We start from the raw sequence: 57,257 nt of genomic DNA, 5'->3' as shown, positions 1-57,257 counted from the left end.
CGAGGACAAGTTCGAGCATCTGCCGCAGCCGAAGCGCGCCGAGGTCATCAAGCGCGGCGTCACCGCCTTCCTCACCGTGCAGGAAGGTTGCGACAAGTTCTGCACCTTCTGCGTCGTGCCCTACACCAGGGGCTCCGAAGTGTCGCGGCCGGTGGCGCAGATTGTTGCCGAGGCGCAGCGTCTGGCCGAAGCCGGCGTGCGCGAGGTGACGCTGCTCGGCCAGAACGTCAATGCCTGGCACGGCCAGGGCGAGAACGGCGAGGAGTGGGGCCTTGGCCGGCTGCTGTTCAGGCTGGCTGAAATCCCAGGGCTGGCGCGGCTGCGCTACACCACCAGCCACCCGCGCGACATGGATGACGAACTCATCGCCGCCCACCGTGATCTGCCGGCGTTGATGCCTTACCTGCATCTGCCGGTGCAATCAGGCTCCGACCGCATCCTCAAGGCGATGAACCGCCGGCATACAGCCAAGGACTATCTGGCGCTGGTCGACCGCATTCGCGCCGTCCGGCCGGATATCGCGCTTTCCGGCGACTTCATCGTCGGCTTCCCCGGCGAGACCGAGGCGGATTTCGAGGCGACCATGTTACTGGTGCGCCAGGTCAACTACGCCTCGGCCTTCTCGTTCAAATACTCGCCGCGTCCCGGCACTCCGGGCGCCGAGATGGCCGACCATGTGCCGGAAACGGTCAAGGACGAGCGCCTGCAGCGGCTGCAGGCCTTGCTTCTCAAGCAGCAGCAGGATTTCGGCACAAGCCTGGTCGGCAGCACCATCGACACGCTGATCGAGAAGCCCGGCCGACAGGCCGGCCAGAAGGTCGGACGCTCGCCCTGGCTGCAGCCGGTTATTGTTGATGAAAAGGCTGGCGAAATCGGCGACATTATCCGGGTGCGAATCACGAAGACGGGCTACAACAGCCTGTTCGCCGAATTGGCCTAGGGGTCTCGGCAGATGAGGAGAGACGGTTGAGCGCAGCAGAGCTGAAGAACCTGCCCCCGGTGCCGGCATCTGGGGCTTCTGACATGGCGCACATCGTTCTGACTTTCGACAACAACAAGCTTGCCAGCGCCCTTTATGGTCAGTTCGACGAGAATCTGGCCAGGCTTGAGCAGAAGCTCGGCGTCGACATCCGCTCGCGCGGCAACCAGTTGACCATCAAGGGTTCGGCGTCGGCCGCCGAGCAGGCCCGCCGGGCATTGGACAATCTCTACGGCATTCTCCAGAAGGGCGTCGATATCGGCCAGTCCGACGTCGACGGCGCCGTGCGCATGGCGATTGCCGCCGACGATCAACTGACCCTGCCGACGCTGGAACGCAAGGGCAAGGTCTCCGCCGCCCAGATCGCCACCCGCAAGAAGACGATCTATGCCCGATCTCTCAACCAGGACGCCTATATGCGGGCGCTGGAGCGCTCGGAACTGGTGTTCGGCATCGGCCCGGCCGGCACCGGCAAGACCTACCTGGCGGTGGCGCATGCGGCGATGCTGCTCGAGCGCGGCATGGTCGAGCGGATCATTCTCTCACGGCCGGCGGTCGAGGCCGGCGAGCGGCTGGGCTTCCTGCCGGGCGACATGAAGGAGAAGGTCGATCCCTATCTGCGGCCGCTCTACGATGCGCTCTACGACATGATGCCCGCTGACAAGGTCGAGCGCGCCATTGCCGCCGAAGTGATCGAAATCGCGCCGCTCGCCTTCATGCGTGGCCGCACGCTGGCGCATGCCGCCGTCATCCTCGACGAAGCGCAGAACACCACGCCGATGCAGATGAAGATGTTCCTGACGCGTCTCGGCGAGAATTCGCGCATGATCGTCACCGGAGATCCGACCCAGATCGATCTTCCCTCGAACACCAAATCGGGCCTGGTCGAAGCCTTGCGTGTGCTGGACGGCGTGGCAGGCGCGGTAACCGTGCGCTTCAACGATGGCGACGTGGTCCGCCATCCGCTGGTGGCGGAGATCGTCAGGGCCTATGACCGGGACGCCAAACTGGCGCGCGGCCTCGGCGCCGAGAATTGATTGTGACGATGCGGCCTCATGCCTGAGGACAAAATAGCCGGCGACGGGGCACTTCCCGTCGACATCGATATATCAGTCGAAGCTGGCAACTGGCCCGATGAGGCAAGCCTGACGCGGCTGGTCGATCGCGCGGTCAAGGCTGCATTCGCCGAAACCGGCGTGGCTGGCTGTTCCGAACTCAGCCTGGTTTTTTCCGACGACGCCCATATCCGGACCCTCAACGCCGGCTGGCGCGGCAAGGACAAACCGACCAACGTCTTGTCTTTCCCGGCTTTTCCGCTTGTGCAAGGCGCTCCGTTGCCACCGATGCTGGGCGACATCGTGCTCGCCGCCGAGACGGTGGCGCGTGAAGCGGCACTGGAAGACAAGCCTGTCGAGAACCATATCACTCATCTTGTGATCCACGGCCTCCTGCATTTGCTGGGCCATGATCACGAGACCGACGCCGAGGCCGAGGCGATGGAGGCCATCGAACGCGCAGCGCTCGCAAGGCTTGCCATTCCTGATCCCTACGCGTAACTACTTCTGACCAATTGACCGGACGACGATGAACGACAAACCAGAGACTGCCGCCCGCCCCGACGCCGGCAGTGCGATCAAGGCTTCCGATACGTCGGAAGAGGGATCAAGTCCGAGTACCGTTACCGGCAGCGCTGCCATCGAGTCATCGCCTGCCGGTCCCTCCCTGTTCGACCGCGTGCTGGGCCTGTTCCGGCAACGCAACGGAACCAGCCTGCGCGAGGAAATCGCCGGCGCGCTCGCCGAGACGGCGAGCGATGCCGAATCCTTCTCGCCCGGCGAACGCGCCATGCTCAACAACATCCTGCGCTTGCGCGAGGTGCGCGTCGAGGACGTCATGGTGCCGCGCGCCGACATCCAGGCGGTCGAGATCACGACGACGCTCGGCGATCTCCTGGGCACCTTCGAACAATCCGGCCATTCGCGCATGCCGGTCTATTCCGAGACGCTCGATGATCCGCGCGGCATGGTCCATATCCGGGACGTGTTGGCCCACATCACCAAGATCGCACGGGTCAAGAAGGGCCGCACGACCAGGAAAACCCCTGCCGCCACGGTTCTCGATCTCACTCAGGTAGACCTCGCGCGCACCATTGGCGACCTCAGCCTGATCCGTCCGGTGCTGTTCGTGCCGCCGTCGATGCTTGCCTCCGACCTGATGGGCCGCATGCAGACGACGCGCACGCAGATGGCGCTGGTCATCGATGAATATGGCGGCACCGATGGCCTTGCATCGCTGGAAGACATCGTCGAGATGGTGGTCGGCGACATCGAAGACGAGCATGACGACGATGAGCCGATGATCACCCAGAGCGGCGACGGCGTGTTCATCGTCGACGGCAAGGCCGAGATCGACGACGTCGCCAAGATGATCGGCGAGGATTTCGCCGCCGGCGAACACGGCGAATATGTCGACACCATCGGCGGCATGATCTTCAACACACTTGGCCGCGTTCCGGCGCGCGGCGAGGTGGTGCAGGCCATCCCGGGCTTCGAATTCCACGTCCTCGATGCCGATCCGCGCCGCGTCAAGCGCGTGCGCATCGTGCAGAGCCAGAAGGGCGAGCGCCGCCGGCGGGCCACGGTCCGCGCTGAACAGGCGTGAGCCTTTCGCCCGCCCGATGACGCTCGACGATCTGTTCAAGCACTCAAGCCTGGGCTCCGGTGTTCTACAAGGACCCTCGTGCCGCGCTGGACTGGCTTGAGGCGGCTTTCGGCTTCGAGCGCAGCATGGTGGTCAGCGATGCCGAGGGAAAGCTCATCCACTCCGAGATGCGGTTCGGCGACAGCTATATCATCGTCGATTGCGAATGGACCGATTACGTCGCCAGCCCGGCTTCCGTCTCGGGCAAGAACACGCAGTCCGTCTATATCAGGCTGAAGGACGGTCTGGACGCACATTGCGAGCAAGCGCGGGCGGCCGGTGCGAAAATAGTCCAGGAGCCTACCGATCAGTTCTATGGCGAACGTCAGTATCGCGCGCGCGATCCCGAGGGCCATGTCTGGACCTTCACGCAGACCATCCGCTTCGTCTCCCGTGAAGAGGCTGAACGGCTGGGCGGCTTGCGGATCGAGGGCTGGCACAGGTAGAGCGTTGGCCGTAGCTCGCGCTGCAGCCAGCCACCCGGCGTTTGGAGGCGGAACCACAGCCTGTTAAATCTTGCGTCCTGATTCGCGCGACTCGGAAGTATGCATGGAGCGCCTGACCGGCCGGATAATTCTGCTTTGGGGTTGGCGGCGCGCGCTCGTGGCGTTTCTCGCTGGCGCATTGGCGGTGCTTGGGCAGGCGCCTTACGATTTCTTCGCCGCCTGTTTCATCTCGTTTCCCCTGCTGGTCTGGCTGCTCGACGGCGCCACGGGCGAGGCCTCCGGCAGCCTGTTCCGGCGTCTGCGGCCGGCCTTCGCCGTCGGCTGGTGGTTCGGCTTCGGCTATTTCCTTGCCGGCCTCTGGTGGATCGGCTCGGCTCTGCTGGTCGAGGCCGACAGCTTCGCCTGGGCGCTTCCCTTCGCGGTGGTCGGCATTCCCTTTGCACTCGCCTTTTTCTACGGCTTTGCGTCAGTGGTTGCCCGCCTGCTGTGGAGCAGCGATATCGGGCGCATCGCCGCCCTTGCCTTCGGCTTCGGGCTGGCGGAGTGGCTGCGCGGCTTCCTGTTCACCGGTTTTCCCTGGAATGCGATCGGCTATGCGGCCATGCCCGTGCCCCTGCTGATGCAAAGCGTCTCGGTGACCGGCATGATCGGCATGAACGCGCTCGCGGTGTTCGTCTTCGCATTGCCGGCGCTGCTGGCCGCGCGCCGGCATCTGCGCCTCGGCGCGGCATTGTTTGTCGTCCTCGCCGCCGCCCATGTCGGTTTCGGCTATGTCAGGCTTGCGGCTCCCGAAAAGCCGGCGACGCACAGCCTGGATGTCCGCATCGTTCAGCCGGCTGTGGATCTGTCGGAAAAGTGGGACGCCTCGGTGCGCGACCGCATTTTCGCGACCCTGATGGGGCTGTCGGCCAAGGCGCCGGACGCAGGTCATGAAAAGCCGCAATTGATCCTCTGGCCCGAAACCTCGGTGCCGTTCCTCTTCACCGAGCGTCCGGACGCGTTGACGGCGCTGGGCGACATGCTCGGACCCGGACAGATGCTGATCGCCGGCGTCGTCCGCGAGGAAGGCGGCTCGGCCGCGAATGCCGACAGCCGCTACTACAACTCCGTGGTGGCGATCGACGACAAGGGTGAAATCGCTGACGCTGTCGACAAGGTTCATCTGGTGCCATTTGGCGAATATCTGCCTTTCGCCGATCTGCTCGAGCGTTTCGGCATTGGGCAACTGGTTGCCGGGCCGATGACGTTTGCGGCCGGCAACGAGCGGCACGCCATCACGCTTCCTGACGGCATCCGTGCGCTGCCATTTATCTGCTATGAGGTGATCTTTCCCGATCTGGTAGCAGTTGACGCAACGTCAGCGCAGCTTATTGTGAACGTTACCAATGATGCGTGGTTTGGCGACACGCCGGGTCCGTATCAGCATTTCAGACAGGCCCAGATCCGTGCGGTGGAGAATGGATTGCCATTGTTGCGTGCTGCCAACAACGGCATCTCGGCCGTCGTTGATCCGCGCGGGCGCATCGTCGATGCTCTCGCGATCGACGCGCGCGGCGCCATTGATGCGCGCGTCCCGATTTCCGGTCAGGCGGTCATATCTTCCGGCCAACGGCGGATTAACGGAATGCTGATCATGTTGCTGTTTGCCATCGCCGCCGCATTGTTGAACGTAAGGCAAAGGCTACGGGTGAATTGACAGCCCACACATTAGAAACTCATACTGTAAGCGCCTGAAAATTCTTCGAAGTCGGTGGATCGTTCTGTTGGGGCAGTTGCCTCCGGCTTCGTTTGGGCAAGAAAAAAATAGAGAAAGCCGAAAAAATTCGGCGAGGAAAAAATGACAGAAGACAACAAGAAGAAACCGAACCCGATCGATATCCATGTTGGCAGTCGCATCCGGCTTCGCCGCAACATGCTGGGAATGAGCCAGGAGAAGCTGGGCGAGAACCTCGGCATCACATTTCAACAGATCCAGAAATATGAAAAGGGCACCAACCGCGTCGGCGCCAGCCGTCTCCAAGCGATCGCGTCCATTCTCGGCGTGCCTGTCGCTTTCTTTTTCGAGGATGCGCCCGGCCAGGAGGCCATACCCGGCCGTGGCTTTGCCGAAGATGCGTCGATGGCTTTCGCCGTCGAATTCTGCGGCAGTCCCGAAGGTCTTCAGCTCAACCGGGCCTTTGTCAAGATTGCCGACGCCAAGGTGCGTCGCAGGATCATAGACCTGGTCAAGTCCCTCACCACTGACGATCCCGACTGATCCGCAATCCCGTTTACACCGGCGGCGGCTTGCCGCCGGTGGCACAAGATAACTGCATCGATATTCATGCCAGAACGGCAGCACCGCTTGACGAGCGGCGCTCCACCCCGCTAACACGTGGCGCGCCAAAATCGGCAGCCTGCCGATCGTTTTTTCAAGAGGGGACACCCGTGACGCGGCAGAACTACTTCTTTACCTCGGAATCCGTTGCCGAGGGCCATCCCGACAAAGTCTGTGACCGGATCTCCGACGAGGTGGTCGATCTGGTCTATCGCGAAGCCAAGAAGACCGGCATGGACCCGTGGAAAGTTCGTGTCGCTTGCGAGACGCTGGCCACCACCAACCGCGTCGTCATCGCTGGCGAGGTGCGTGTTCCCGACACGTTGCTCAAGAAGGACAAGGAAGGCAACATCCTCAAGGATGCCGCTGGCCATCCGGTCGTTAATCCGGCGAAGTTCAAGTCGGTCGCCCGCAAGGCGATCCGTGAAATCGGCTATGAGCAGGCCGGCTTCCACTGGAAGACGGCGAAGATCGAGGTCCTGCTGCACGGCCAGTCGCCGGATATCGGCCAGGGTGTCGACAACGCCTCCGACCGTCAGGGCGAGGAAGGTGCCGGCGACCAGGGCATCATGTTCGGGTATGCCTGCCGCGAGACACCGGATCTGATGCCGGCGCCGATCTACTACAGCCACAAGATCCTCGAACTGCTGGCCGCCGCCCGCCACGAAGGCAGCGGTGAAGCCGGCAAACTCGGTCCGGATGCCAAGAGCCAGGTCACGGTCCGCTACATCGACGGCAAGGCTGCCGAGGCGACGCAGATCGTGTTGTCGACGCAGCATCTCGATGCAAGCTGGGATTCGAAGAAGGTCCGCAAGGTTGTCGAACCCTATATCCGAGAGGCGCTGGGCGACCTCAAGATCGCCGACAACTGCATGTGGTACATCAACCCGACCGGCAAGTTCGTCATCGGCGGGCCGGACGGTGATGCCGGGCTGACGGGCCGCAAGATCATCGTCGACACCTATGGTGGTGCTGCTCCCCATGGCGGCGGCGCCTTCTCGGGCAAGGACACCACCAAGGTCGATCGCTCGGCGGCCTACGCCGCGCGCTATCTGGCCAAGAACGTCGTGGCGGCGAAGCTTGCAGACCGCTGCACCATCCAGCTCTCCTACGCCATCGGCGTTGCCCAGCCGCTGTCGGTCTATGTCGATCTGCATGGCACCGGCAAGGTCGACGAGGCCAAGCTCGAGGAGGCGCTGCGTTCCGTGATGGACCTGTCGCCATCCGGCATCCGCCGCCATCTCGATCTCAACAAGCCGATCTACGCCAAGACGTCGTCCTACGGCCATTTTGGCCGCAAGGCCGGCCGCGACGGGTCTTTCTCCTGGGAAAGGACCGATCTCGCCAAGGCGCTCAAGGACGCGGTCGCCGCCTGACAGCGGCGCCGCAAAGTCCGGCTCATGGACCCGAAGGACAGACCAAGCCGCGCGACCGAAGCCTTCTTCGGTCGCCGGCGCGGCAAGACCATGCGTCCGCAGCAGGCGGCCGCGCTTGAAAGCGGTTTCGGCAGATATCGGCTCGATCTGACGGCTGAACCGCCGGCGGATCTGAGCACTCTGTTTGAAGCGGATGTTTCGGCGGTTCGTCTCGAAATCGGCTTCGGCGGCGGCGAACATCTCCTGCATCGCGCCACCGAGGCGCCCTCGATCGGCTTTATCGGCGTCGAGCCCTTCGTCAATGGCATGGCCAAGATGATGATGGCGGTGAGGGAGAAGCCGCTCGCAAATCTCAGGGTCTATGACGACGACGCCACGCGGCTGCTGGACTGGCTGCCGCAAGCCTCGCTCGACGGCATCGATCTACTCTATCCGGATCCCTGGCCTAAGAAGAAGCACTGGAAGCGGCGTTTCGTCAGCCCGGTCAATCTCGACCGATTCGCGCGCGTGCTGAAGCCGGGTTCAAAATTCCGCTTCGCCTCCGACATCGATACCTATGTGAACTGGACCTTGCTGCATTGCCGGGCGCATGGCGCATTCGCATGGCAGGCTTCGGAGGCGGCGGACTGGCATCGGCCGTACGATGGCTGGCCGGGCACGCGCTACGAGGCGAAAGCCATTCGCGAGGGCCGGCGGCCTGCCTATCTGACTTTCGTCAGGACGTAAGCGTTGATCGCACACCGCCTCCGGCGTTCGCTGGCGGCAAAGGCGAGTGTCGTCCCCGCCAAATCCTTAGAAACGGCCGATCCTGTTGAAAACGGCCGGGTCCATGCCGAGCTTGCGCAGGTCGTCCGCGCGTGGCTTGCGGCCGGCTTCGACAGCACGCGAAGCGGCGACTGCACTGCCAAATGTCGTGAAGAGATCGCCAATGGCGGACAAGATCTTGCGGTTGGTCATGGTTGTATCCTTTCGCTGCTGTGACGTGTCGTCATCTTTGTGCAGCGCAACATAAATGGTGATGCAACGTCGAGGCTCACAGGGGCACAACCGCATGGAGGCCATGCGCCTGGCGCAACGCTTGCGCTGCCACGGCTTTTGTCCGTGCGGGTACGGCGGGCTTGAAACACCGGCCATGATCGTTTATATCAGGCTCAAATTCTTGGTCGGTATGACGAAGAGTGGGTCCACCCGGTCCCGCTCTTTTTTATTACCTGCCGATAGCTTCGAAGCGACGACAGGGATCGAATGACTGCAACGGCAATCGAGGGCGACGACCGCATCATCCGCGAAAGCGGCATCGATGCGCGCATCGCGCTGATCGTCCAGCCGGTTCTGCGCGGCATCGGCTTCCGTCTCGTGCGGGTGCATCTGTCGGGCCAGAACGGGCTGACGCTGCAGATCATGGCCGAGCGCGAGGACGGCACCATGACCGTCGAGGATTGCGAAGAGGTCAGCCGCGCGGTGTCGCCGGCGCTCGACGTCGATGATCCGATCGAAAAGGCCTATCACCTCGAAGTCTCTTCGCCCGGCATCGACCGGCCGCTGGTCCGCAAATCGGATTTCGCGACCTGGACCGGCCACTTGGTCAAGATGGAGACATCGATCATCGTCGCCGACCGCAAGCGGTTCAAAGGCAAGATCGTCGAGGCCGGTGATAGCGATGTGCTGATCGAGCGCGAAAAGGCGGCTTATGGCGAGGAGCCGACGGTGCGGGTCCCCTATGACGCGATTGCCGAAACGCGTCTGATCCTGACCGACGATCTCATTCGCGATGCCCTGTCGAAGGACAACAGGGCGCGCAAGGAAGCCAAGAAACGCCGCGGCGAACCGGACGACGAAGCGCCCGAGGGTGCGGAAGCCGGCGCGGAAAACGAAACCGAACAGGAACTATGATTGAGCTGCCGGGCGCAAAGGTCCGGCAAACAGGCTCGGGAGAAAAACGATGGTTGTAAGCGCCAACAGGCTTGAACTGCTGCAGATCGCCGATGCGGTCGCGCGTGAAAAGTCGATCGACAAGTCGATCGTCATCGCCGCCATGGCCGATGCGATCCAGAAGGCGGCGCGTTCGCGTTATGGCCAGGAGACTAACATCCGCGCCGACATCAACCCGAACACCGGCGAGATGAAGCTGCAGCGGCTGATGGAAGTGGTCGAGAAGGTCGACGACTACGCCACGCAGATCGCCATTTCCTCGGCGCGCGAGCGCAATCCCGACGCCCAGCTCGGCGACTTCATTGCCGAACAGCTGCCGCCGATGGATTTCGGCCGCATCGCCGCCCAGTCGGCCAAGCAGGTTATCGTGCAGAAGGTGCGAGAGGCCGAACGCGACCGCCAGTATGACGAGTACAAGGACCGCATCGGCGAAATCGTCAACGGCACCGTCAAGCGTGTCGAGTACGGCAACGTCATCGTCGATCTCGGCCGCGGCGAGGCGATCATCCGTCGCGACGAACTGATCCCGCGCGAAAACTACAAATATGGCGACCGCGTCCGCGCTTACGTCTACGACGTGCGCCGCGAGCAGCGCGGCCCGCAGATCTTCCTGTCGCGTACCCATCCGCAGTTCATGGCCAAGCTGTTCACCATGGAAGTGCCGGAAATCTATGACGGCATCATCGAGATCAAGTCGGTTGCCCGCGACCCCGGCTCGCGCGCCAAGATCGCCGTCATCTCGCGTGACAGTTCGATCGATCCGGTCGGCGCCTGCGTCGGTATGCGCGGCAGCCGCGTCCAGGCGGTCGTCGGCGAATTGCAGGGCGAGAAGATCGACATCATTCCGTGGTCGCCTTCGGCCGCGTCCTTCATCGTCAACGCGCTGCAGCCGGCGGAAGTCGCCAAGGTCGTGCTCGACGAGGATGCCGAACGCATCGAAGTCGTGGTTCCCGACGACCAGCTGTCGCTGGCCATCGGCCGCCGCGGCCAGAACGTGCGGCTCGCTTCGCAGCTGACCGGCTGGGATATCGACATCCTGACCGAGGCCGAAGAATCCGAGCGCCGCCAGAAGGAATTCGTCGAGCGTTCGTCGCTGTTCATGGAAGCCCTCGACGTCGACGAGATGGTCGGCCAGGTGCTGGCTTCCGAAGGCTTCACCAGCGTTGAGGAAGTCGCTTATGTCGACTCCGGCGAGATCGCGTCGATCGACGGCTTCGACGAGGATACCGCTTCGGAAATCCAGACCCGCGCCCGCGAGTACCTGGAGAAGATCGAGGCCGAGCACGACGACAAGCGCAAGGCGCTCGGCGTCTCGGACGAACTGCGCGAAATCCCCGGCGTCACCACCGCCATGATGGTGACGCTCGGCGAGGACGGCGTGAAGACGATCGAGGACTTCGCCGGCTATGCCGCCGACGACCTGACCGGCTGGAAGGAACGCAAGGACGGCGAAACCAAGGTATTCCCCGGCGTGCTGGCCAATCACGGCGTGACACGCGCCGATGCCGAGCAGATGGTTCTGGCCGCCCGCCTCAAGGCTGGCTGGATCACCGAAGACGAGCTTGCAGCCGAAGAAGAACCGGCTGACGAAGCCGTTGGTGCGTGAGGTGAAACCGCATCGCACCGAACCCGCCCTTGGACGAGATGAACGATCGAACCTGCATCGTCACCCGCAGGCAGGCCGAACCGGATGAATTGATCCGGTTCGTCGTCGGCCCGGATTCGGCCGTCGTACCCGACATCAAGAGAAATCTGCCCGGCCGTGGTTGCTGGGTGAGCGCCGACCGCCTACATATCGACAAGGCTGCGGCGAAGAACCTTTTTGCCCGCGCCTTCAAGGCACAGGTGGTCGTGCCGCCCGATCTTGGCGGCATGGTCGATGGGCTGCTTTCCAGATCCGCTCTGGGCATGCTTGGGCTTGCTCGCAAGGCAGGCGCAATTTCTCTTGGAGCCACCAAGGTCGAGAGCGCGGTGCGCGGTGGATTGGCGCTTTTCGTGCTTCACGCGACCGAGGCGTCCGACGACGGCGTGCGCAAGATCAGCCAGGCGCGACGGGCGACAGTCCATCTCGGCGGGCCCGCTATCCTTGCCTACAAACTTTTCTCCGAGGCCGAGTTGAGCTTGGCATTGGGGGGTACAAATGTGATACATGCTGCCGTTCTCGCGGGAGACGCGGGCAGGGCGGTCCAGAAGCGCATGGTTGCGCTCGACCGGTATCGGGGCGGTTCCCCGGACGATCTGGCAATGCTTGCGGCTGTTGCTGACGAAGATGATGCCGCAGAGGATATGGAATGAGCGATACGAAATCGGGTGACGACAATACGCTGAGTGTGACGCCGAAGAAGACCTTGACGCTGAAGCGCCCCGGTATGGAACAGGGCACTGTGCGCCAGAACTTCTCGCACGGCCGCACCAAGCAGGTCGTCGTCGAAACCAAGAAGCGCAAGTTCTCGATGCCCGGCGACAAGCCGGAGCCGGTTGCCGCCCCCGTCTTCACACCGAAGCCGGCGGTCGTGGCCGCACCCGTCGTGCAGGAAGCGCCGAAGGCGCCGCCACCGCCGCCGCCTCCGGTCGAGCGCAGCGGCATGGTGCTGAACGAACTGTCGCGCAGTGAAATGGAAGCGCGCCGCAGGGCGCTCGAAGGCTCGAAGGTACGCGAGGTCGAGGACCGTCAGCGCGCCGCCGAGGACGCCAAGCGCCGCGCCGAGGACGAAGAGCGCCGTCGCCGCGAACGCGAGGAATCCGCGCGCCGCCAGGCCGAGGAAGAGGCACGGTTGCAGACCGAGGCCGAGTCCCGCCGTCGCGCCGAAGAAGAGGCACGCCGCCGTGCGCCTTTGGCCGCCGAACTGGCGACGGTCGACGACGAGGAAGAGGTCAAGCCGAAGCGAACTGGCGCCGGTGCGCCGGTGCGCCGCCCGGTCACGCCCGAAGTGGCGCGTCCGGCCAAGCCGACCAAGGGCGAGGAAGATCGCCGCCGCGGCAAGCTGACGCTGAATTCCGCGCTTTCCGACGAGGATGCTCGGGCCCGTTCGTTGTCGTCGATGCGTCGCCGCCAGGAAAAATTCAAGCGCGCGATGCATAATGAGCCGCGCGAGAAAGTCATGCGCGAAGTGATCCTGCCCGAGACCATCACCATCCAGGAACTGGCGCAGCGCATGTCCGAGCGTGCGGTCGACGTCGTCAAGTTCTTCATGAAGCAGGGCCAGATCCTGAAGCCGGGCGACGTCATCGACGCCGACACCGCCGAACTGGTCGCCACCGAATTCGGCCACACGGTCCGCCGCGTCGCCGAGTCCGACATCGAGGAAGGCCTGTTCAACATCGCCGACAATGCCGAGGACTTGGTGACGCGTCCGCCTGTCGTGACGATCATGGGCCACGTCGATCACGGCAAGACCTCGCTGCTCGACGCCATCCGCAACGCCAATGTCGTGTCCGGTGAAGCTGGTGGCATCACCCAGCATATCGGTGCCTACCAGGTCGAGAAGAACGGTCACAAGATCACCTTCATCGACACGCCCGGCCACGCCGCCTTCACGGCGATGCGTGCTCGTGGCGCCCAGGCGACCGACATTGCCATCCTGGTGGTTGCGGCCGACGACAGCGTCATGCCGCAGACGATCGAATCGATCAGCCACGCAAAGGCGGCCGGCGTTCCGATCATCGTGGCGATCAACAAGATCGACAAGCATGATGCCGATCCGCAGAAAGTGCGTTCCGAACTGCTGCGCCACGAGGTCTTCGTCGAATCCATGGGCGGTGAAGTTCTGGACGTCGAAGTGTCGGCGACCAAGGGCACCAATCTCGACAAGTTGCTCGAGGCGATCCTGCTGCAGGCCGAAATCCTCGACCTGAAGGCCAATCCGGATCGTACCGCCGAGGGTGTCGTCATCGAAGCCCAGCTCGACAAGGGCCGTGGCCCCGTTGCCACCGTGCTGGTGCAGACCGGCACGCTGATGCCGGGCGACATCCTTGTTGCCGGCAACGAATGGGGCCGGGTGCGCGCGCTGGTCAACGATCGTGGCGGGCAGGTCAAGGAAGCGCCGCCGGCGATGCCGGTCGAAGTTCTTGGCTTGCAGGGTACCCCGCAGGCCGGCGACCGTTTCGCCGTGGTCAACAACGAAGCCCGTGCTCGCGAGATCACCGAATATCGCCAGCGTCTGGCGCGCGAGAAGGCGGTTGCCAAGCATGCCGGCCAGCGCGGTTCGCTCGAGCAGATGATGTCGCAGTTGCAGACGAGCGGGTTGAAGGAATTCCCGCTTGTCATCAAGGGCGACGTGCAGGGTTCGATCGAGGCGATCAACGCGGCGCTGGACAAGCTCGGCACCGACGAAGTGCGTGCGCGCATCGTCCATGCCGGCGCCGGCGCCATCACCGAAAGCGACGTGTCGCTGGCGGAGACTTCGGGTGCGGCGATCATCGGCTTCAATGTCCGCGCCAATGTCCAGGCGCGTGCCGCTGCCGCTGCCGCTGGCATCGAGATCCGCTACTACTCGATCATCTACAATCTCGTGGATGACGTGAAGGCGGCTCTGTCGGGCCTGCTGTCGCCGGAGCGTCGCGAAACCTTCATCGGCAATGCGCAGATCCTCGAGATCTTCGACATCACCAAGGTCGGCAAGATCGCCGGCTGCCGTGTCACCGAAGGCAAGGTCGAGCGTGGTGCGGGCGTGCGCCTGATCCGCGACAACGTCGTCATCCACGAAGGCACGCTGAAGACCCTGAAGCGCTTCAAGGACGAAGTTTCGGAAGTTCCCGGCGGCCAGGAGTGCGGCATGGCCTTCCAGAACTACGAGGACATGCGCGTCGGCGACATCATCGAGTGCTTCCGCGTCGAGATGGTGACCCGGACTCTCTGAGTTCGAGTGACTTGTCCATACCGGGCGGCGGTCGAAAGACCGCCGCCCGCAAGTCTATTGAGAATGACCCATATGAGACATGCGGCACGGTCCCATCCCGCGCCTCACGCTTTCAGGATTGAGAAAAATGCCCCGTCCAACCACATCCAGCCCATCCCAGCGTATGCTGCGCGTCGCCGAACAGGTCCGCCATGCGCTGTCCGAAACCCTGCAGCGCGGCGAGATCATCGATCCGCTGATCGAGAACACCGTGGTTTCGGTCTCGGAAGTGCGCATGTCGCCCGATCTGAAGGTCGCCACCGCTTTCGTCTCGCCACTCGGCGCCAAGGATACCGATGCCGTGGTCGAGGCGCTGAACAAGCATGCGAAATTCGTGCGCGGCCGGGTCTCCGGCGCGCTGCGGCAGATGAAGTTCATGCCGGAGTTCCGCTTCAAGCTCGACACCTCCTTCGACAATTTCGCCAGGATCAACGATCTCTTGAAGTCGCCCGAAGTGGCACGCGATCTGGGGCCCGAGGACCAGGACAAAGACGACAAGAAGGACACCGAATAGTGGCGCGTCGCGGCAAGAAGAAGGGCCGGCCGATCTCGGGCTGGCTGGTCCTGGACAAGCCTGTCGGCATGGGCTCGACCGAAGCCGTCTCCAAGATCAAATGGCTGTTCCAGGCGGAAAAGGCCGGCCATGCCGGCACGCTCGATCCGCTCGCCTCCGGTATGCTGCCGATCGCGCTTGGCGAAGCCACCAAGACCGTGCCTTACGTACAGGACGGCGCAAAGATCTATCGCTTCACCGTTGCCTGGGGACAGGAGCGTTCGACCGACGACCTCGAAGGCCCGGTGACGAACAGCTCCGACCTGCGTCCGTCGGAAGCCGAGGTGCTTGCGCTGCTGCCGAAATACACCGGCGTCATCATGCAGACGCCGCCGCAATTCTCGGCCATCAAGATCGCAGGCGAGCGCGCTTATGATCTGGCACGCGACGGCGCGACGGTCGACATACCCGCGCGTGAGATCGAGATCGGCCGGCTCGATATTGTCGAGCACAATGCCGATCATACGGTCTTCGAGGTCGAATGCGGCAAGGGCACCTATGTGCGCTCGCTGGCCCGCGACATGGGCCGCGACCTCGGCTGTTTCGGCCATATTTCCGAACTGCGCCGGGTCGAGGTCGAACCGTTCACATCGGAGGATTTCGTCACCATCGCCGAATTGGAAGCCGCCCGCTTCGGCACGCCGGGTGAAGACAAGCCAGACGCGACGGACGCCGTCGACGCGGTGGAAGTGCCAATCGACTTCGGTGCCATCGATGCGCTTCTGGTGGATACGTCGGCGGCTCTCGACTGCCTGCCGCAGATTGCCATCAGCGACGATGCGGCGACGAAGATCCGCCTCGGCAATCCTGTCATCATTCGTGGTCGCGACGCACCGGTGGAAGCCGAAGAAGCCTGCGCCACGGCGCGTGGCAAGCTGGTCGCCATCGGTGCCATCGAGCAAGGCATGTTCAAGCCAAAGCGGGTCTTTGCCGGGTGACGGCTGTCGTCTAACTTCAGTTCGACTTTACGCTCGAGGGGAAAATGGCAAAGGCCGAGGCGGTGAAAAAACGGGCGCCGGTGAAGACGCGGCGGCCGCCGGTCGGCGCATCGCCCGGCACGCTGATCGCCGATCCGGCGGCGCGGCGCTCGGAACTGCGGCTGACCCTGATCTCGCCGCAGAAGTTCAAGACCATCGAAAACGCCAGCATCGACGACCTCAACACCCATTGCGACAAATGGCCGGTCATCTGGCTCGATTGCACCGGCCTCGCCAACATTCCGCTGATCGAGGAGATCGGTCGCATTTTCAGCCTGCATCCGCTGGCGCTGGAGGATGTCGTCAACACCGGCCAGCGGCCGAAGGTAGACTTCTTCGAGGATCACGCCTTCGTCGTCGTCAGGATGATCGACGACGTCACGTCGCACCGCTATGAGCAGATCGCCGTCTTCTTCGGCAAGAACTTCGTCGTCACCTTCCAGGAGCGTGAAGGCGATCCGTTCAATCCCGTGCGCAAGCGCATCGAAAGCTCGGCGCCCAACCGGCTGCGCGCGCGCGGCGCCGACTACCTTGCCTACGCGCTGATCGACGCCATCGTCGACAGCTATTTCCCGCCGATCGAGGCTGCCGCCGACACGGTCGACGGCATCGAGGACGAAATGCTGCATTCGCCGCACAAGCATCAAATGCGGCAGCTGCATGAATTGCGTCGCGACGCCAATGTGCTGAAAGGGGTGCTGTGGCCGATGCGCGATGCGCTCGCAACGCTGATCCGCAACGACGTGCCCTATGTGAAGGCCGAGACCAAGATCTTCCTCAACGACACGCTCGACCATGCGCTCAGGCTGATCGAACTGGTCGAAACCCAGCGCGACATGCTGACCGGCCTGATCGAGATGCATCTGTCGTTGAGCCAGGCGCGCACCAACGACGTCATCAGCTATCTCACGATCGTCTCGGTGATCTTCATGCCGCTCACCTTCCTGGTTGGCATATGGGGCATGAATTTCGATCAGAGTCTTCGCCCTGGAACATGCCGGAGTTGAAAGCCTATTACGGCTACCCGGCATCGCTGCTGTTCATGGCACTTGTCGCATTTGGGCTGATCGCCTTCTTCAAATGGAAGAAATGGCTTTGACAAGGATAAAACCAGCCATTTGGACCTGAAAAGCCGACTTGTGAATTGGGCTGGTGTTTTCCGGGAAATTGCACTATACGCGCCGCAGCATAGCGCTAAGACGCTTTGCTTGCACCGGCCCCTGCTGGACGACATCCCGGCTGAGGGCGACCCGTTTCCTCAAACAGATAAGGAAAAACACGATGTCGATTACTGCCGAGCGCAAACAGGAATTGATGGGTGAATTCGCAACAGCCAAGGGCGATACCGGGTCTCCGGAAGTCCAGGTGGCCATCCTTTCCGAGCGCATCAAGAACCTGACCGACCATTTCAAGGACCACAAGAAGGATAATCATTCCCGCCGTGGTCTGCTCGCTCTCGTCTCCCAGCGCCGCAGCCTGCTTGATTATCTCAAGCGCAAGGACGACGCGCGCTACCAGACGCTGATCGAGAAGCTCGGTCTGCGCCGTTGACGAATTGACCGGCGGGCTTTCTTCGGAAGGCCCGCCGGTCGCGCATTCTGCCAGTCGCATCGATTGGCTAGACCCGGTTTCGAGCATGCAGAGGGCCACTCGAAACCGCCCATGGACGGTCATGGGGCAGGATTGCAGGACGCTCGCGCGCTCGCCGCGCTGAAACCACCCGAGCTTCCCGTTGTCTTGCCCGTGGCTGCCCGAGAAAGGAAGCCAGGGAAAGGGCATCCGCGCACCGTGAAACGGCGCGGCCCTTTCCGCTTATTAAGGACAAGATATGTTCAATCACCACAAAGTGGAAATCGAATGGGGCGGTCGTCCGCTCATCCTCGAAACCGGCAAGATCGCCCGCCAGGCTGACGGCGCGGTGCTTGCGACCTACGGCGAGACCAAGGTTCTCGCCACCGTCGTTTCGATGAAGGAGCCCAAGCCAGGCCTCGATTTCTTCCCGCTGACCGTCAACTACCAGGAAAAGACCTACGCCGCCGGCAAGATCCCGGGTGGCTATTTCAAGCGTGAAGGTCGCCCGAGCGAGAAGGAAACGCTGGTTTCCCGCCTCATCGACCGCCCGATCCGCCCGCTGTTCGCGGCAGGCTACAAGAACGACACCCAGATCGTCGTCACCGTCGTCCAGCATGACCTCGAGAACGATCCCGACATTCTGTCGATCGTCGCCACCTCGGCCGCTTTGACCCTGTCGGGCGTGCCCTTCATGGGCCCGATCGGCGGCGCCCGCGTCGGCTACATCAACGGCGAATACGTCCTCAACCCGCATGTCGACGAGATGCAGGAATCCAAGCTCGACCTCGTCGTCGCCGGCACCACCGACGCCGTTCTGATGGTCGAATCGGAAGCCAAGGAACTTGGCGAAGAGCTGATGCTCGGCGCCGTCATGTTCGGTCACAAGGGCTTCCAGCCGGTTATCGACGCCATCATCAAGCTGGCCGAAGTTGCCGCCAAGGAGCCGCGCGACTTCACCGCGCCGGACTATTCCGCACTTGAAGCCGAGATGCTGAAGATCGTCGAAGGCGAGCTTCGCGATGCCTACAAGAACACCGACAAGCAGAAGCGCTATGCCGCCGTCGACGCCGTCAAGGCGAAGGTCAAGGCCGCGTTTGCTCCGGCTGAAGGTGAAGAGGCCAAGTACACGTCCGAGCAGATCGGCACCGTGTTCAAGGAACTTCAGGCCAAGGTCGTGCGCTGGAACATCCTCGACACCGGCTCGCGCATCGATGGTCGCGACCTCAAGACGGTCCGCAAGATCGTCTCCGAAGTCGGCGTACTGCCGCGCACGCACGGTTCGGCGCTGTTCACCCGCGGCGAGACCCAGGCGCTGGTCGTTGCCACGCTCGGCACCGGCGAGGACGAACAGTATGTCGATTCGCTGACCGGCATGTACAAGGAGAAGTTCCTCCTCCATTACAACTTCCCTCCTTACTCCGTCGGTGAAACCGGCCGCATGGGTTCGCCGGGCCGCCGCGAAATCGGCCATGGCAAGCTCGCCTGGCGCGCTATCCGCCCGATGCTGCCGAGCGCTGACCAGTTCCCCTACACGCTGCGCGTCGTCTCGGAGATCACCGAGTCCAACGGCTCGTCGTCGATGGCGACCGTCTGCGGCACCTCGCTGGCACTGATGGATGCCGGCGTGCCGCTGGCCAAGCCCGTCGCTGGTATCGCCATGGGCCTGATCAAGGAAGGCGAGCGCTTCGCCGTGCTCTCCGACATCCTTGGCGACGAGGATCACCTCGGCGACATGGACTTCAAGGTCGCCGGCACCGCCAACGGCATCACCTCGCTGCAGATGGACATCAAGATCGATGGCATCACCGAGGAGATCATGCAGATCGCGCTTGGCCAGGCCAAGGACGGCCGTCTGCATATCCTCGGCGAGATGTCGAATGCGCTCTCCGGCGCGCGTTCGGAGCTCGGTGAGTTCGCACCGCGCATCGAGGTCATGCACATCCCGACCGACAAGATCCGTGACGTCATCGGCTCGGGCGGCAAGGTCATCCGCGAGATCGTCGAAAAGACCGGCGCCAAGATCAACATCGAGGACGACGGCACGGTCAAGATCGCTTCGTCCAACGCCAAGGAAATCGAGGCGGCGAAGAAGTGGATCCACACCATCGTCGCCGAGCCGGAAGTGGGCGAGATCTACGAAGGCACGGTCGTCAAGACCGCCGACTTCGGTGCTTTCGTCAACTTCTTCGGTCCGCGTGACGGCCTCGTCCACATCTCGCAGCTTGCCAACGACCGGGTCGCCAAGACCTCGGACGTCGTCAAGGAAGGCGACAAGGTCTGGGTCAAGCTGATGGGCTTCGACGAGCGCGGCAAGGTCCGCCTGTCGATGAAGGTCGTCGACCAGGCCACCGGTAAGGAACTCGCCCGCGACAAGAAGACCGAAGAAGAAAACGCCGCCTGATTGGTGCGGGATACTAAATCGAAGCGGGCGCGGCTTATGTCGCGCCCGTTTTTATTTTCGGCCCGATTTTCATTTTCAGAATGCCAAGACAGGCCTCGTTTCGAGATCGAACAATGTCCGCCGAGCCGCTGAAGACGCTTTTTCATCCCTTTGAGGTCGACGCTGTTCCTTTGCCGGGAAAGGGTGATCGCGCCCTGTTTCTCGGCGCCGAGCCGGGCTTTCGCCTGCCCGAAGGCTTCGAGGCCGCGCTGCACCTCGTACAGGGCTTCCGGCCGCATTTTCGAGCGCTACAGGCATCTGGCTTCATCGTCACCGCGCAAGCGGAAGGCGGAGGCTTCGACATGGCACTCGTCCTTGCCGGCCGGCATCGCGGCCTGAACGAATTGCGCCTCGCCGAGGCACTCGAGCGTGTGGCACCGGGCGGATTGGTTGTCGTTGCCGGCGGCAAGGACGATGGTATCGCCAGCCTGCGCAAGCGCATTGACGAACTTGTGCCGCTGGAGGGCCACCTGCCGAAATATCACGGCATCGCCTTCTGGCTTCGCCGGCCTGCCGATCTGGCCGCTGCGCAAGACCTGCGCGCCGCCAATCCCGCCCTACTGGTCGAAGGCCGGTTCGGCACCGCGCCCGGCATGTTTTCCTTCGACCGGGTCGATACCGGCTCGAAATTGCTGGTCGAGAACTTGCCTGGCGACCTGCGGGGCAACGTTGCCGATTTCTGCGCCGGCTGGGGCTATGTGGCGGCCGAGGTAGCCGCCCGCTCCCCAGGCCTGTCGGTGCTCGATCTCTACGAGGCCGAATTCGACGCACTGGAAGCGGCGAAGCTCAATCTGGCAGGGGCTAGCCAGTCGATCGTCAGGGATTTTTTCTGGATCGATCTGCTGAAGGAACCGGTCGAGAAGCGCTACGACGCGATCGCCATGAACCCGCCCTTTCATCGCAGCCGTGCCGCCGAGCCGGAGATCGGCGCCGGCATGATCCGCGCGGCAGCCAAGGCCCTGAAGCCCGGCGGGCGGCTGTTCATGGTCGCCAACCGTCAGCTTCCCTACGAACCGGTGCTGTCGGCTGCCTTTTCGAGCCATGCCGAGCTCGCCCGCGACGGCATGTTCAAGGTGCTTGTCGCGCGCCGCTGAACCACTCGGCGCCGCGTTCAATGCAGATTGGCGACGCGTCGGACCTCGTCGGTGGCATACGCGTCACCGACCCTGAACCTGAGTGGCGCCGGCCTGCCGAACAGGTAGCCCTGCACCACTTCGCAGCCGGCCGCCCTGAGCAGCGTCGCCTGGCTTTCGGTCTCGACGCCTTCGGCGATAATGCTGACCCCGAGCGCGCGCGAAAGCCCGACGATGGTCGAGACAACCGCGCCGGAGCTTGAGTCTGTATCGAGGCGGCTGACGAAGGAGCGGTCGATCTTCAATTTGCCGAACGAGAAGTCGATCAGGTAGCTCAGATTGGAATAGCCGGTGCCGAAATCGTCGACGGCAACCGAGATACCCATGTCCGCCAGCTCCTTGAGGATCGTGGCGGCGCGGTCGCGGTCTTGCATCATCGCCGTCTCTGTGACTTCCAGTTCCAGCCGCGACGGCTTGATGCCAGTGCTCGTCATGGTGTCGCGCACGATACCGACGAAGTCCTTGGTCATGAACTGCACGGGCGAGATGTTGACGGCGACGAAGCAGTCGTCGGGCAGGTGACGGGCGTCACTGCAGGCCTTGCGTAGCACCCATTCGCCGATCGGACCGATCATGCCGGTTTCCTCGGCGATCGGGATGAACTCCATCGGCGGGATCATGCCGCGTTCGGGATGCCGCCAGCGGATCAGCGCTTCATAACCGACGATGCGGCCGGTGGGGAGATCGAGCTGCGGCTGGTAGTGAAGATCGAAGTCGCCGCGCTCGAAGGCAATGTGCAGCTCGGACTCGACCCACTGGCGGTGGTCGGCGACCCTGCCCATTTCTGCGTGGAAGACCGACCAATTGCCGACGCCACTGGCGCGCGCATTCTGCAGCGCCAGATTGGAGCGGCGCAGGATGAGGACCGGATCGACGCCGTCCTTTGGCATCGCCACGATGCCCACCGACAGGCTGACCGATTGCAGGTGCGTGCTGAGCTCATAGGGCTCCATCATCTCGTCGATGAGCCTCTCGATGGCGCTTTCCAGCGACCCTTGCACCTGATTGTCGGGGAGCAGGACCGCGAATTCACCGGCGCCGATGCGTCCGATTATCGCGCGTTGCGGCACGCAGGTCTTCAATCGCTTGGTGAAGGCGCGGATCAACTCGTCGCCCTGGCTGTAGCCGATGGCGTCGTTGATCTGCTTGAACCGATCGATGTCGATGTCGATGAGGAACATCGGCTCGCCGGTCCGGCTTGTCGCACAGGCCGCCTCGGCAATCTTGCCGACCATCGCCGGACGAGCCAGCAGGCCGGTGAGCTTGTCGAAATGGGTTTCCTCGAAGACGAAATCCGCCGATTCATCCACTCCGGCAAAGAAGGACATCGCGGCTACCGACGCCGCCAGGGCGCAAAGGGCGGCCATTATGGCGACCATCATATCCGCCGGTATGCCGGCGAAACCATCGCCGAGACCGTGCTTCAATCCCCAGAGTCCGAGGACGAAACTGCCAATACCCGAGCTTGCTATGGTGAGCAGCCGGAATACCGGTGTTCGCTTCGGGTTGCTGACGGCGGGCATTGAAGGTCCCCAGAGTACAGGCCCTTCTAGCGGATATATCCTTAAAATGAGTTTCCGCGAAAGCGTCCAATTTTATTGGACCTGAAGTATTTCTTGAGCGGACTAAAGCGCGTCGCGTTGAAACGGAATCAGTCGACGCCCTTTAAGCTTCTGTTTTATGCATGTCGTGGTCCCAAAACCGCTGCGCACTTTTGGGTGACGTGCATTAGTCTCGCCCGCCATCGGTCTGCTTCAATTCATCGAGCGTCGGCATGGAAACAATGTGATAGCCGGAATCGACATAGTGGATTTCGCCGGTGACGCCGGAAGACAGGTCGGACAACAGATAGAGCGCGGAACCGCCGACCTCGTCGATGGTCACGGTGCGGCGCAGCGGCGAGTTGCGCTGCTGGTAGGAGAACATGTGGCGCGCATCGGAAATCCCGGCGCCGGCGAGCGTGCGCACCGGTCCGGCCGATATGCCGTTCACCCGGATGCCGCGCGGACCGTAGTCGTTGGCGAGGTAACGCACACTGGCTTCCAGCCCGGCCTTGGCGACGCCCATGACATTGTAGTTCGGCATGACACGGACCGAACCCGCATAGGTCAGCGTGATCATCGATCCGCCGCCCTGCATCAAGGCGGCGGCATGGCGGGCGATCTCGGTGAAGGAATAACAGGAGATCACCATGGTGCGGACGAAATTGTCACGGCTGGTGTCGGCGTAGAGCCCCTTCAGTTCGTTCTTGTCGGAAAAGCCGATGGCGTGGACGACGAAATCCAGCCCGCCCCAGGCGTTGCCCAGGGTCTCGAACGTGGCCGCCACCGAATCGCTGTCCTCGACGTCGCATGGCACGACCAGCGAGGCACCGAGCTTGTCGGCGAGCGGTTTGACCCGGCGCCCGAAGGCGTCGCCCTGATAGGTGAAGGCAAGCTCCGCCCCATGTTCGGATAATTTCCGGGCAATACCCCAGGCGATCGAATGATCGTTGGCGACACCCATGACAAGCCCGCGCTTGCCCTTCATCAATCCGTCCATGGCCGCCAATCCTTATACAAAAACGCTGGCCTTATGCGGAATAGCGCTGGAAAACGAGCGTTGCGTTGGTGCCACCGAAGCCGAACGAATTTGACAAAACAGTGTCGATCTTGGCGTTGTCGATGCGCTTTCGCACAATCGGCATGCCCTCGAATTCGGGGTCGAGGGTTTCGATATGGGCGCTTTCGCCGATGAAACCGCCCTGCATCATCAGGATCGAGTAGATGGATTCCTGCACGCCGGCAGCACCCAGTGAATGGCCGGTCAGCGATTTCGTCGACGTGATGTACGGCATCTTTTCGCCGAACACCTCGCGGATAGCGCCCATCTCCTTGGAATCGCCCACCGGCGTCGACGTGCCGTGAGTGTTGATGTAGTCCACCGGTGCGGAAATCGTCGCCATTGCCTGGCGCATGCAGCGGACCGCGCCTTCGCCGGATGGCGCCACCATGTCGTAGCCGTCCGAGGTCGCGCCGTAGCCGACGATCTCGGCGTAGATCTTGGCGCCGCGCGCCTTGGCGTGCTCCAGTTCTTCCAGCACCAGCACGCCGGCGCCGCCGGCGATGACGAAGCCATCTCGATCGGCGTCATAGGCGCGCGAGGCGGCGGATGCCCGGTCGTTGAATTTCGAGGACATGGCGCCCATGGCGTCGAACAGATCCGACATCGTCCAGTCGAGATCCTCGTGACCACCGGCAAAGACCATATCCTGCTTGCCCCACTGGATCAGTTCGTAGCCATTGCCGATGCAATGCGCCGAGGTCGAGCAGGCCGACGAGATCGAGTAGTTGACGCCGTGGATCTTGAACCAGGTGGCAAGCGTTGCCGATGCGGTCGACGACATCGCCTTCGGCACCGCGAACGGACCGATGCGCTTGGGGCTGCCGTTCTTCAGGGTGATTTCGGCCGCTTCGACGATGGTGCGGGTGGAGGGTCCGCCCGATCCCATGACGATGCCGGTGCGCTCATTGGTGACGTCGCTCTCGCCGAGGCCCGCATCCGCGATAGCCTGATCCATGGCGACGTGGTTCCAGGCGGCACCTTTCGACAGGAAGCGCATCGCACGGCGATCGATCATGGCGGATGGATCGAGCGTCGGCGCTCCCCAAACCTGGCAGCGGAAGCCATGTTCGGCGAAGGAATCGGAGAAGCTGATGCCGGATCGGGCGTCATGCAGCGAGGCCTGCACCTCGTTGGCATTGTTGCCAATCGACGACACGATGCCGAGGCCTGTGACTACGACACGTCTCATTCGCAACTCCTTCCAGGGGGCCGGCAGGGATGCCGGTCAGCCAACCGCCGACTGCTTGGACAGACCGACCTTCAAATCCGTAGCCGCGTATATGGGTTCGCCATCCGCCTTCAGCCAGCCATCGGCGATGCCGAGCACCAGCCGGCCACGCATCACGCGCTTGAAATCGATCCCATACTCGACCTTCTTCACCGAGGGCGTCACCATGCCCTTGAATTTGACCTCACCGGTCGACAGCGCCATTCCCTTGCCGGGTTCGCCGAGCCAGCCGAGATAGAAGCCCGTCAATTGCCACATGGCGTCGAGTCCGAGGCACCCCGGCATGATCGGATTGCCGATGAAATGGCAGGCAAAGAACCACAGGTCCGGCTTGATGTCGAATTCCGCGCGGATGAACCCCTTGTCGAAGGCGCCGCCTGTCTCGCTGATCTCGGTGATGCGGTCGAACATCAGCATGGGCGGATAGGGAAGCTGGGCATTGCCCGGTCCGAACAGTTCGCCGCGGGCGCAGGCCAGCAATTCGTCGTAGTCGTAGCTGGATTTCGAACCCGCCATCAATCTCGTCCCCATATCGTTCCGGGCTATCGGGTGCCCTTGTCGTTGGTTTCCTAACACAATCTGTTTCAGGCCGGAAACCGGCGTTTGCGCTTAACCTGCTCGTTTGTCCGGGTCAATGCGCGCTATTGATCGCTTTCGGACGACAGAATATATGTCAGCAGAGGTCCGGTTTCGGCAGACGTTCATTTTTTTGCCATTCTGGGCGTGTCTTGGGGCGGAACTGTGGGGTTCGACGAGAAGATGGACCTGGACGGTCGGAAGGAAAATGTCGCTGTGGACAAGCGGGTCCGTGAAGCCGGCCTGAGGCCGACACGCCAGCGTATTGCGCTGGCCGACCTGCTTTTCGCCAAGGGCGACCGTCATTTGTCGGCCGAGGAACTGCACGAGGAGGCGGTCGCCGCCGGCGTGCCGGTGTCGTTGGCCACCGTCTACAACGCCCTCCACCAGTTCACCCAGGCGGGCCTGTTGCGCATCCTCGCCGTCGAGGGCTCGAAGACCTATTTCGACACCAACACCTCCGATCACCACCATTTCTACATCGAAGGCGAAAACCGCATATTTGACATCGACAGCGGTCCGGTGACGGTTGCCAACCTGCCGGAGCCGCCAGAGGGGATGGAGATCGCCAATGTCGATATCGTGGTGAGGCTGCGCCCAAAACGCCGCGAATGACCGGCGAGGGATGAAATCCCTCGATCCGGCTTTCAGGACACCTATCTCGGCCACATCGGGCGCTGATCCACGACCGCGATCTTTGGTCCGGAACGATCGTGGTCAAAGGGTCTAAAAATCAGTCCTTGACCCGTTCGCCGGGATAGGCGCCCCAGACAAGCGACTGGGCGAGCCAGCCAGTGTGGCCGTCGAACGTCATTTCGCACCACTGGCCGTCGCAGGACTTGATCGTGCCCATGACGCCCGGCTCGACCATCGCGACGACCCTTGCATCCTTTTCGGGGCTGTTGAGAAGGTTGACCTGGGCGTCCTTGCCGCGCTGCCATGGGGCGACGATTGCCGTGCGCCGACCGGAAAGCAGCGACTGGTTGATCCAGCCCTCCGAACCGTCGGCATCGCGCACGCGGCGCCATGTATCGAATTCCTGGATGATCTCCATCGGCAGGCCAGCCTTCATATACATCCAGTCGACCGAGTAGTTGGCGCCGGGGCCGACGCGCGAGTTGACGCGGCCGGATTTCAGGCTGACGAATCGCGGCAGCGGCAGACCGCTCGGGCCGAGCGTGATGACGCTCTGGGCAGGTGCCGCCGCACTCTGCGCCGCAGCAAGCGGAGAATAAAGCAGAGCGCCGATAAATGCTGCGCTGAGGGTCAGGCGAAGCGACGCGAAACCAGACACTTTCATTCCTTTCGGCGCTTGCCTTGGCGCCCCTTTTTCTTTGTCTTCGGCGGCACCGCTTGTTACATGGGGTAATCGGCACCGCGACCGGCTTTCAGTTTCGCCGGTCTTGGTTAAAGAGGTCTCAACGAGATCCGGGTACGAGGAAACAATGGCAGGCAAAAAGAAGCCTCTCGTCGTCATCACGCGAAAGCTGCCCGACCCGGTCGAGACCCGCATGCGTGAACTGTTCGATGCCCGGCTGAATGTCGAGGACAGGCCGATGACGCAGCCGGAACTGGTTGCGGCGGTCAAGGAAGCCGACGTGCTGGTTCCGACGGTGACCGACCAGATCGACGCCGCGCTGATCGCCCAGGCCGGCGACAATCTTAAGCTGATCGCCAATTTCGGCAATGGCGTCGACAAGATCGATGTCTCGGCGGCGGCCAAGAAGGGCATCACCGTCACCAACACGCCCAATGTGCTGACCGAGGACACCGCCGACATGACCATGGCGCTGATGCTGGCGGTGCCGCGGCGGCTGGTGGAAGGCGCCAACGTGCTCACCGGCGACAAGAAATGGGCCGGCTGGTCGCCGACCTGGATGCTTGGCCGGCGCATCTGGGGCAAGCGGCTCGGCATAGTCGGCATGGGCCGCATCGGCACCGCGGTCGCCAGACGGGCCAAGGCCTTCGGCCTGTCGATCCACTATCACAACCGCCATCGCGTGCTGCCGGCCGTGGAAGACGGGCTGGAGGCGACCTATTGGGAAAGCCTCGACCAGATGCTGGCCCGCATGGATATCATTTCGGTCAATTGCCCCTCGACGCCGGCGACCTTCCATCTGCTTTCGGCGCGGCGGCTGGCGCTGCTGCAGCCAACGGCCTATATCGTCAACACCGCACGCGGCGACATCATCGACGAAGAAGCGCTGGTCAAGTTGATCCAGGACGGCAAGCTCGCCGGGGCCGGCCTCGACGTCTACGAGCACGAGCCGGCACTGAACGGCAAGCTGCTGAAGCTCGCCGCCAAGGGCAAGGTCGTGCTTCTGCCGCATATGGGCTCGGCGACGCTCGAAGGCCGCATCGACATGGGCGAAAAGGTCATCATCAACATCCGCGCATTCGTCGACGGCCACCGCCCGCCGGATCGCGTGCTGCCGCTTAGAGTATGATCCCGAAAAGTGCAGACTGGTTTTCTCGGACAAACGGAAACCGTTTGTCCAGAGACCATGCTCAAACAAAGGGATAGAGCCCATCCCGATTCCATCGGGATGGAACAGATCCAGAAGCCGATGCTATCGAAGCACGGCGTTCGTGGCTTTTTCGAATGAAAGTCCGGGCTTACGAAAGCACCTTGCGCAGGGTGATCGAGGTCGGCTTGAGGTAGCCCTCATGGGCCGTCCGTTCGGTCTCGTGAAAGCCGAAGCGCGCAAAGGCCGCATGGTTCCCGGTCAGTTCGATCCGCGTCTGAAGCTCGACCGCAGCCTTGCCGCGGCTGCGGGCAAGATCTTCGACCGCCTGCATCAGCCGTCGGCCAATGCCTTGTCCCTGACAAGCCGGCGCGACGGCGAGCTTGCCGACATAATATTCCGTCCCCTTCTCAAGGGCAAAAACGCAGCCGACGATCTTGTCGCCGTTGAGCGCCACGAAGCCGGTCTCTCGCCGCGCCTTGTCCCGCAGAGTGTCGGCGGTCAGCAGGTGTGCTGACGATGGAGGGTCGATGACGCCGTCCATGGCGGCGAAGGCGTCCATGATCAGTGCCAGCACATCGTTCCAGCGGTCGAAATCGGCCGGGATCCGCGTGATGGAGGCAGGTTCGGTCGGGTCCACGGTCAGTTTCTCTTGTAGCGGATGGTCTCGAAGCGCGCGGCCAGCGCATCATAGAGCAGCAGCCGGCCGACCAGCGGCTCGCCAATGCCGGTGATCAGCTTGATCGCCTCCATCGCCTGCAGCGTGCCGACGACGCCGGTCAGGGCTCCAAGCACCCCGGCCTCGGCACAGGATGGCACCAGGCCAGGTGGCGGCGATTCCGGAAACAGATCGCGATAGCCCGGATTGGGCCTGCCGTCCTTGCCGTCTTCGAATGGCTTCAGCACGGTCACCGAGCCGTCGAAGCGTCCGACGGCGGCATGCACCAGCGGTCTCCTTTCGCTCGCGCAGGCGTCGGCAACGGCATAGCGGGTTTCGAAATTGTCGGAACCGTCGACGACAATGTCATAACGGGCGACGAGGGCAGGAGCGTTGTCAGTGCTCAGCCGGAATGGATGCGTCTCGACAATGGAGTTGGGGTTGATGCGCGCGATTGCCGCCTTGGCACTATCGGTTTTCAGCATGCCGACAGTGTCGGTGGCGTGAATGACCTGGCGCTGCAGATTGGACAGCGAAACCGTGTCATCGTCGACAACGCCGAGCGTGCCGACGCCGGCGGCGGCAAGATATTCGAGCACCGGCGCGCCCAGCCCGCCGGCGCCGATGACCAGAACCCGCGCCTGTTTCAGTCTCTGCTGGCCGGCGCCGCCGACCTCGGGCAGCACGATGTGGCGGGCATAGCGTTCGATCTCGTCGGCGGTCAGGGCGGCTGCGGTCATTGCCGGACCATATCGTGGCTGAAAAACCTTGTCAGGAGCCAATGCATGTCGCCCAAAAGTGTGAAGCGGTTTGCGGCAACGACATGCATAGGCAAAGATCAGTCCGTTGGCCCAACCGTGCCGTGGTCGACAGTCAGGAACTGCGCACGCCCCTTGAGACTGGAAAACAGCGCCGCATCGGTTCCGGTCATGAACGCCTGGCAGTTCAAGTCCTCGAGGATGGAGAACAGCGCCGCGCGCCGCCCGCCGTCGAGATGCGCAGCGATTTCGTCAAGCAGCAGGATTGGTGTCATGCCGGACATCTCGCCGGTCAGCCGGGCGTGCGACAGCACGATGCCGACCAGCAGCGCCTTCTGCTCGCCTGTCGAGCAGAGTTCGGCCGGCATCGCCTTGGGACGGTGCCGAACCACCAGGTCCGAACGGTGCGGGCCGTCGAGCGTGCGCCCGGCGGCGCGGTCGCGGTCACGGCCGTCGGCAAGCGTTTGGCGGAACCGCTCCTCGACATCGACTGCCGGCGCGCTGGCGACCTCCGCCTCCAGGTCACCCGAAAGGCCGATATCGGCCTGCGGAAACGGTCCGGTATCGGGCAGCTTGTCGATCATCGCGGCCAGCAGGCGCACCATCTCGGCGCGTGCGGCAGCAATCGCCACGCCGGTTTCGGCCATTTGTGTCTCGATCGCGTCGAACCAGCGGTCGTCTCGGGATCCTTCGGTAAGCAATCGGTTACGGCCACGCATAGCCTTCTCGTAGTCGATCGCACGCTGGCCGTGGCCGGGGTCGATCGCCAGCACCAGCCGGTCGAGAAAGCGCCGGCGATCTGCGGCCGGGCCGGTGAACAGCGCGTCCATCGCCGGTGTCAGCCACACCACGCGCAGCCATTCCAGCATGTCCTCGGCCGAACGCGCAGAAGCCCCGTTGATACGCACTCGCCTGCCGCCTTCGCCGACACTGTCGCCACCCGAAATGCCCGTACCGATCTCGACATGGCCGTCGGGACCGTCGAGCCGCGCGTGCAGGGCAAAGCCGCCGTCGCCGCCCTCGCGCGCGACATCCGCGTAAGGCGCGCGGCGCAAGCCCCGCCCTGGCGTCAGCAAGGAGATCGCTTCGAGGAGGTTCGTCTTGCCGGCGCCGTTGTCGCCGGAAAAAACCACGGCACCCGGCGCCAGGTCGATCGCTAGCCCCGCGTAGTTGCGGAAGTTAGTAAGCGTAAGCTTACTTATGTGAGTCTGTGCCGGCAACCGCTATCCGCCTATAGGGCGGTTCGTCGTTTCATGGAAACGTTGAACCGCTCTATCTCCTTGTTTTGATGCAATTCCGGACGAAAACCCGTTTCACGCTGGAATTGCTCTGGAAGTCGCCGAAACCATCCTTCCGCCGATCCTGTCGCGGAGCCGGATTGATGACGCAGCGTCGGCTACACCCGCATCGGCATCAGCACGTAGAGCGCGGTCTCGTCGGCCATGTCGTGGATCAGCGTCGGCGAACCGGCGTCGGCCAGCATGAATTTGGCTTCCGTGCCGGTCAGCTGCGCGGCAACGTCGAGCAGGTACTTGGCGTTGAAGCCGATCTCGATCGGATCGGACGAATAGTCGGCGGCCAGTTCCTCGGTGGCGCTGCCTGAATCCGGATTGTTGACCGCAAGCGTCACCTGACCCTCGCTGATCGAAAGCTTCACCGCCCGGCCGCGTTCGGAAGAGATGGTCGAGACGCGATCGACGGCGGCAGCGAAACTCTGGCGGTCGATGATCAGCCGCTTGTCGTTGCCGGTCGGAATGACCCGCTGATAGTCCGGGAAGGTGCCGTCGATCAGCTTCGAGGTCAAAACCACGCTGCCGATGGTGAAACGGATCTTGGTGTCCGACAGTTCCGTGGTGACCGCGACATCCGGATCGTCGACCAGCTTCTGCAGCTCGCTCACCGTCTTGCGCGGAATGATGATCCCGGGCATGCCCTCGGACCCCGCTGGCGCGTCGATCTCGGCGCGCGCCAGACGGTGGCCGTCGGTCGCCACCGAGCGCAGCTTCAGCTTGCCGCCGACCTCATGCGTGTGCAGGTAGATGCCGTTCAGATAATAGCGCGTCTCTTCGGTGGAGATGGCGAACTGGGTCTTTTCGATCAGGCCTTTCAGGGCAACCGAGTCGAGACGGAAGATATGCGAGAAGGATCCGGCCGAAAGCTCGGGGAAGTCGGATTGCGGCAGGCACTGGAGGCGGAAGCTCGAACGGCCGGACGTCACCGTCATGGCGTTGCCGTCCTCGTCCGTCTTCAGCATCACCTCGGCGCCATCGGCGAGCTTGCGCACGATGTCGTAGAGCAGATGTGCCGGAACCGTCGTCGCCCCGCCGCGCTCCACCTTGGCCGGCGTTGCTTCCGTCACCTCGAGGTCGAGGTCGGTCGCCTTCATTTCGAGGCTGGCGCCCTCGGCGCTGAGCAGCACGTTGGACAGGATCGGTATGGTGTTGCGCCGCTCGACCACACGGTGGACGTGGTTGAGCGACTTGAGGAGATTTGACCGTTCCAGGATAACACGCATGACGAAACAGGCTCGCTTGAATGAATGACGGGTCACCAGTAAGCGGTGCCCCGCGAAAGGTCTGAACAGGCTCAGAATCTGCGTAAACTGACAGGAAAAAACCAGCAAACGCAAGCCCGCGCCACCGGTTCGGTCCGGCTACGCGGGCTTTCTGGGGATAAAGGCCATGAAGTCCGCGAGCCGGTGTCGTAAAACCGAAATTCGGATCGCTGCCAAACGCCGCCACGAGCCCATTCCAGATCCAGCGTCGCACCGGCAAGTCCTTGAATTCCGGTGCTGTTCCGGTTCGGTCTTCCCCAGGTCGGTCAGGCCTGGTCGTTGATCAACCGCCTCAAGAGCTCAAGCTCCTGTGCCAGCGTGTTGTCGTTGCCGGAAAGGTCCTCGATCTTGCGCACGGCGTGCAGAACCGTGGTGTGATCGCGGCCGCCGAAACGGCGTCCGATCTCTGGCAGCGAGCGCGGTGTCATCACTTTCGACAGGTACATGGCGACCTGCCGCGGCTTGACGATGGTGCGCGTGCGCCGGTTGGACAGCAACTCGGTTTTCGACACGTTGTAGTGGCGCGCGACGATGCGCTGGATGTCCTCGATGCGGACCCGTTTCGGCTCGCCGGTGCGATAGATGTGGCCGAGGATCTCGTCGATCCGATCGATGGTGATCTGCGGTTCGAAGGACTGGCGAAACAGCAGCTGATTGAAGGCGCCTTCCAGCTCGCGTCCGCTGCCGGTCACGGTGCGGGCGACGTGATTGAGGATCTCCTCCGAAATATTGAGCGATGCGTCATCGACCCTGGCAGTGGCAAGGCGCAGTTTGAGCATGCCAAGGCGCATGACGAAATCGGGCGCCGACATTTCAAGCGCGACCCCGCCATTGAGCCGCGAGCGGACCCGCGGTTCGAGCGATTCCAGTTCCGAAGGCGGCCGGTCGGCGGCAACGACGACTTGCTTGGCGCTGTCGAGCAACATGTTGATCAGATGGCAGAATTCATGCTGGATCGACTTGCCCTGCAGGAACTGCATGTCGTCGATGATGAGCAGGTCGATGTCGCGCAGCTGTTCCTTGAGCGTCAGCGCATTGTTGTCACGGATCGCGGTGGCAAAGCGCCACATGAAATACTCGGCCGTGAGATAGACGACGCGCGACTTGGGGTTCTGCTTGAGCGACTCCGCGGCGATCGCCTGCAACAGGTGTGTCTTGCCGAGCCCGACGGTTGCGTGAAGGAAAAGCGGATTGAAGCGCACTGCGCTCGATTGCGATTCCGCCACTGCCTTGGCGGCGGCGAAGGCCACCCGGTTCGACGGTCCCTCGATGAAGGAGCCGAATGTGTAGCGCGGATCAAGCGGCGAGCCGAGCACATTGTGCCGGAATTCGCTCTCGACCGGTGTGCCCGGACGAGGAGCCGGGGCACGCTCTGTCCGGCCGGGGCTGACGGTACCGGCGGCGAGCGCCGTCTGCGTCTGCCGCGTCATCTTGGCTCGCGCAGGGATCACCTCCGGCTCGGCCTGGCTGCGCCCCTGGCGCGTCGCCGTGCGCACGACGATCTCGATCTTGAGGAGATCGGGATCCTCCTGCTTCCACAGCTCGGAGATGAGGTCGAGATAGTGACCGTTGATCCATGAGCGCAGGAAGGCGGTGGGCACCGAGATGCGGATGATGCCCTTGGAAGCCTCCGCGACCTTCATGCGGCCGAACCAGCTCGAGTAAACTTCGGTTCCCAGGCGCGCCTTCAACTGGGTCTTGACCCTGTCGAATCTCTGTTCCGCGTCGCTGGAGACCACCATGTCGTTTGCTCCGATCAAAGTTCCAGGAAATGGGAGGTCGCCCGTAAGCTCCCGTTCGATGCCGCTCTGCATTGTCTTTTCCTTGTCCTTCCGTACCTGTTTCCACCGGGGATGCGCCTCCTGCATCCGTGTTCCGGCACCTGCGCCTTCGCTACGATGCCTGCTGCCGCCGCCGGCAGATGACATCGCCAATATCGGGGGGAAACCGGTACCGGCCCATCGAAGCCAGTCCGCGTTGGGTATGTCAGGGCAATACAACACCGTCCGGCGAAAAGTGCGCCGGCGCGCCGTCTACCTGCCATGTCTAGTTACGCCCGTCCCCTACCGTATCGAAAAAGACAAACCAAGCCCGTCCACGGACTTGATCCGCGTCGCAAATCCCGCCAATTTAAGCTGGCCGTTTCAGGCTGGGTTAAGGGCCGGAGCCCGTCCCTTTCGATAGACCGACATTACCGAAATCGCTGTGGATAGGGCAAGGGCGGGACTAACTGATTTTTAAGGAATCTGGTTACTGGAGGCCGGTTCGGGTGGCGTGCCGCAACGGCACATTTTAACAAAGCCATTGTGATTCAAACTCTTTTCCGGCGAATATGAAAAAGCCGGCACGGGTTGAAATTTTATGAAATAATTCGCTTGACAGCCACTTGTCCCCCATCGCTCCGGCTCGATGTGAACAAGCTGTGGATGACTGTCTGTAACTATCTGAAAAATAGACATTATTTATGAGTGTCGAGTTTTTTCCAGAGAACCCTTTTCAGGGATACCGGCGATCAACCAGCATGGCTGTGCCGGCAAAGCATTTCGAACCGTGAAATCCGCGTTGGGCGCCGTTTCCGAGTATTCTTTTTAAGTACTTGCCGGCAAAAGAAAAAACCCGGCACAATCGGCCGGGTTCGAAGAACGTCAGTCCAGGAAAGGGATGTCAGGCAGACAGTACCTTAACCCGCTGGGCCAGTCGCGACACCTTGCGGGACGCCGTGTTCTTGTGGATCACGCCCTTGGTTGCGGCGCGCATCAATTCCGGCTCCGCGATCTTGAAGGCAGCCTGCGCGGCAGCCTTGTCACCGGAGGCAAGTGCCTCTTCGACCTGACGGATATAGGTGCGGACGCGCGAGCGGCGGTTCTTGTTGATCGCTGCGCGGCGTACGATCTTGCGCGTTGCCTTTTTGGCCGAGGATGTATTGGCCATGATGCCTCTCTTCTGATCTGGTGGGCGCATGCGGGATGCCGCAGGGCGCAAAAAACAAACGGGCAGCCACGGGGCCGCCTCGGTTGGTGCGGCTTATAGTTCAGCTTTTCCGGCGCGTCAACGCTGCCCGGCCTTCTTTTTGGCGGCCATCCGACTGACGTCAACGGTTGGTGAAATTCGGCTTCCGCTTCTCGGCGAAGGCCGCCATGCCTTCCTTCTGGTCATCGAGTGCGAACAGCGAGTGGAACAGTCGGCGCTCGAACCGCAATCCCTCGGCAAGGGTCGTCTCGAAGGCGCGATTGACAGCTTCCTTCGCCATCATCACCGATGGCATCGAGAAGTCGGCGATCTTGGCTGCCGCCTTCAGCGCCTCCTCGACGAGTTCGCCGGCAGGCACGACCCTCGACACCAGGCCCGAACGCTCGGCTTCCGCTGCATCCATCATCCGCCCGGTCAGGCACATGTCCATCGCTTTCGACTTGCCGACGAAGCGGGTCAGCCGTTGCGACCCGCCCATGCCTGGAATAACGCCGAGTGTGATTTCGGGTTGGCCGAATTTGGCCGTGTCGGCGGCAATGATGAAATCGCACATCATCGCCAGTTCGCAGCCGCCGCCAAGCGCATAGCCGGCCACCGCCGCGATGACGGGCTTCCGCGCCCGCGTAAACTCTTCCCAGCCGACGAAGAAGTCCTGCAGAAAGGCGTCGGCATAGGAGATCGACTGCATCTCCTTGATGTCGGCGCCTGCGGCGAAAGCCTTTTCGGAACCGGTGATGACCATGGCGCCGATGCCGGCATCGGCGCCGAAGCCATTCACGGCCGCCACCAGTTCGGCCAGAATCTGGGAGTTCAGCGCATTGAGCGCCTGCGGCCTGTTCAGCGTGATAAGCCCGACCTTGCCGCGCGTCTCGGTGATGATCGTCTCATAGGCCATGACTGCTTCTCCTCACTGTGCCATCGTCTAGCTTACCGCTGACATGTCCGGCAATAGAAGGTCGATCGCCCGCTCTGCACGATCCGCTCGATGTGGCCGCTGCAGCCGGGTTTCGAGCAAGGCTCGCCCTCACGGTCGTAGACGGCGAAGGAATGCTGGAAGTAGCCCAGCGACCCATCGGTCTGCATATAGTCCCTGAGCGAGGATCCGCCGGCCGCGATCGCATCTGATATCACCGAGCGAATGGCCTCGGCGAGGCGTTCGCTTTGGGCCTGGGCCTTCTTGCCGGGCTTTGCGATCGTGCCCGCCTCGCGCAGCGGCGACAGGCTGGCGCGCCATAGCGCCTCCGACACATAAATATTGCCGAGCCCGGCGATCAGTCTCTGGTCGAGAAGCGCTGCCTTCAACGGTGATCGCCGCCCTTTCATCAATGAGGCAAGCAGCGCGCCGTCCAATGTGTTGCCCGTTGGCTCGACGCCGAGCCCGGCCAGCATCGGATGGACGTCCGGCGCCCCCTCGGCAAACAACATGAAGCCGAAGCGGCGCGGATCATTGAAGATCACGCGGGAACTGGCGCCGGCCGGCGATATGACATGGAAGACGACGTGGTCGTGAGTGGAGCTCTTCGAGCGGTCGTGCTGGAAGACGCCCGGCATGTCGCTGCCATCCGCGGTCTCGATGCGGAATGAACCTGACATGCCGAGATGGCAGATCAGCATCGGACCGCCTTCAAGGTCCATCGTCAGATACTTGGCCCGGCGGCCGAGCGCGGTGACCGTCTTGCCGGTCAGCCGCTGCGAGAATTTCTCGGGAAATGGAAAGCGCAGATCCGGTCGGCGCGCCTCGACACGGGTGATGGTGGCACCTTCCAGAACCGGCTGCAGCCCGCGCCGGACCGTTTCGACCTCCGGCAATTCAGGCATGGCCGCCAATCGCTGTATAGAAAGACGTGCCGTGACGGCCGCGCGCCAACCCAAGATGCTCGGCCACGGTTTCACCGATGTCGGCGAATGTCGTCCTCAGCCCGATGTCGCCGCCCGTGAAACCCGGTCCGGTACCGATCACCGGAATGCGTTCACGCGTATGGTCGGTACCGCGCCATGTCGGATCGTTGCCGTGATCGGCCGTCAGGATGAGAAGATCGCCCTGCCGCAGCCTTGCAAATGCCTCCGGCAGTCGCAGGTCGAAGGCTTCGAGTGCCGCGGCATAGCCGGCGACGTCACGGCGATGCCCGAATTCCGTATCGAAGTCGACGAAATTGGCGAAGACGAGGTCGCCGTTGTCAGCATCATCCATCGCGCCCAGCGCCTCGTCGAACATGGCCATGTTGCCTGCCCCCTTGCGCACTTGCGAAATTCCGCGATGGGCGAAGATGTCGCCGATCTTGCCGACGGCGATGACGCGGCTGCCACGCGCCGTCAGCCGATCGAGCAGGGTCGGCTCCGGCGGCGGTACGGCGTAGTCATGACGGTTGTAGGTTCGCTCGAAGGTAGCGGTGGTTTCCCCGACGAACGGCCGCGCAATCACCCGCCCGATCCTCAGCGGGTCAACCAGCCTGCGCACCACCTTGCAGAATTCATACAGCCGCTCGAGGCCGAAATGGGCTTCATGCGCGGCGATTTGCAGGACCGAGTCGACCGACGTGTAGCAGATCGGTTTGCCGGTACGGATGTGCTCTTCGCCGAACCGCTCGATGATTTCGGTGCCCGGCGCGTGACAGTCGCCGAGAATGCCCGGCACCTTGCCCTCGCGGATGATCGCCTCGGTCAGCGCTGCCGGAAAGGCAGGAACCGTATCCGGGAAATAGCCCCAGTCGAAAAGCACCGGCAGGCCGGCGATTTCCCAATGGCCCGACGGCGTGTCCTTGCCGCTCGAAACCTCTTGCGCCGCGCCGTGGAAGGCCGTGGCGAGCAGATCCGTCCCGCTGCTTGCGAAGCCCAGTCCAGTGGCGGTTTCGGCAGCCTTGCCAAGCCCGAGCGATCCCATGTAGGGGACAAACAACGGTCCGCTGCGAAGCCCTTCGCGATCCGCGCGGCCTTCGGCGCAGGCTTCCGCGATGTGCGCGAATGTATTGGCGCCGGCGTCGCCGTAGCGCTCGGCGTCGGCCGCGCCGCCGATGCCGAAGGAGTCCAGAACGAAGAGGAAAGCGCGCGCCATCGAATTGTTGCCAGTTTGAACGACCAGACATAGGGTTCCGCGACTTCATTGGCAATTCGGAAACCAAACGGCAACGGCCAGGCGTGATAGTCTAGTGGATGTCGCCCAAAAGTGCGCAGCGGTTTTGGGATAACGACATGCACAAAACGGCACAAATAGAGAATGCGTGTCGCAACGATGCGCCGGGCATGGGCATGGATCGAGGAAAGCAGACGGCGGTTCTGTCATGAGGGTTGCCTTGAAGGCGTATGCCGCTCTCTTGCTGATGGAGGGCGCGCTCTGGTCCAATCCGGCGCATGCCGATTGGCGCGATGATATCGGCACGTTTCGCATCGGCATTGTTGCCGAGCCAGGTGCCGGCAACACCGTCCCAGGGCTGGCACGTTTGACCGGTGCCTACACCAAGGCCCTGGGCATGAAGGTCGAGTTCGTCGTTGCCCGCGACTATGCCGCGCTGATCGAGGCGCAGGGCAACGCCCGCATCGAATACGCAATCTATTCGGCGACTGCCTATGCAACGGCATCGAAGCGCTGCGGATGTATCGAGCCGCTCGTCGCTCCGGTCGATTTTGACGGCGCCATCGGCATCCGCTCCGTTCTGTTGACGCGGGACGGCAAGCTGCCTGATCTGGCGGCATTGGCGAGCCATCGCATCGCAATGGCACCTTCAGACAGCGTCGGCGGTTCTCTCTTGCCATTGGCGGCGTTGGCCGCGGAAGGCCGCAAGATTGCGGAAGATGCACCGTTTCTGGTCCATGCCGATTCGGCCGCTGCGGCGGAAACGATGCTGGTCGATGGCAAGGCCGATGGCCTGTTCGGCTGGGTGACGGCCGCTGCCGACGGCCGGCCGGAAGCATCGGGCACGCAGGCAAGGCTCGAAGCGGCAGGGCTTTCGGCGGCGGCACTTCAGGTCGTATGGACGTCGGGCCTGCTGAGATATGGCCCCCACGCGGTCCGCAGCGATCTCGACCCTGAAGCCAAGCGCCGGCTCACCGTGTTCCTAACCAACCTCAAGTCGATGACGCCAGATGTCTACGACCTCCTGGAAGCGAAGCATTCCGGTGGCTTCGCCGTCGTGACGCCCAAAGACTACGAGACGGCCGCTTCGGTCGTGCGCTTCATCTCGGGCAGTGGGTCGCAGCAGTAACGTGACGCGCTTCGGTTCTGCGTTTCCGTGAAGCGATGAACCGCCTGGCGGCCTCGGTTCAGCAGTCGCTGCAAGGGATCGTCACGCTCCGGCGGGGACGCAGATAATAGGTTTCGCCCATCGATATGTTGTTGAAAGCCGAGGTCAATCCAAGCTTCTGCTGGCTGCCCGCCGACCATGTGATGACCGGCGTGTAGCCGAGATTGCTGTCGACGCGGATAAGGAAGGTGCCGCCGACCCTGAGTGTTGCCGGAACCGTGGTGGTGGTAGGGCCAGCGCTGGCGACGCCATTGACCAGCTTGCGCGACCACACCACCTGCACCAGCGGCGTTGCGTCGGTCGTGACTTGAATTGCCGTCACGGTGATGCTCGGCGTCGAGCGGTTGTAGGGCTGAAGGGTGACGGTGCCGATCTGCATGATGGCGTCGATATCCGCCTTGACGATGGTTGGCTGCTGCGTGATCAGATCAGCCACCATACTGCCGATACGACTGACCTTCTTGCTGGTCTCGATGGCCTGAGACGCCTCCATGGTCACGAAATACATGATCAGCAGAAGAGGCATGATCAAGGCGAATTCGACTGCCGCGATACCACGGCGGTCGGACCAGAACCGGATTGCTTTCCGCCAAATTCCTGTAGTCCTGAGATGTGCCCCCGCACGCATCATGCCCATTGCCCTTTTTTCTTGTACTGCTCGTGAACCCGCCTCGAACTCAATTGTCGAACGGCTCGTTCTGCCAGGTCACCGATGCGAAATGCAGGGTCTTGTTGCCGCCCATGGACTGCGCCAACAGATCGGTCATGATCGGCCATTTGTAAAAGACCCGCAGCATGTTCCTCGATTCCGCCGGACCCGGCGCAACAGTAAAGGACTGTGTGGTGGCGCCGTTCGTCAGGATGACCTCACCGTTCTGGATCTTGAAGCCGGCCGAGGCCGCGGCGGCGAACGTCGCATATTGGCGGAGATCCACCATCAGCAGATTGGGGCAATCCTGGGAGACGATGATCTCCAGTTTGTCGCAGATCTTGTCCCTCAAACTGGTTCCGGCGACGTCGGACGGCCTCAACTGGCCGGTGCGCAGCTGGCGCGCGACATCATCGGTGATGTTGGCCATCACTTCCTGGCCGGCAAATGAGATGCAGCTTTCCAGAATGGCAAAGACAAGCAGCGCGAATGGAATTGCAAGGATTCCGAATTCGATTGCCGTGCTGCCGCGCCGGTCGCGAAGGAAGCGGGCAAAAAACCTTGGGCGTCTCGCCTTGTGCTCATCTGCCGAGCCGAATTCCTTGCTCATGTCTGATCCTGCCGATCTCTATGCGGTCTCGGACGGAGCATTAGCGCAAACCAATTGAGGCCCGGTTTGAATGATCGTTAAAGTCGGCGTTGGCGTCTTAACCAGCCGATAACCTGAACGGCATTCCACCGCGCCATCCTATCGGCTGGCATTCATCTCGGCCTCGGAGGATTTCTCCGCATCGCTCTTGTAGGAGCTTTCGCAATAAGGTGTGCAGGACATGGTCTGTATTTCGGCGCGCCGATAAATACGCACGGACGAGGCGGCCTGCCGCACGACGGTAACCTGCTCGTCGACAATCGGGCTGCCGTCCGTATCGAGCACAACCAGATTGGTGACACCAAAACCCTTGCCGGTCAGCACGATCGTCGAGGCGTCCTGTACGGAAGCGTCGGCGATTGCCGGATTGCCGACCACGATCGTATCGGCGGGGCGCGACAGCTTGACGATCTTGGCCTGGTTCATCGTGACCTCGATGCCGGCGCCGGCCATGGCGGGCGCGACGAAGGCCGTGGCGGCAAGAAGCGCGGCAATCAGGATTGACGATCTCGGCTGGGCCATTGAGGCGCTCCACGCAAGCAGACTGATCAACGGAACATGAACGAGATTGGTGAACCAACGGTTAAGCGGGCACCCTGGCCGAAGTTGCGGGGAGCCAACATGATTGCAGGCGCAAGTGCGGGCCCCACCATCGACCCGAGAAAACGGAAGGGTCGGCCAGCACTTAGTCGGAGGTTAACCACGCAATATGTTCGAACCGGGAAAGGAATCGGTAAGGCTGTTTATTAAGCCGATCGAAAGAGCTTCTCCCTAGATTGGCAGCATCCGATCAACCATCACAGAAGTTGACGGAAGTGCTGTAACACGTGGAGTAGGAGCTCTCAAATGTCTAATCTCATCGCACGTTTTGTGAAGGACGAATCCGGCGCGACCGCTATTGAATATGGTCTGATCGCCGCTCTCATCGCGCTCGCCATCATCACTGGCGCCGGCGCGCTCGGCAATGCAATCAACGGCAAGTTCACCCTTATCGGCAACACCTTGAACAGCAGCGGCAGCTAATCTGCCGTATTGCTGGGCGCTCTATTGCCTTCTGGAAAAGGGCCGCCACCTGGCGGCCCTTTTTCTATGCCGCTGCCAATATCATTATCAGTCGTCTTTTCATTCCGGGCCTCATCAATCGTTAATCGAACATGTCTAGATTGAGCCCCGTGAAATCGGACAATAGGCATAGCGCCGATGCTTGAAGCCCTGATCTTCGTCGTCTTTCCGTTCTGCATGCTGTTTGCCGCGATCTCCGACATGTTGTCGATGACGATCGCCAACCGCGTGCCGGTCCTACTTGTCGTCGTTTTCGCGCTGGTCGCGCCGCTGACCGGTATGGAATGGGCGACCTATGGCGGGCATTTCGCCGCCGGCGCCCTGGTCCTGGCGGTGACGTTCGGTCTGTTCGCAATGGGTGGCATGGGCGGCGGCGACGCCAAGCTGCTGGCCGCCACCGCGATGTGGATGGGTCTCAATGTCCATCTCGTCGAGTATCTTGTGGCATCGACAATCCTCGGTGGCCTGCTGACGCTCGCTATCATCCTCTATCGCAAGTCGATGCTTGCGGCCGTCACCGGCCGAAATCCGTTTCTGCGCCATTTCGCCGATGAGGCAAATGGCGTTCCCTACGGCATCGCACTTGGCCTTGGCGGGTTGCTGACCTATCCGGATTCGCCTTTGATGGTGTGGGCGCTGACAAGGCTGGCGACCTGAGCACGACGTGATTTCTTTTTATCTCATCAGCGTGACCGCGGCCGGCTTTCAACAAGGCCGCGCCGGCCATTTGGGCCGGTCTGGCCACATTCCGGCTAATTTATGTAAACCTTAAATTAATCACGATCGTAAGCATTACATTAACCTTGTTTTGACGATTGCCGCTGCAAAGTCCGGCTTGGCTACGTGGTTTGCCAGGGCAAGGGTTCGGACAGATGCCAGCATCGCGATTGATAATTCTGAGCGTGGCGGTAGCCGCCGCGGGTGGTGCCGGTTATGTCGCGAAAAACATGGTCGCACCGCCGCCCCAGATCGTCGTCGATTCCGGCCCGCAGGCGCCGGCGGTGGCTCTGCAGGATGTGCTAGTACTTTCGGGCGACGTTCCGATGGGCAACCCGCTCGAGAACAACATCGCCTGGCAATCCTGGCCCGCAGACGGCATCAACGCGAATTTCATAACCCGCACCGCCGAGCCCGAAGCGCTGGACAAGCTGAAGGGTTCCGTTGCCCGCGTGGCAATGTACGCCGGAGAGCCTCTGCGGCGTTCCAAGCTGATTGGCGAGGGGCAGAGCTTCATGTCGTCGATCCTGCCTTCCGGCATGCGGGCGGTCGCCACGGCCATCTCGGCTGACACGTCGGCCGGCGGCTTCATTCTTCCGAACGATTTCGTCGATGTCATCATGACACGCAGGGCCGAAGCCACCGCCGGCGGCGCCACCAATTTCAACACCGAAACCATCCTCAAGAACATCCGCGTCCTGGCAATCGACCAGACCATTCAGGAGGACGAGGAAGGCAAGAAGACCAGGGTGGGCCAGACCGCCACGCTGGAACTGACACCGCGTCAGGCAGAGATCATCACGGTTGCCCAGCAGATGGCGGATCGCCTGACACTGGCGCTGCGGGCGGTCGCGGACACCCAGGAAAAGAATCTGGGTGAGGCCGACTATCTCGTTTCCGGCAATGGCCGCAGGGGAACGGTGAGGCTGATCAAGTCGGGCGAAGTTTCCGAAGTAGGGGCAAGGAAATGAGGCTAAGTGGTAAACTGCCGGCAATCGTGGCCGCGGCATTCGGCCTGCTGCTCGTCGGAACGAATCTGCAAGGCGTTGTCGAGGCAAAGAACGCACAGGTCACCGCATCGACGGCCACCCAGCGCGTCAAGCTTGGTCTCAACAAGTCGGTGGTCATCGACCTGCCGAGCGATGCCTACGACATTCTCGTCGCCAACCCGGCGGTCGCCGACGCGGTGACCCGCACCGCAAGGCGTATCTACCTGTTCGGCAAGGCGGTCGGCGAGACGAACATCTTTGTCTTCGGTCCGAATGGCGAGCAGATCGTCAGTCTGGATCTGGCCGTCGAACGCGACGTTGCCGGCCTTGAAGACTATATCAAGCGCTTCATCCCGACGTCGACCATCAAGGTGGAACTGCTGAATGACAACGTCGTCCTGACTGGAACGGTCGACACGCCGCTGGACGCAAAGCGCGCGGTCGACCTGGCGACGATCTTCGTCTCGGGCGGTGAAGCGACGACGGGGCAATATTCGCAGACCGCGGCCGGCGGTTCGGCTCAGAGCGGTGTCGACATCAACAACCCCGACCAGGAGCGCCGCACCAGCAAGATCGTCAACCTGCTGCAGATCATAGGCGACGATCAGGTCACGCTGAAGGTGACGGTCGCCGAAGTCAGCCGCTCGGTGATGAAGCAGCTCGGCGTCAACATGGTCGGCAGCGGCGGCAGCAACGGCATCAGCTACGGCGCGCTCAGCGACAATTTCACCGGCCTTGGCAAGCAGCTGTCGAATTCGGGCTTCACGATCGGCGCCTCGGGCCTGCAGTCCTATATCAACGCCATGGAGCAGTCCGGGGTCATGAAGACCTTGGCTGAGCCGACCTTGACCGCCGTATCCGGCGAGAAGGCGACCTTCAAGGTCGGTGGTGAATACAACATGGTGAGCAGCGTCTCCGAGAACGTATCCACCGACAACCAGACCGGTCTGAAGAACTATACCATCGACAAGATCGAGTACGGCATTGGCCTGGAATTCCAACCGGTTGTGTTGTCTCCTGGCCGCATAAGCCTGAAAGTCAGAACCTCGGTTTCCGAGCCGACAACCGAGGGATCCGTGTCGCTCTCCTCAGGCGTGACGAGTCCCGGCATGAATGCCCTGTCGCTGCGCAAGCGCCTTGCCGACACGACGGTGGAATTGCCCTCTGGTGGCTCCATGATGATCGCCGGCCTGGTTCGCGACGATGTCAGGCAAGCCGTCAACGGATTGCCCGGGCTGACAAAGATCCCGGTGCTCGGCGCGCTTTTCCGCAGCAGGGATTTCGTACGCAACGAGACCGAGCTCGTCATCATCATCACGCCCTATCTGGTGAAGCCGGTGGCACGCAACGACCTCGCCAAGCCGGACGACAATTTCAACGCCGCCAGCGACGGCGCCGCCATGTTCCTTGGCCGGGTCAATCGCGTCTACGGCACCATGCAGACCGACAAGCCCAACGGCCGTTACCACGGCGTTGTCGGCTTCATCTACAAGTAAGCGGGGAAGCGGACATGTCTCAGTCAGCATTGAAGGCAAGCACCATCGCCACCACGATGCGCCTTGGCCGTTCGCGGATCTGCGGACGCGCCGCACCGGTCCTGGCGGTTGCGGTGGCGGCGTTGCTGGCCGGCTGCGCCCAGCGCGACAGCATCACCGTCGGCGCCATTCCGGACGACTATCGCACCAATCATCCGATCGTGATCGCGGAGAAGAACCAGAAGATCGACCTGCCTGTCGGCGCCGGCGATCGCGGCATGACCGGATCGCAACGCGACACGCTTCTGGGCTTCCTCGACGGCTATGACAAGAGTGCCGCCCCGACGCTGACCATCCAGATCCCAAGCGGATCGGCCAACGAGGTCGCCGCGACGGCAGCTGCTCGCGATTTTGCCCGGCTCGCGGTCGCCGCCGGTGTCAAGCGCAACCGGATCGTCGTCACCTCCTATCAGGCCGCCTCGGTCGAGATCTCCTCGCCGGTTCGCGTCGCCTATGTCGCGGTGCGAGCCCAGACCGACAAATGCGGGCGTTGGCCAGATGACCTGGTCGATACGGCGGAAAACAAGCACTATGCCGACTTCGGCTGCTCCTATCAGAACAATCTTGCCGCACAGATGGCCAACCCGGCCGATCTGCTCGGCCCGCGCAAGCCATCCACCATCGATGCCGAAAATCGCGGCGCGGTGATCGATGTCTACCGCGCAAGAGGCATTTCGGACGAGTTCCTCGGCAATTCGGAAGTGACGTACTGAGCCGCCAGTCTCGGATAGAACAGGCCACGGGAAAGAGCATGACGATGAGCAACCTCGCCTACGACGCCCCGGTGGATGGCAGCGATACCTCGCAGCAGGACATCGCCGCGATGCAGGCACTGCGGCCCATTCCGCGCATCTCGATCCAGGCATTCTGCGAGACCGAGGGCGTTGCCAATCCGGTCGAACGCGCCGGCGAGGATCGCCGCATGACGAAGGCGCATCTCAAGGTCCACATGGGCGGCGTCCCCACCGCCATCGAATTCTACCAGTCGGCGCCAACGCCCAACCTGATCCTGCTGGAATCGCGCAGTGAGCCGAAGCAACTGCTGGAGCAACTTGCCCAGCTCTCGGAATACTGCGATCCGACCTCGAAGGTGGTGGTGATCGGTCACTACAATGATGTCGGTCTCTACCGCGAGCTCATCCGCTCCGGCATTTCCGAATATGTAATCGCACCAGTGTCGATGGCTGACATCGTCAGTGTGGTGTCGTCGATTTTCATTGATCCGGAAGCCGAGCCGCTCGGCCGCTCGATCGCCTTTGTCGGCGCCAAGGGTGGTGTCGGCTCCTCGACGATTGCCCACAATGTGGCCTGGGCGATGTCCTCCCTGTTCAAATCCGAGGTGGTCGTCGCCGATCTCGATCTCGCTTTCGGCACGGCCAACATCAATTTCGACCAGGATCCGGCGCAAGGTATCGCCGAGGCGGTGTTTTCGCCGGAGCGCATCGATGAAGTCTATCTCGACCGGCTGCTGACCCAGTGCGCCGAACACCTGTCGCTGTTGGCTGCACCTTCGACGCTCGAACGAGTCTACGACTTCGATCCCGAGGCCTTCACGCAGCTCATCGACACTGCCCAGCGCAGCGTGCCGCTGCTGGTGCTCGATGTTCCCCATGCCTGGACGGGCTGGACCAAGAACACCCTGGTCAAGGCCGACGAGATCGTCATCACGGCAACGCCGGAACTGGCCAATCTGCGCAACACCAAGAACCTCGTTGACATGTTGAAGCGACTTCGTCCCAACGACCCGCCGCCGAAGCTGATCATCAACCAGGCCGGCGTGCCCAAGCGCCCGGAGATTTCACCGTCCGATTTCGCCGAGCCGCTCGGCCTGACGCCGATGTCGGTCATTGGCTTTGACCCATTGCTGTTCGGCAATGCCGCCAACAACGGGCGCATGCTTGGCGAAATGGATGCCAAGAACTCGGTTGTCGCAATGATCAATGAAATCGCGCATGTGCTGACCGGTCGCAGTGAAATCAAGGCCAAGAAGAAAGCCGGGCTTGGCAATCTGCTTGGCAAGCTCTCGCGCAGCAAGAAGTGACGTTTCAGCGGTGGAATCGGTAGCAGATCATGTTTGGTAAAAGAGGCAGCGACGACGGAAGCCGGTTCACGCCGGAGTTTCGCCAGCCAGCACCGGCGCCTGTTGCACCGGCGGCCGCAAGTTCTGCGGATACGGCGGTTCTGGCCCGGCCTGCGGCTGCGCCGAGCGCACCTGTCGCGCCGCCGGCGCGCCGCGCGATCGAGGCACCGCCATCGGTGCCGGAGCCGAAGCGGATCCAGCGCGAAAAGAGCGAAACCTACTACGACACCAAGAGCCAGGTTTTCTCCGCACTCATCGACACGATCGACCTGTCGCAGCTCTCCAAGCTCGATCCCGAAAGCGCACGCGAGGAAATCCGCGACATCGTCAACGACATCATCGCGATCAAGAATTTCGCGATGACGATCGCCGAGCAGGAAGAACTGCTCGAGGATATCTGCAACGATGTGCTCGGCTATGGGCCGCTCGAGCCGTTGCTCGCGCGTGACGACATCGCCGACATCATGGTCAACGGCTCCAAGAACGTCTACATCGAAGTCAACGGCAAGGTCGAACAGACCGGCATCCGCTTTCGTGACAACCAGCAGCTCCTCAACATCTGCCAGCGCATCGTCAGCCAGGTTGGCCGCCGTGTCGACGAATCCAGCCCGATCTGCGACGCGCGTCTTCCCGACGGCTCCCGCGTCAACGTCATCGCGCCGCCGCTCTCCATTGACGGTGCTACGCTCACCATCCGCAAATTCAAGAAGGACAAGCTGACCCTCGATCAGCTGGTCAAGTTCGGCGCCATTTCACCGCAGGGAGCCGAAGTTCTCAAGATCATCAGTCGTGTTCGCTGCAACATCGTCATCTCGGGCGGTACCGGCTCAGGCAAGACGACGTTGCTCAACTGCCTGACCAATTATATCGACCGCGAGGAGCGCGTCATCACCTGCGAGGACTCGGCCGAGCTGCAATTGCAGCAGCCGCATGTCGTGCGCCTCGAAACCCGCCCGCCCAATCTGGAGGGCGAGGGTGAGGTGACGATGCGCGACCTGGTCAAGAACTGCCTGCGCATGCGGCCCGAGCGCATCATCGTCGGCGAAGTGCGCGGACCCGAGGTGTTCGATCTTCTGCAGGCGATGAACACCGGCCATGACGGCTCGATGGGAACGATCCACTCGAACAGCCCGCGCGAATGCCTGAACCGTATCGAATCCATGATCGCCATGGGCGGTTATTCACTGCCGCAGAAGACCGTGCGCGAAATCGTTGTCGGCTCTATCGATGTGATCATCCAGGCGGCGCGCCTGCGCGATGGATCGCGTCGTATCACCCACATCACAGAGGTGATCGGAATGGAGGGCGACGTCATCATTACGCAGGATATCGTCCTCTACAATATCAAGGGCGAGGACGCCAATGGGCGGCTGCTGGGAGAGCATGTATCGACCGGCATCGGTCGTCCGCATTTCTGGGACCGGGCTCGTTATTATGGCGAGGAGCAGCGCCTCGCCACTGCGCTCGAGGCGATGGAGAAACGCGCTGACTGACGGCGTGAGGGTTCTGGCCAATGTTTGGATTTGACGGCACAGTACTGGCGTTTGTCGTGCTCGCCGGCTTCAGCGCCGGCGCGGTCGCCTATGCATTTCTGTTCACCCGGATCAGCAACGAGAAACAGGTCGGCAAGCGGCTTGAAACGATCAAGACCGCCGAGACGGATCGTTCCGTGGTCAAGGCCTCGCGCGACCGCGCGGCGGAAGCCGTCAAGCGGCGCAAATCGGTTCAGGATTCGCTGAACGAGCTCGACGCGAAGCAGAAAACCAAGGACAGCGCGGTCAAGAAACCACCGCTGAAAGCCCAGCTTCGTCAGGCCGGCCTGAAGACCACAGTCGAGCGCTTCTATGTATACTCCGCCATATGCGGCCTCGCTTTGACGATGGCTGTCTTTGTGGCCGGAGCGCCGCTGATCGTGTTGCCGGGCGTGCTGCTGGCCGGCGCGCTCGGCCTGCCGCGCTGGTTCGTCTCGTTTCGTCGCGCCCGCCGCGTCAAGGCATTCCTCAACGAATTTCCAAACGCGCTCGACATCATCGTGCGTGCCGTCAAATCCGGCCTGCCGCTGAACGACGCCGTGCGCCTGATCGCCAACGAATCTCCCGAACCGGTGAAGACCGAATTTCGCCGTATCGTCGATTCCCAGCAGATGGGCCTGTCGATTCCCGATGCGACGTTGCGCATGCCCGAAACCATGCCTTGCACGGAGGCGAGCTTCTTCGGCATCGTCATCCAGATTCAGTCGCAGGCCGGTGGCAATCTATCCGAGGCGCTGGGCAACCTTTCGCGCGTGCTCCGCGATCGCAAGAAGATGAAAGCCAAGGTCCAAGCCCTGTCGATGGAAGCGAAAGCGTCCGCCGCCATCATCGGTGCGCTGCCTTTCATCGTCGCGTTTCTCGTCTACCTGTCGAGCCCGAGCTACCTGATGCCGCTGTTCGTCACCAGCGTTGGACACCTGATCCTTGGGTGCTCGGCAGTCTGGATGTCGATCGGCATCTTTGTGATGCGCAAGATGATGAACTTCGAAGTCTAGGATCGCCGCATGACCGACCAAGTCATCAAATCTCTGACGGATCCGACCTTCCTGATCGCGTTGCTGGTCGGCATAGCGGTGTTTGCGACCGTCTTCACATTGCTGCCGGCGTTTGGCGGAAACCAGCTCAAGTCACGCATGAAAACCGTCGCGCTGGAACGCGACGAACTGCGTGCCAAGCAGCGCGCCCGGCTTGCCGTCGAGGCGGATCGCCGTCGCAAGGGCCTGCGCGAGGAGCAGTCGGTTGGCATGCGCAACATTGTCGACCGGCTGGATCTGAGGCGCGCGCTCGCCGATGAGGGCACATTACAGAAACTCAAGGTGGCCGGGTTTCGCGGACAGAACCCGCTGACGCGGTTTCTTTTCTTCCGTCTCGTGCTTCCTTTTGTCGGTTTCGCGCTCGCCGCAGTCTACATCCTCGTACTCGGAGGATTGCCCGACAAGCCATTGGTCATCAGGCTGTTCGTTTGCATCCTCGTTGCCTATGCCGGCTTCTACGCCCCGGTCGTCTACGTCAACAACCGCGCTACCAAGCGCAAGCAGTCGATCCAGATGGCATGGCCGGATGCGCTCGATCTGATGCTCATCTGCGTCGAATCGGGCATGTCTGTGGAAGCGGCCCTGCGCAAGGTCGCCGACGAGATCGGCGCCCAATCAGTGGCGCTGGCGGAAGAATTCATCCTCACCAACGCCGAGCTTTCCTATCTGCAGGAGCGCAAGCAGGCCTACGAGAACCTGGCAAGCCGCACCGGCCTGGAATCGGTCAAGTCGGTGTCGCAGGCACTCGTCCAGGCCGAGCGTTACGGCACGCCGGTGGCGCATGCACTGCGCGTGCTTGCCGCCGAAAGCCGCGACATGCGCATGAATGCCGCCGAGAAGAAGGCCGCCGCCCTGCCGCCGAAGCTCACCGTGCCGATGATCCTGTTCTTCCTGCCGGTGCTCTTCGCCATCATCCTCGGTCCCGCCGGCATTCAGGTCAGCCAGCGCGGCATCTTCGGCGATCATTCGGGAGCAGCACCAACTTCCCAATAGCGGCGAGGCACATCCGGGCATGACATGCGAAGAAGCCGCGCTGAACACGGCGCGGCTTCTTCATTTTCAAGGTCGTTGCGGATTGTCGTCTAAGTGCATGTCGCCAAAAGTGGCCCCGATTTTGGGACAACGACATGCATCAAACAAGGGCTTAAGCGCGTCGACTGAGTCCGTTTTCGGCGCGGCGCGCTTTAGTTGGTCGCGGGCTTTGACTTGTCCTGATCCTTGAGCTGGCTCCAGGCGTTCTGCTGGGCCAGCATCTGGCGCAGATAGGCGACGTTTGCCTGCGCCTGATCGGGAGAGAGTTCCTGTGAGGCGATCTTCTCGGCTTCGTCGAAACGGCCCTGCAGGCCGACGACCAGCGCAAGATTCTGGCGCACCCGGCTGTCCGCACCCGGCTGCTGCGCGGCGGAGCGCATATAGGTTTCGGCGGTGCGCAGGTCACCTTCCAGAACATAGGACATGCCGAGGTTGGAGAGTATCGAAGGCTCGTTCGGCTTGAGATCGAGCGCCTTGCGGTAAAGCTGGCGCGCATCGTCCTTCTGGCCGGTCTGGTCGAGAATGGCCGCTTCCGCCGATACCAGCCTCCAGTCCGGATATTCCGGTGTCTGAGCGCGTCGCACGGCGTCCAGCGCAGCCTCGAACTGGCCATTGGCGGCCAGTGCCTTGCCATAGGCGGCGAGCACGTCACGATCCTTCGGCAGTGCGATCGCCAGCTTGCGCATTACGGCGAGCGACTGGTCGGCGTCGCCGTCCATCTGCAATGCCGCCGCATAATTTGTCGCTATCCGCTTGTCGTTGGGGTTCCTAGCGTAGGATTGGCCAAGTGCCCCCGTGGCATTGTGCAATTCTCCCGCCGACATGGTTTCCAGCGGTTTGCCGCTGGTGCGTCCGATCGAGCCGGTGGTGAACTTGTCGGTTGCGCAGCCGGCGACACCTGCCGCGAGCGCCAGCACGAGGGCCGTGGTGATGAGTCGTTTTCCCCTGGCGTTGATCGTGCGGTTGGTCGGCATCGGCACCGGGCCTCCATTCATGCGCGGCCATTGCGTGGCCGTCTTCCCTACCCCAGAAATATTCTGTTAACCCTAACGGATGGTTAAGAACGGCGACTCAGGGGCCGCCGCACGGAGAACATCGAATGTCTGTCGAACTCGTCGAGAAGAAATTGCCGGGCGCGCTGCCGGTCCATCTGGTCGCCAGGGACGGTCTGGAGGCGGCCGGTCTTGCGCCAGCCGCCATCGCCTGGGCCAGGGCCAACGGCTTTTCCGGCGAGGCCGGCAGGACACTGGTCGTGCCCGGCGAAAACGGCGCGCTCGGTGGCGCCTTGTTCGGTGTCGGCGACGGTGAGGGCGCGCTTGCCGTCGGCGCGTTGTCGAAAGCCTTGCCGGAAGGCGACTGGCATTTCGCCTCGGCGCTGGCCGAGCCGGAACTGGCAGCAACCGCGCTGGTTCTTGGCGGGTATGTCTATACCCGTTACGGCAAGAAATCCGGCAAGGCACTGCGCTTCGACTTGCCGGCCGGCGTCGATGCCGGGCGCGTTCGTCGCATTGCCGACGGCGTCTTCCTGACACGCGATCTGGTCAACACGCCGACCAGCGATATGGGCCCGGAAGAATTGGAGAAGGCCGTGCGGATCTTGGCCGGAACGCACAATGCCGAAGTCTCCGTGGTGAAGGGCGACGATCTCCTCGACCAGAATTTCCCGATGATCCATGCCGTCGGTCGCGCGTCGACCGGCGCGCCGCGCCTGATCGACATGAGATGGGGGCAGCAAGGCGCGCCGAAGGTGACTCTGGTCGGCAAGGGTGTCTGTTTCGACACCGGTGGTCTCGACATCAAGCCGTCGTCCGGCATGCTGTTGATGAAGAAGGACATGGGCGGCGCGGCCAATGTGCTTGGTCTGGCCTCGATGATCATGGCAGCCAAGTTGAACGTGCGTCTGCGCGTGCTCATCCCCGCGGTCGAGAATTCGATCGCCGGCAACGCCTTCCGGCCCGGCGACGTGCTGGCAAGCCGCAAGGGCATCACCGTCGAGATCGGCAACACGGACGCCGAGGGACGGCTGGTGCTGGCCGATGCGCTGGCGCTGGCCGACGAGGAGGAACCGCGGCTTCTGGTCGACATGGCGACGCTGACCGGGGCAGCCCGTGTTGCGCTCGGCCCCGATCTGCCACCCTTCTATACCGGCGACGAAGCGCTGGCGTCCGACCTGGCGGCGGCTTCCGTCGCGGCCGAAGATCCGCTGTGGCGGATGCCGTTGTGGCGGCCTTACGATGCAAAACTGTCGTCGAAGATCGCCGACATCAACAACGTCACCACGGACGGTTTCGCCGGCTCGATCACGGCGGCACTGTTCCTGAAGCGTTTTGTCGAAAAGACCGCGGGCTGGGCGCATTTCGACATCTTCGCCTGGAACCCCGCCGACCGACCGCATGGCCCCGCCGGTGGCGAGGCGCAAGGCATCCGCGCGCTGGAGCGGATCATCTCGAAACGCTTTGGCTGATGGCGACGGCAGAGCCGGCAAATTGCTGAAACTGAAACGGAACCGAAACAATTTGCCGTCATGCTGGCTCGATGTCGATTGCGATGCGCCCGAGCCAGGCCTTGCGACTGTGGCAGCAGGTGATGCTGTCGCAGGTGCGCGACGACGCGCCCGATCTGACCATGCGTCAGACGGCGATCTTGTTCACCATCTATCTCGACCCGCCGCCGCACACGGTGCGCGGGCTCGCCGCCCGGCTCAATGTCACCAAGCCGGTGATCACCCGCGCGCTCGACACGATGGGTGCGTTGAAACTGGTGTCGCGGCATCGCGACGAACTCGACAAGCGCAATGTCCTGATCAGGCGCACGGTCGAGGGGGCGCTCTTTGTCGAGCGCTTCGGCGATGGTATCATCGCCAAGGCCCACGAGTTGCCGATCTGACCGACCAATCTTGACCGAGTTGCCGATTTGACTGCCAGGGATGCCCGCCTTCACGCTTTCCGTTCCGACCTTGCCGATGCACGGCTGAAGGGCGAGGTCGCCGCCGACCGCTTCGTCGCCGGTCGGCCGGCGCGGATCACCGCATCCGTGGCCGATGTGCGCAAGGCGCCGCGGCCGGATGCCGGCGTCAATACGCAGCTTCTATTCGGTGACGATGTCCTCGTCTTCGAGGTCGCCGAAGGTTGGGCCTGGATCCAGGCCCAACGCGACGGCTATGTCGGCTATGTTGCCGATACCATGCTGGGCGGGCAGGACCATGCCGCGACCCACATCGTGTCGGTGCCGCGCACCTTCCTCTATCCCGGGCCGGATTTGCGGTTTCCGATCGCGGGACAATTGTCGATGGGATCGACGGTGACGGTGACGGGTGCCGCCGAAACCCGGGGCACGCATTATGCCGTCCTACCCTCCGGCGAGGCGATCATCGCTGGTCACGTGCGGCCGCTCAGTAATGTGGCCGCCGACTATGTTTCGGTGGCCGAGATGTTCCTCGGCACACCCTATCTCTGGGGTGGCGCCTCGGGCTTCGGCATCGACTGTTCGGGCCTTGTGCAACTGGCGATGCGCATGGCTGGCAGCGACGTGCTGCGCGATTCCGACATGCAGGCGGCGACCCTCGGCGAGCCGCTCGATCCTGGCCCGGACTATGGCGGGTTGCGGCGCGGCGACCTCGTCTTCTGGAAGGGCCATGTCGCCGTCATGACCGATACCGACACCATGATCCATGCCAATGGGCACACCATGCTGGTATCGCGCGAAGGGCTGAAAGAGGCGATCGCCCGCATCGGCTACCTCTATGGCGGCCCAACCGGGTTTCGGCGGCCTTAATGCATGCCGCCTAAAAGTCGATCCCCGGTTTTGGGGAACGATATGCATCAGCTTCGATCCCCTTTTGTTCCGATTCTTCTTGGCGATTGACCGCCGTCGCGCTACCTCTGGCGGGTGACAGAGCAGCCGCGCCTTGCCGAACAGAATGCCACTGTGGCCCTGCCCGAACCATTCATCAGGTGGTTTGGCGAGAAAGGCTGGTCGCCACGCGCCCACCAGATCGAATTGCTGGCAAGAGCCCAAAGCGGGCAGTCGGTGTTGCTGATTGCCCCGACCGGCGCCGGCAAGACGTTGGCCGGGTTCCTGCCGTCGCTGACCGAACTGGCCAACCGGCCAAGGCGAAAACCGGGGCAGGCGCATCGCGGTATCCATACTCTCTATATCTCTCCGCTGAAGGCGCTGGCGGTCGACATCGAGCGCAATCTCGGCAAGCCGGTGGAAGAGATCGGCCTGCCTGTCACCATCGAGACGCGCACCGGCGACACGCCCGCGCACAAGCGTCAGCGCCAGAAGCTGGTGCCGCCCGACATTCTGCTCACGACGCCCGAGCAATTGGCGCTGCTGATCGCGGCGCCCGACGCCCGACGCTTCTTAGAGGATCTGCGCTATGTCGTGCTCGACGAGTTGCACTCGCTGGTGACGTCGAAGCGCGGGCATCTGCTGGCACTCGGCCTGGCGCGGCTGCGCAGCTACGTGCCTGGCCTGCAGACGATAGGCTTGTCGGCTACGGTCGCCGAGCCCGACGAATTGCGGCGTTGGCTGGTCGGACAGAATCCGCCCGGCGCCATGGCCGGCCTGATCACCGTGGCCGGTGGAGCCAAGCCCGACATCTCCATTCTCGACTCGGAACAGCATGTGCCGTGGTCCGGCCATTCAGCTAGGTACGCCATTCCCGAAATCTATGAGGCGATCAAAAGGCACCGCACCACGCTGCTGTTCGTCAACACCCGCAGCCAGGCCGAATTGCTGTTCCAGGAACTGTGGCGGGCGAATGAGGACTCGCTGCCGATCGCGCTGCATCACGGCTCGCTCGATGTCGGCCAGCGCCGGCGCGTCGAGAAGGCGATGGGCGAGAATGCGCTGCGTGCCATCGTCGCGACATCGACGCTCGATCTCGGCATCGACTGGGGCGATGTCGATCTGGTCGTTCATGTCGGTGCGCCGAAGGGGGCGAGCCGGCTGGCGCAGCGCATCGGCCGCGCCAACCACCGCATGGACGAGCCGTCCAAGGCGATCCTCATTCCGGCCAACCGTTTCGAGGTGCTGGAATGCCGGGCGGCGCTTGACGCCAACTATCTCGGCGCGCAGGACACGCCGCCGCTGATCAATGGTGCGCTCGACGTGCTGTCGCAGCATGTGCTGGGCGTCGCCTGTGGCGCTCCCTTCGATGCGGACCATCTGTTCGAAGAAGTGCGCGGTGCCGCGCCCTATGCCACGCTGGCGCGCGAGACCTTCGACCGTGTCATCGATTTCGTCGCCACCGGCGGCTACGCGCTGAAGAATTACGAGCGCTACGCCCGCATCCGCAAGACGGTCGGCGGGTTGTGGCGCGTCTCGCATCCGCGCATTGCCCAGCAATACCGGCTGAATGTCGGCACCATCGTCGAAATGCCGGAACTCAATGTCCGCTATGTCAGGCAGGGCCGTGGCATGGCTGGGCGCGGTGGGCCGGTGCTGGGCAAGATCGAGGAGTATTTCGCCGAGACGCTGCGGCCCGGCGACAGTTTCCTGTTTGCCGGCAAGGTGCTGCGCTTCGAGGGTATCCGCGAAAACGAATGCGTCGTCTCCAACGGCGTCGGCGCCAACATCATCGTGCCGTCCTATGCCGGAGGCAAGTTTCCGCTGTCGACCTATCTGGCCGATCAGGTGCGAGGCATGCTGGCCGATAGTAACCGCTGGCAGGCGCTGCCCGAGCAGGTCGCGGACTGGCTGCGGCTGCAGAAGGAAAAGTCGGTGCTGCCGAAGCGCGGTGACCTGCTGGTCGAGACCTTCCCGCGCGGCAACCGCCACTACATGGTCGCCTACCCCTTCGAAGGCAGGCTGGCGCACCAGACGCTCGGCATGCTGTTGACGCGGCGGCTGGAGCGCGCCAATGCCCGCCCGCTCGGCTTCGTCGCCACCGACTATTCGCTGGCCGTCTGGGCGCTGGACGACATGGCGGCACTCTTCAAGGCGAAGAAGCCATCATTGGCTGCCTTGTTCGACGAAGACATGCTGGGCGACGATCTCGAGGCCTGGCTGAACGATAGCTGGATGCTGAAGCGCACCTTCCGCACCTGCGCGGTCATCGCCGGATTGATCGAGAAGCGCTTTCCCGGGCAAGAAAAGAGCGGCCGCCAGGTGACGGTATCGGCCGACCTGATCTACGACGTGCTGCGCAGCCACGAACCGGACCATATCCTGCTGCAGGCGACGCGCACCGATGCATCGGCGGGACTGCTCGATGTCAGCAGACTTGCCGAGATGCTCTCGCGTGTCCGCGGTCGAATCATGCATAAGCATCTCGAGCAGATATCGCCGCTGGCCGTGCCGATCATGCTGGAGATCGGCAAGGAATCGGTGAATGGCGGCGCCAACGAGTCGCTTTTGATGGAAGCGGCCGATCTGGTCGAGGAGGCCATGGGCCAAAGATGAGACGGATTTCCTGATGAATTTTTCGCTGGCGCGCACGTCGCTGATCGCCGAGGCCGACCTTGTCGGCATCGCCGGCGAGCGTGCCGTCTGCGACCCGCGCGGCGTGCTTTATTTTCCCGAGCTTCGGCTGTTGGCGGTGTCCGATCTGCATCTCGAAAAGGGTTCGTCGCTGGCGCGGCGCGGCGCGCTGATCCCG

General features: G+C 62.5%; 54 protein-coding genes and 1 pseudogene (2 of these 55 cut by a window edge). 36 read left to right on the top strand and 19 right to left on the bottom strand.

Going from position 1 to position 57,257, the window contains the following annotated elements; all coding sequences use genetic code 11:
- From miaB to trmB, 9 genes are all read left to right on the top strand, one after another.
- Positions 1-940: the 3' portion of a tRNA (N6-isopentenyl adenosine(37)-C2)-methylthiotransferase MiaB gene (gene miaB, locus AC1RZR_RS01410; protein WP_481827421.1), read on the top strand. It extends 470 nt beyond the left edge of the window; 940 of the gene's 1,410 nt are visible here — the last part of the coding sequence; the start codon falls outside the window, past its left edge; the stop codon is at positions 938-940.
- An 83-nt stretch (positions 941-1,023) separates the two neighbouring features.
- Complete coding sequence (locus AC1RZR_RS01405; protein ID WP_023758127.1) at positions 1,024-2,016, top strand: PhoH family protein; 993 nt, start codon at positions 1,024-1,026, stop codon at positions 2,014-2,016.
- Between the two features lie 18 nt (positions 2,017-2,034).
- Positions 2,035-2,535: an rRNA maturation RNase YbeY gene (gene ybeY / locus AC1RZR_RS01400; RefSeq protein WP_481827420.1), complete on the top strand. Its 501-nt coding sequence runs from the start codon at positions 2,035-2,037 to the stop codon at positions 2,533-2,535.
- A gap of 28 nt (positions 2,536-2,563) precedes the next feature.
- Positions 2,564-3,640 carry a hemolysin family protein gene (locus AC1RZR_RS01395; RefSeq protein ID WP_477272683.1) on the top strand — a complete coding sequence of 359 codons (1,077 nt, stop codon included), beginning with the start codon at positions 2,564-2,566 and terminating at the stop codon, positions 3,638-3,640.
- A gap of 59 nt (positions 3,641-3,699) precedes the next feature.
- The gene (locus AC1RZR_RS01390; RefSeq protein WP_481827419.1) at positions 3,700-4,125 is read left to right on the top strand and encodes a VOC family protein; all 426 of its coding nucleotides are present in this window, start codon (positions 3,700-3,702) and stop codon (positions 4,123-4,125) included.
- A gap of 103 nt (positions 4,126-4,228) precedes the next feature.
- Positions 4,229-5,821: an apolipoprotein N-acyltransferase gene (lnt, locus tag AC1RZR_RS01385; RefSeq protein ID WP_477272687.1), complete on the top strand. Its 1,593-nt coding sequence runs from the start codon at positions 4,229-4,231 to the stop codon at positions 5,819-5,821.
- A 141-nt stretch (positions 5,822-5,962) separates the two neighbouring features.
- Positions 5,963-6,382 (top strand): helix-turn-helix domain-containing protein, encoded by a 420-nt coding sequence (locus tag AC1RZR_RS01380; protein WP_481827418.1) that lies wholly within the window; start codon positions 5,963-5,965, stop codon positions 6,380-6,382.
- A 170-nt stretch (positions 6,383-6,552) separates the two neighbouring features.
- Positions 6,553-7,818 (top strand): methionine adenosyltransferase, encoded by a 1,266-nt coding sequence (gene metK, locus AC1RZR_RS01375; protein WP_477272690.1) that lies wholly within the window; start codon positions 6,553-6,555, stop codon positions 7,816-7,818.
- Between the two features lie 24 nt (positions 7,819-7,842).
- Positions 7,843-8,544, top strand: coding sequence for a tRNA (guanine(46)-N(7))-methyltransferase TrmB (trmB, locus tag AC1RZR_RS01370; RefSeq protein ID WP_481827417.1), 702 nt, complete (start codon positions 7,843-7,845; stop codon positions 8,542-8,544).
- A 66-nt stretch (positions 8,545-8,610) separates the two neighbouring features.
- Here trmB and AC1RZR_RS01365 read toward each other — a convergent pair whose 3' ends face one another.
- Positions 8,611-8,775: a hypothetical protein gene (locus AC1RZR_RS01365; protein ID WP_111544688.1), complete on the bottom strand. Its 165-nt coding sequence runs from the start codon at positions 8,773-8,775 to the stop codon at positions 8,611-8,613.
- 288 nt (positions 8,776-9,063) lie between these two features.
- On the opposite strand from AC1RZR_RS01365, the gene rimP reads away from it, so the two are divergent.
- From rimP to AC1RZR_RS01315, 10 genes and pseudogenes are all read left to right on the top strand, one after another.
- On the top strand, positions 9,064-9,711 hold the full coding sequence (gene rimP / locus AC1RZR_RS01360; protein WP_481827416.1) for a ribosome maturation factor RimP: 648 nt from the start codon (positions 9,064-9,066) through the stop codon (positions 9,709-9,711).
- Between the two features lie 49 nt (positions 9,712-9,760).
- Complete coding sequence (gene nusA, locus AC1RZR_RS01355) at positions 9,761-11,356, top strand: transcription termination factor NusA (RefSeq protein ID WP_379106921.1); 1,596 nt, start codon at positions 9,761-9,763, stop codon at positions 11,354-11,356.
- Positions 11,357-11,394: 38 nt separating this feature from the next.
- A complete protein-coding gene (locus AC1RZR_RS01350; RefSeq protein WP_111544685.1) occupies positions 11,395-12,045 on the top strand; it encodes an RNA-binding protein in 651 nt (216 codons plus the stop codon).
- Entirely contained in the window at positions 12,042-14,609 is a 2,568-nt protein-coding gene (infB, locus tag AC1RZR_RS01345; protein WP_477272699.1) for a translation initiation factor IF-2, read from the top strand. The genes AC1RZR_RS01350 and infB overlap by 4 nt, the downstream gene beginning before the upstream one ends.
- Before the next feature lie 127 nt (positions 14,610-14,736).
- Complete coding sequence (rbfA, locus tag AC1RZR_RS01340) at positions 14,737-15,162, top strand: 30S ribosome-binding factor RbfA (RefSeq protein ID WP_481827415.1); 426 nt, start codon at positions 14,737-14,739, stop codon at positions 15,160-15,162.
- Entirely contained in the window at positions 15,162-16,139 is a 978-nt protein-coding gene (gene truB, locus AC1RZR_RS01335; protein WP_481827414.1) for a tRNA pseudouridine(55) synthase TruB, read from the top strand. Before rbfA ends, truB begins: the two co-directional genes overlap by 1 nt.
- Before the next feature lie 44 nt (positions 16,140-16,183).
- Positions 16,184-17,277: pseudogene (gene corA, locus AC1RZR_RS01330) on the top strand (magnesium/cobalt transporter CorA).
- A gap of 89 nt (positions 17,278-17,366) precedes the next feature.
- Positions 17,367-17,729 (top strand): 30S ribosomal protein S15, encoded by a 363-nt coding sequence (gene rpsO, locus AC1RZR_RS01325; protein ID WP_379017668.1) that lies wholly within the window; start codon positions 17,367-17,369, stop codon positions 17,727-17,729.
- Positions 17,730-18,006: 277 nt separating this feature from the next.
- A complete protein-coding gene (pnp, locus tag AC1RZR_RS01320) occupies positions 18,007-20,151 on the top strand; it encodes a polyribonucleotide nucleotidyltransferase (protein ID WP_477272707.1) in 2,145 nt (714 codons plus the stop codon).
- A 113-nt stretch (positions 20,152-20,264) separates the two neighbouring features.
- Positions 20,265-21,284, top strand: a complete 1,020-nt coding sequence (locus tag AC1RZR_RS01315) for a class I SAM-dependent methyltransferase (protein ID WP_481827413.1) — start codon at positions 20,265-20,267, stop codon at positions 21,282-21,284.
- Between the two features lie 17 nt (positions 21,285-21,301).
- On the opposite strand, the gene AC1RZR_RS01310 is transcribed toward AC1RZR_RS01315, so the two are convergent.
- The 4 genes from AC1RZR_RS01310 to fabA all read right to left on the bottom strand — a co-directional run bounded on the left by AC1RZR_RS01310 (position 21,302) and on the right by fabA (position 25,671).
- A complete protein-coding gene (locus AC1RZR_RS01310) occupies positions 21,302-22,846 on the bottom strand; it encodes a putative bifunctional diguanylate cyclase/phosphodiesterase (protein ID WP_481827412.1) in 1,545 nt (514 codons plus the stop codon).
- A 205-nt stretch (positions 22,847-23,051) separates the two neighbouring features.
- Positions 23,052-23,864, bottom strand: a complete 813-nt coding sequence (gene fabI / locus AC1RZR_RS01305; RefSeq protein WP_481827411.1) for an enoyl-ACP reductase FabI — start codon at positions 23,862-23,864, stop codon at positions 23,052-23,054.
- 31 nt (positions 23,865-23,895) lie between these two features.
- Positions 23,896-25,116, bottom strand: coding sequence for a beta-ketoacyl-ACP synthase I (gene fabB, locus AC1RZR_RS01300; protein ID WP_481827410.1), 1,221 nt, complete (start codon positions 25,114-25,116; stop codon positions 23,896-23,898).
- Between the two features lie 36 nt (positions 25,117-25,152).
- On the bottom strand, positions 25,153-25,671 hold the full coding sequence (gene fabA, locus AC1RZR_RS01295) for a 3-hydroxyacyl-[acyl-carrier-protein] dehydratase FabA (RefSeq protein ID WP_477272717.1): 519 nt from the start codon (positions 25,669-25,671) through the stop codon (positions 25,153-25,155).
- A 243-nt stretch (positions 25,672-25,914) separates the two neighbouring features.
- Between fabA and irrA the strand changes: the two genes are divergently transcribed.
- A complete protein-coding gene (irrA, locus tag AC1RZR_RS01290; RefSeq protein WP_436163349.1) occupies positions 25,915-26,346 on the top strand; it encodes an iron response transcriptional regulator IrrA in 432 nt (143 codons plus the stop codon).
- A 118-nt stretch (positions 26,347-26,464) separates the two neighbouring features.
- On the opposite strand, the gene AC1RZR_RS01285 is transcribed toward irrA, so the two are convergent.
- Positions 26,465-27,025, bottom strand: coding sequence for an SH3 domain-containing protein (locus tag AC1RZR_RS01285; protein WP_477272720.1), 561 nt, complete (start codon positions 27,023-27,025; stop codon positions 26,465-26,467).
- A gap of 151 nt (positions 27,026-27,176) precedes the next feature.
- Here AC1RZR_RS01285 and AC1RZR_RS01280 point away from each other — a divergent pair, with 151 nt between their 5' ends.
- Complete coding sequence (locus AC1RZR_RS01280) at positions 27,177-28,178, top strand: 2-hydroxyacid dehydrogenase (protein ID WP_477272722.1); 1,002 nt, start codon at positions 27,177-27,179, stop codon at positions 28,176-28,178.
- 169 nt (positions 28,179-28,347) lie between these two features.
- Here the strand turns inward: AC1RZR_RS01280 and AC1RZR_RS01275 are convergent, their stop codons facing one another.
- The 9 genes from AC1RZR_RS01275 to AC1RZR_RS01235 form a co-directional block, all read right to left on the bottom strand.
- Positions 28,348-28,836 carry a GNAT family N-acetyltransferase gene (locus AC1RZR_RS01275; RefSeq protein WP_477272724.1) on the bottom strand — a complete coding sequence of 163 codons (489 nt, stop codon included), beginning with the start codon at positions 28,834-28,836 and terminating at the stop codon, positions 28,348-28,350.
- A gap of 2 nt (positions 28,837-28,838) precedes the next feature.
- On the bottom strand, positions 28,839-29,594 hold the full coding sequence (locus AC1RZR_RS01270; RefSeq protein ID WP_477272726.1) for a molybdopterin-synthase adenylyltransferase MoeB: 756 nt from the start codon (positions 29,592-29,594) through the stop codon (positions 28,839-28,841).
- Positions 29,595-29,692: 98 nt separating this feature from the next.
- The gene (gene recF / locus AC1RZR_RS01265) at positions 29,693-30,832 is read right to left on the bottom strand and encodes a DNA replication/repair protein RecF (RefSeq protein ID WP_477272728.1); all 1,140 of its coding nucleotides are present in this window, start codon (positions 30,830-30,832) and stop codon (positions 29,693-29,695) included.
- A gap of 176 nt (positions 30,833-31,008) precedes the next feature.
- On the bottom strand, positions 31,009-32,127 hold the full coding sequence (gene dnaN / locus AC1RZR_RS01260; protein ID WP_379106955.1) for a DNA polymerase III subunit beta: 1,119 nt from the start codon (positions 32,125-32,127) through the stop codon (positions 31,009-31,011).
- 305 nt (positions 32,128-32,432) lie between these two features.
- The gene (dnaA, locus tag AC1RZR_RS01255) at positions 32,433-33,980 is read right to left on the bottom strand and encodes a chromosomal replication initiator protein DnaA (RefSeq protein WP_477272731.1); all 1,548 of its coding nucleotides are present in this window, start codon (positions 33,978-33,980) and stop codon (positions 32,433-32,435) included.
- Positions 33,981-34,830: 850 nt separating this feature from the next.
- Positions 34,831-35,097, bottom strand: coding sequence for a 30S ribosomal protein S20 (gene rpsT / locus AC1RZR_RS01250; RefSeq protein ID WP_013533694.1), 267 nt, complete (start codon positions 35,095-35,097; stop codon positions 34,831-34,833).
- A 160-nt stretch (positions 35,098-35,257) separates the two neighbouring features.
- Positions 35,258-36,031 carry an enoyl-CoA hydratase gene (locus tag AC1RZR_RS01245; protein ID WP_477272734.1) on the bottom strand — a complete coding sequence of 258 codons (774 nt, stop codon included), beginning with the start codon at positions 36,029-36,031 and terminating at the stop codon, positions 35,258-35,260.
- A gap of 32 nt (positions 36,032-36,063) precedes the next feature.
- Positions 36,064-36,954, bottom strand: a complete 891-nt coding sequence (gene mutM, locus AC1RZR_RS01240) for a bifunctional DNA-formamidopyrimidine glycosylase/DNA-(apurinic or apyrimidinic site) lyase (protein ID WP_481827409.1) — start codon at positions 36,952-36,954, stop codon at positions 36,064-36,066.
- Positions 36,947-38,188, bottom strand: coding sequence for a phosphopentomutase (locus AC1RZR_RS01235; RefSeq protein ID WP_481827408.1), 1,242 nt, complete (start codon positions 38,186-38,188; stop codon positions 36,947-36,949). The genes mutM and AC1RZR_RS01235 overlap by 8 nt, the downstream gene beginning before the upstream one ends.
- Before the next feature lie 226 nt (positions 38,189-38,414).
- Here AC1RZR_RS01235 and AC1RZR_RS01230 point away from each other — a divergent pair, with 226 nt between their 5' ends.
- Entirely contained in the window at positions 38,415-39,335 is a 921-nt protein-coding gene (locus AC1RZR_RS01230; RefSeq protein WP_481827407.1) for a phosphate/phosphite/phosphonate ABC transporter substrate-binding protein, read from the top strand.
- A 58-nt stretch (positions 39,336-39,393) separates the two neighbouring features.
- On the opposite strand, the gene AC1RZR_RS01225 is transcribed toward AC1RZR_RS01230, so the two are convergent.
- The 3 genes from AC1RZR_RS01225 to AC1RZR_RS01215 form a co-directional block, all read right to left on the bottom strand.
- A complete protein-coding gene (locus tag AC1RZR_RS01225; protein WP_481829181.1) occupies positions 39,394-40,005 on the bottom strand; it encodes a TadE/TadG family type IV pilus assembly protein in 612 nt (203 codons plus the stop codon).
- A gap of 46 nt (positions 40,006-40,051) precedes the next feature.
- On the bottom strand, positions 40,052-40,633 hold the full coding sequence (locus tag AC1RZR_RS01220) for a TadE/TadG family type IV pilus assembly protein (RefSeq protein WP_477272744.1): 582 nt from the start codon (positions 40,631-40,633) through the stop codon (positions 40,052-40,054).
- 138 nt (positions 40,634-40,771) lie between these two features.
- Positions 40,772-41,194 carry a pilus assembly protein N-terminal domain-containing protein gene (locus tag AC1RZR_RS01215; RefSeq protein WP_379106972.1) on the bottom strand — a complete coding sequence of 141 codons (423 nt, stop codon included), beginning with the start codon at positions 41,192-41,194 and terminating at the stop codon, positions 40,772-40,774.
- Between the two features lie 324 nt (positions 41,195-41,518).
- On the opposite strand from AC1RZR_RS01215, the gene AC1RZR_RS01210 reads away from it, so the two are divergent.
- From AC1RZR_RS01210 to AC1RZR_RS01170, 9 genes are all read left to right on the top strand, one after another.
- A complete protein-coding gene (locus AC1RZR_RS01210; RefSeq protein ID WP_379017606.1) occupies positions 41,519-41,695 on the top strand; it encodes a Flp family type IVb pilin in 177 nt (58 codons plus the stop codon).
- Between the two features lie 177 nt (positions 41,696-41,872).
- Positions 41,873-42,391 (top strand): A24 family peptidase, encoded by a 519-nt coding sequence (locus AC1RZR_RS01205; RefSeq protein WP_481827406.1) that lies wholly within the window; start codon positions 41,873-41,875, stop codon positions 42,389-42,391.
- A gap of 215 nt (positions 42,392-42,606) precedes the next feature.
- Positions 42,607-43,422, top strand: coding sequence for a Flp pilus assembly protein CpaB (gene cpaB, locus AC1RZR_RS01200; protein WP_477272749.1), 816 nt, complete (start codon positions 42,607-42,609; stop codon positions 43,420-43,422).
- Positions 43,419-44,936 carry a type II and III secretion system protein family protein gene (locus AC1RZR_RS01195; RefSeq protein WP_477272751.1) on the top strand — a complete coding sequence of 506 codons (1,518 nt, stop codon included), beginning with the start codon at positions 43,419-43,421 and terminating at the stop codon, positions 44,934-44,936. The genes cpaB and AC1RZR_RS01195 overlap by 4 nt, the downstream gene beginning before the upstream one ends.
- Before the next feature lie 14 nt (positions 44,937-44,950).
- Positions 44,951-45,688 carry a CpaD family pilus assembly protein gene (locus tag AC1RZR_RS01190; RefSeq protein WP_481827405.1) on the top strand — a complete coding sequence of 246 codons (738 nt, stop codon included), beginning with the start codon at positions 44,951-44,953 and terminating at the stop codon, positions 45,686-45,688.
- A gap of 38 nt (positions 45,689-45,726) precedes the next feature.
- Entirely contained in the window at positions 45,727-47,016 is a 1,290-nt protein-coding gene (locus tag AC1RZR_RS01185; protein WP_481827404.1) for a CpaE/TadZ family protein, read from the top strand.
- Between the two features lie 29 nt (positions 47,017-47,045).
- On the top strand, positions 47,046-48,548 hold the full coding sequence (locus AC1RZR_RS01180; protein WP_477272755.1) for a TadA family conjugal transfer-associated ATPase: 1,503 nt from the start codon (positions 47,046-47,048) through the stop codon (positions 48,546-48,548).
- Positions 48,549-48,568: 20 nt separating this feature from the next.
- Entirely contained in the window at positions 48,569-49,582 is a 1,014-nt protein-coding gene (locus AC1RZR_RS01175; RefSeq protein ID WP_379106987.1) for a type II secretion system F family protein, read from the top strand.
- Between the two features lie 9 nt (positions 49,583-49,591).
- Entirely contained in the window at positions 49,592-50,614 is a 1,023-nt protein-coding gene (locus AC1RZR_RS01170) for a type II secretion system F family protein (protein ID WP_477272758.1), read from the top strand.
- A 191-nt stretch (positions 50,615-50,805) separates the two neighbouring features.
- Here AC1RZR_RS01170 and AC1RZR_RS01165 read toward each other — a convergent pair whose 3' ends face one another.
- Positions 50,806-51,627 (bottom strand): tetratricopeptide repeat protein, encoded by an 822-nt coding sequence (locus AC1RZR_RS01165; protein WP_379106991.1) that lies wholly within the window; start codon positions 51,625-51,627, stop codon positions 50,806-50,808.
- Between the two features lie 125 nt (positions 51,628-51,752).
- Here AC1RZR_RS01165 and AC1RZR_RS01160 point away from each other — a divergent pair, with 125 nt between their 5' ends.
- The 5 genes from AC1RZR_RS01160 to pdeM form a co-directional block, all read left to right on the top strand.
- Positions 51,753-53,117 (top strand): leucyl aminopeptidase family protein, encoded by a 1,365-nt coding sequence (locus AC1RZR_RS01160; RefSeq protein ID WP_481827403.1) that lies wholly within the window; start codon positions 51,753-51,755, stop codon positions 53,115-53,117.
- 71 nt (positions 53,118-53,188) lie between these two features.
- Positions 53,189-53,539, top strand: a complete 351-nt coding sequence (locus tag AC1RZR_RS01155; protein ID WP_056588405.1) for a MarR family winged helix-turn-helix transcriptional regulator — start codon at positions 53,189-53,191, stop codon at positions 53,537-53,539.
- Between the two features lie 27 nt (positions 53,540-53,566).
- Positions 53,567-54,427, top strand: a complete 861-nt coding sequence (locus AC1RZR_RS01150) for a C40 family peptidase (protein ID WP_481827402.1) — start codon at positions 53,567-53,569, stop codon at positions 54,425-54,427.
- A gap of 114 nt (positions 54,428-54,541) precedes the next feature.
- The gene (locus AC1RZR_RS01145) at positions 54,542-57,061 is read left to right on the top strand and encodes a ligase-associated DNA damage response DEXH box helicase (protein ID WP_481827401.1); all 2,520 of its coding nucleotides are present in this window, start codon (positions 54,542-54,544) and stop codon (positions 57,059-57,061) included.
- A 13-nt stretch (positions 57,062-57,074) separates the two neighbouring features.
- Positions 57,075-57,257 carry the beginning of a ligase-associated DNA damage response endonuclease PdeM gene (gene pdeM / locus AC1RZR_RS01140; RefSeq protein ID WP_481827400.1) on the top strand. Its footprint extends 534 nt past the window's final position, so 183 of the gene's 717 nt are visible here — the first part of the coding sequence; the start codon lies at positions 57,075-57,077; its stop codon lies off the right edge, out of view.

It is taken from the genome of Mesorhizobium bavaricum, from assembly GCF_056781655.1.
Note: the sequence above shows the minus strand (reverse complement) of the source record. Positions and strands in the feature narration are given on the sequence as shown.

Excerpts from the sequence above, each read along its gene's own strand:
- AC1RZR_RS01405 (WP_023758127.1), top strand. The coding sequence starts at position 1,024 with ATGGCGCACATCGTTCTGACTTTCGACAACAACAAGCTTGCCAGCGCC.
- ybeY (WP_481827420.1), top strand. The coding sequence starts at position 2,035 with ATGCCTGAGGACAAAATAGCCGGCGACGGGGCACTTCCCGTCGACATC.
- AC1RZR_RS01395 (WP_477272683.1), top strand. The coding sequence starts at position 2,564 with ATGAACGACAAACCAGAGACTGCCGCCCGCCCCGACGCCGGCAGTGCG.
- lnt (WP_477272687.1), top strand. The coding sequence starts at position 4,229 with ATGGAGCGCCTGACCGGCCGGATAATTCTGCTTTGGGGTTGGCGGCGC.
- AC1RZR_RS01380 (WP_481827418.1), top strand. The coding sequence starts at position 5,963 with ATGACAGAAGACAACAAGAAGAAACCGAACCCGATCGATATCCATGTT.
- trmB (WP_481827417.1), top strand. The coding sequence starts at position 7,843 with ATGGACCCGAAGGACAGACCAAGCCGCGCGACCGAAGCCTTCTTCGGT.
- AC1RZR_RS01365 (WP_111544688.1), bottom strand. The coding sequence starts at position 8,775 with ATGACCAACCGCAAGATCTTGTCCGCCATTGGCGATCTCTTCACGACA.
- rimP (WP_481827416.1), top strand. The coding sequence starts at position 9,064 with ATGACTGCAACGGCAATCGAGGGCGACGACCGCATCATCCGCGAAAGC.
- nusA (WP_379106921.1), top strand. The coding sequence starts at position 9,761 with ATGGTTGTAAGCGCCAACAGGCTTGAACTGCTGCAGATCGCCGATGCG.
- AC1RZR_RS01350 (WP_111544685.1), top strand. The coding sequence starts at position 11,395 with ATGAACGATCGAACCTGCATCGTCACCCGCAGGCAGGCCGAACCGGAT.
- infB (WP_477272699.1), top strand. The coding sequence starts at position 12,042 with ATGAGCGATACGAAATCGGGTGACGACAATACGCTGAGTGTGACGCCG.
- rbfA (WP_481827415.1), top strand. The coding sequence starts at position 14,737 with ATGCCCCGTCCAACCACATCCAGCCCATCCCAGCGTATGCTGCGCGTC.
- pnp (WP_477272707.1), top strand. The coding sequence starts at position 18,007 with ATGTTCAATCACCACAAAGTGGAAATCGAATGGGGCGGTCGTCCGCTC.
- AC1RZR_RS01315 (WP_481827413.1), top strand. The coding sequence starts at position 20,265 with ATGTCCGCCGAGCCGCTGAAGACGCTTTTTCATCCCTTTGAGGTCGAC.
- AC1RZR_RS01310 (WP_481827412.1), bottom strand. The coding sequence starts at position 22,846 with ATGCCCGCCGTCAGCAACCCGAAGCGAACACCGGTATTCCGGCTGCTC.
- fabI (WP_481827411.1), bottom strand. The coding sequence starts at position 23,864 with ATGGACGGATTGATGAAGGGCAAGCGCGGGCTTGTCATGGGTGTCGCC.
- fabB (WP_481827410.1), bottom strand. The coding sequence starts at position 25,116 with ATGAGACGTGTCGTAGTCACAGGCCTCGGCATCGTGTCGTCGATTGGC.
- fabA (WP_477272717.1), bottom strand. The coding sequence starts at position 25,671 with ATGGCGGGTTCGAAATCCAGCTACGACTACGACGAATTGCTGGCCTGC.
- irrA (WP_436163349.1), top strand. The coding sequence starts at position 25,915 with ATGGACCTGGACGGTCGGAAGGAAAATGTCGCTGTGGACAAGCGGGTC.
- AC1RZR_RS01280 (WP_477272722.1), top strand. The coding sequence starts at position 27,177 with ATGGCAGGCAAAAAGAAGCCTCTCGTCGTCATCACGCGAAAGCTGCCC.
- AC1RZR_RS01270 (WP_477272726.1), bottom strand. The coding sequence starts at position 29,594 with ATGACCGCAGCCGCCCTGACCGCCGACGAGATCGAACGCTATGCCCGC.
- dnaN (WP_379106955.1), bottom strand. The coding sequence starts at position 32,127 with ATGCGTGTTATCCTGGAACGGTCAAATCTCCTCAAGTCGCTCAACCAC.
- dnaA (WP_477272731.1), bottom strand. The coding sequence starts at position 33,980 with ATGCAGAGCGGCATCGAACGGGAGCTTACGGGCGACCTCCCATTTCCT.
- rpsT (WP_013533694.1), bottom strand. The coding sequence starts at position 35,097 with ATGGCCAATACATCCTCGGCCAAAAAGGCAACGCGCAAGATCGTACGC.
- AC1RZR_RS01245 (WP_477272734.1), bottom strand. The coding sequence starts at position 36,031 with ATGGCCTATGAGACGATCATCACCGAGACGCGCGGCAAGGTCGGGCTT.
- mutM (WP_481827409.1), bottom strand. The coding sequence starts at position 36,954 with ATGCCTGAATTGCCGGAGGTCGAAACGGTCCGGCGCGGGCTGCAGCCG.
- AC1RZR_RS01235 (WP_481827408.1), bottom strand. The coding sequence starts at position 38,188 with ATGGCGCGCGCTTTCCTCTTCGTTCTGGACTCCTTCGGCATCGGCGGC.
- AC1RZR_RS01230 (WP_481827407.1), top strand. The coding sequence starts at position 38,415 with ATGAGGGTTGCCTTGAAGGCGTATGCCGCTCTCTTGCTGATGGAGGGC.
- AC1RZR_RS01225 (WP_481829181.1), bottom strand. The coding sequence starts at position 40,005 with ATGATGCGTGCGGGGGCACATCTCAGGACTACAGGAATTTGGCGGAAA.
- AC1RZR_RS01220 (WP_477272744.1), bottom strand. The coding sequence starts at position 40,633 with ATGAGCAAGGAATTCGGCTCGGCAGATGAGCACAAGGCGAGACGCCCA.
- AC1RZR_RS01215 (WP_379106972.1), bottom strand. The coding sequence starts at position 41,194 with ATGGCCCAGCCGAGATCGTCAATCCTGATTGCCGCGCTTCTTGCCGCC.
- AC1RZR_RS01210 (WP_379017606.1), top strand. The coding sequence starts at position 41,519 with ATGTCTAATCTCATCGCACGTTTTGTGAAGGACGAATCCGGCGCGACC.
- AC1RZR_RS01205 (WP_481827406.1), top strand. The coding sequence starts at position 41,873 with ATGCTTGAAGCCCTGATCTTCGTCGTCTTTCCGTTCTGCATGCTGTTT.
- cpaB (WP_477272749.1), top strand. The coding sequence starts at position 42,607 with ATGCCAGCATCGCGATTGATAATTCTGAGCGTGGCGGTAGCCGCCGCG.
- AC1RZR_RS01195 (WP_477272751.1), top strand. The coding sequence starts at position 43,419 with ATGAGGCTAAGTGGTAAACTGCCGGCAATCGTGGCCGCGGCATTCGGC.
- AC1RZR_RS01190 (WP_481827405.1), top strand. The coding sequence starts at position 44,951 with ATGTCTCAGTCAGCATTGAAGGCAAGCACCATCGCCACCACGATGCGC.
- AC1RZR_RS01185 (WP_481827404.1), top strand. The coding sequence starts at position 45,727 with ATGACGATGAGCAACCTCGCCTACGACGCCCCGGTGGATGGCAGCGAT.
- AC1RZR_RS01180 (WP_477272755.1), top strand. The coding sequence starts at position 47,046 with ATGTTTGGTAAAAGAGGCAGCGACGACGGAAGCCGGTTCACGCCGGAG.
- AC1RZR_RS01175 (WP_379106987.1), top strand. The coding sequence starts at position 48,569 with ATGTTTGGATTTGACGGCACAGTACTGGCGTTTGTCGTGCTCGCCGGC.
- AC1RZR_RS01170 (WP_477272758.1), top strand. The coding sequence starts at position 49,592 with ATGACCGACCAAGTCATCAAATCTCTGACGGATCCGACCTTCCTGATC.
- AC1RZR_RS01165 (WP_379106991.1), bottom strand. The coding sequence starts at position 51,627 with ATGCCGACCAACCGCACGATCAACGCCAGGGGAAAACGACTCATCACC.
- AC1RZR_RS01160 (WP_481827403.1), top strand. The coding sequence starts at position 51,753 with ATGTCTGTCGAACTCGTCGAGAAGAAATTGCCGGGCGCGCTGCCGGTC.
- AC1RZR_RS01155 (WP_056588405.1), top strand. The coding sequence starts at position 53,189 with ATGTCGATTGCGATGCGCCCGAGCCAGGCCTTGCGACTGTGGCAGCAG.